Source organism: uncultured Planococcus sp. (assembly GCF_947501725.1).
Taxonomy (GTDB): Bacteria; Bacillota; Bacilli; order Bacillales_A; family Planococcaceae; genus Planococcus; species Planococcus donghaensis_C.
Map to the genome: position 1 here is coordinate 403,699 of NZ_CANMXD010000002.1, position 57,671 is coordinate 461,369.

Genomic DNA, 57,671 nt, shown 5'->3' on the forward strand with positions numbered 1-57,671 from the left:
CCATCGGTCAGGTTTGCTTCAACTGCCAAGTCAGTGGCGACAGTGCTTGGTGTTAAGGCACTGACGCGGATATTGTGTTTTCTGACTTCCAGCATCAACGATTCCGTTAATCCCATAACGCCGAACTTCGAAGCGCTGTAAGCACTTGTGACAGGTGCGCCTTTTTGGCCGGCTGTTGATGAAATATTGATGATATCACCTGCTTGACGCTCGATCATTTGCGGCAGTACAGCGCGGGTCACATAATACACACCCATCAGGTTGGTATCGATAATTCCTTTAAATTCTTCAGGCGATAATTCGAGAAACTTGCCGAATTTGCCGATACCGGCATTGTTGATCAGAATATCGATGGTGCCAAGTTCAGCTAGTACATGCTCAACTGCTGCATTGACCGCTTCCGGATCTGCTACATCAGCCACGGCAAATACTGCTTTGACTCCGTATTGTTCCAGCTCCGCAGCTACTTTTTCCAAGTTTTCAGCTGTACGTCCGACCAATCCTACATTTATGCCTTCCGCTGCAAAAGCGATGGCCGTAGCACGGCCAATTCCTCTTCCAGCTCCTGTAATCAACGCATTTTTCCCTGTTAACTTCTGCATGTGAACCGCTCCTTTTAGTGTAAATCTAATCCATTAATCAGTGTAGCAAATTCCAATCGAAAAACCTTGCTCAAAAGCTCAGAGAGAGCAGACCAATAAAAGGACATAAAAAAACAGCAGAAAAAATTTCTGCTGTCGGTTGAATTATTGATCAAGAAATTGTGTATCCGTCAATAACGCAAAGTCCGGCTGTTCTTTCAAGAACTTCAAGTCGAACGATGAATCACCGAATGCCTGGATTTCTTCAGGAGCAAGAGCGGTATCAAAAATCATATTTTCCCAAGCGCCATCAATGATAGAGGCTTCCAGCTTCTGGCCAGTGATGTCATCGATTGTGTTGATGGTGATTTCTTTTGCCTGGTCGGGATTTTCAGCGATGAACTTAGTCGCTTCTTTATGTGCGTCAACAATGCCTTGAACCATTTCTGGACTTTCTTCAATCAACTTGCTTGAAGTCACCAGAACAGAAGCGGGCAATGTCGTGCCGAATGAAATCTCATCCGGTTCGATGATGACCTTCGCGCCTGTATTTTGCTTCAGTACAGATGCCCAAGGTTCAGGAGCGACCGCAACATCCACTTTTTCAGTAGCGAACATCGCTTCATATTGAGCAGGGTTGCCTGTTTGGTGAAGCATCTCGCCGCCGATGCGGTTTGAAGTGATGCCGTGTTCTTTCATGAAGGTTTCGAATTGGACGTCATGCGTGCAGCCGACGCGCGGTGTGATGAACGTCTTGCCTGCAAAATCCTCGATCGATTCAATGCCGCTGCCATTTCTCGCCATGACGACTGTACCGCCTGAAGCGCCGCCGGCAACCATGGTGACATCTGCGCCATTTGTGTAGTTGTTCATCGCTGGACCAGGTCCAACAAGTCCGGCATCGATATCACCGGTTTTCAATGCCGTCATAAAGTCCGCGCCATCTGCAAATGTCACGTATTCAACGGCTGTGCCGTCTTCAAGGTTCTTTTCATACATTTCCTGGTCTTTAGCGACCATTGCGGGTACATGATCAAGGTTCGGGAAATAACCGATTGTAACAGAAGATGAATCTTCGCTTGCGTCAGGTGAACCACAAGCTGCCAAAATGCCGACCATAGCGACAGGTGCAATAAGTGAAAATATACGTTTCATAAAATGAATTCCTCCTGTTTGTTTAAATAGTTATTCGTGATACGGCTTTGCTGAAACTCTTACTTTTTATGTCTCTAATCCCCAGCGCTTGAGGACGTTCTTTTCGATTCGCTGGAAAATCATCAGGTCGACGATTGCACCGACGACGCCGATGATGATCATCACGCCGATGACCAGTGACATATTGCCGAAATCGGATGCATAGCGCAGCGTGTACCCGAGCCCCGGTCCGGAACTGAGAAGTTCTCCGGCCATCAACGCCCGCCAGGCAAATGCCCAGGCTAGGCGGGCACCCGTAACGAAATACGGAACAGATGCCGGAATGATTACTTTGATGAACAGGTCCAGTCCGTTCGATCCCATCGTCCGTGCTGCTTTGATGAAGAGGGGATCGACGTTCTTGATGCCGGTCCGGACATTCAGGATCATGACGAATGTACCGCCCAAAATGACGACGAAAATGATGGAACCTTCGCCAAGGCCGAACCACATCATTGCGAGAGGCAGCCAGACGATGCTGGGCACACTTTGCAGTGCGAGCACCAGGGTTCCAAGGGTTTCATCTGCCGTTTTCGAGCGCGCCAGCAAAATGCCGACGCCGGTTCCGATGATGGCAGCTGCCACCAAACCAATCAGCAGCCTGCGGAAACTCGCAATCAGGTCATAGACCAATGTCAGATCCGCGAATCCGGCCACGAGCGAATCGTAGACGCTGACAGGGGATGGGAGGATGGTTTCGTGCCACAGTTCAAAGCGGGAACCCAGTTCCCAGAAGACGATGAGCGCGGCGAAAAAAATGATTCGTTTAACTGCCGGCTTCATATGCTTGCTCCTCGTCTATGACTTTATCGATTTCAGTTTTCAAGAGAGCCATAATCTGCTCTTCCAATGCAGCGATTTCCTGCCGGTGCTGTTCACGCGGGCGGGGAATATCGACGGTGATATCGGTCAAGATGGTTCCTGGGCGCGTCCCCATGACGATGATGCGGTCAGATAGTTTAATTGATTCAGAAATGCTATGGGTCACAAAGACGATGGTCTTTTTCGTATCGATCCAAATTTCCTCAAGCTGGCCGTGAAGACGGCTTCTCGTCTGTTCGTCCAATGCACCAAACGGTTCGTCCATCAACAAGACGGCAGGATCCATCGCCAATGACCGGGCAATCGATACACGCTGCTGCATGCCTCCGGATAATTCGTGGGGATAATGAGAAGGGTAATTGCTGAGCTGCACCATTTTCAAAAAATGATGAGCACGCTCCAGGCCTTCTTTTTTTGACATTTCCTTCCGTAAGGGGAACATTACGTTTTCCGTGACATTCATCCACGGAAACAGGGCAGCCTGTTGAAACACCATGCCCCGATCTTTTCCAGGCTTTACTACTTTCTTGCCGTCAACGATGATGTCGCCTGAAGTTGAACTGACAAGTCCGGCAATCATCGACAACAAGGTGGATTTCCCACAACCCGAAGGTCCGAGAATGGAAACAAATTCTCCTTTTTGGATCGATAGGTCGATGTCCTTTAATACAGTATTCGGCTTATCATTTTTATCGAAGTACACTTTGTTGATTTTCTTGGCTTCAATGAACATAATTGGCCACCGGTAATAAAACCTACCTTTCCTATCGGATAATATTATTAAAGTATAGTAGAATGATAAGGATTGTCAAGGTGAAAATGCTGAAAAAACAGTTTTTTGCTTGTAACAACAATATATGGGTATGGAAAACGACTCTTGCCCTGCTATCGGCCAATCCATAAACCAAGTGTATAAAGAGGATGGCGGCACAAAAAAGGCAGACCCTGAATTTTCAGGATCTGCCTTTATAATAAGTAAGAAACTTTACATTTTTATTCGTCGAAAAGATTCATGCTCAAATACCGTTCGCCCGTATCAGGAGCGATGCATAAAACTTTTTTGCCTGCACCAAGGCGTTTAGCAAGTTCGATTGCTGCGTAGATGGTGGCGCCGGCAGATGGTCCGACGAAAATTCCTTCTTCCCGTGCAACTCTTTTAAAGATGTCGATTGCATCTTCATCATTGATTGCCATAATTTCATCGTAGACTTCAGTATTGAGAATATCAGGAATGAATCCTGGGCTGGTACCGACTAATTTATGCTTACCGGGTTTTCCGCCGGACAGTACAGGAGATCCTTTCGGCTCCACGACTGCGATATAAAGTTCCGGAAGATGTTCTTTCAAGGTTTCGCCAGTGCCTGTGATGGTGCCGCCGGTTCCGGCAGACGCCACGAATGCATCCAGTTTGCCGTCCATCTGCTCGAGAATTTCCATTGCAGTGGTGGTACGGTGGATATCTGGATTTGCTTTATTTTCGAATTGCTGAGGGATGAAGCTGTTCGGAATTTCTTTCTGCAGCTCCAAAGCTTTGCTGATTGCTCCGGGCATTTTGGCATCGCTTGGTGTCAGCACCACTTCAGAACCGAATGCCTTCAATAAATTGATGCGTTCTTTCGTGGCGTTATCCGGCAATACCAGTATAGAGCGGTAGCCTTTTGCAGCAGCGACCATTGCGAGGCCGATTCCTGTATTGCCGCTTGTCGGTTCAATGATAGTGGCACCTTTTTCGATTAAGCCTTCTTTTTCTGCTGTTTCGATCATATTGAAGGCAGCGCGGTCTTTGACGCTTTTGGAAGGATTGAACATTTCCAATTTGACATAGACATCAGCTGCACCTTCCGGAACGATGCGGTTCAGTTTTACGACCGGCGTATCGCCGATCAATTCAATGATATTATTATAGGGTTTCATATAGAAGACAACCTTTCTTAAGTTATGGAATTTACCGCATATTATTTCTATACGCTGAACTTCAGAGCGCATTCAAACTGAAGTCTTTCAGTTGACGATAGGAAATTCAAACTTTATTCTACTAGTATAACGCATTTTTGTTAATCATATTGGATTTGTAGGCTTAACAACAAGGAGAGTGTACGATGGAAAAAATACCTTTAATCGTCAGTACGGATTGGTTGGAACAACGTTTGGATGACCCCGATTTGCGGATTATTGATGCCACGGCGTTTATGGATATTCCCGCGGATGGCGGACCGCCTTCCGTTCAATCTGGAAAAGCTTCTTACCAAGAAGGGCATATTCCTGGAGCTGTCTACGCCGATCTGCTGAACGAACTGTCAGATCCCGACTCACCACTGCCGTTTATGGCACCGCCGCGCGAACATTTCGTAAAAAAAATGACGGAGCTGGGTTTAGGAGATGGCCATTATACCGTTATCTACGACCAGGGCGCCTTAGTGAAAAACCCGGTGGTTGCTGCCTATTGGGCTTCGCGCTTGGCTTGGCAGATGCATTATGAGGGGTATGAAAATGTAGCGATTTTGGAAGGCGGCTTGCCGAAATGGAAAGAAGAAAACAGGCCATTGACAGTTGTTCAGGGCAACTATGCGCCTGCAACATTCACTGGGCAGCGCCGACCGGAACTGCTTGCCACCAAAGAAGATGTACGACAGGCAATGGATGATGACAATGTCATCCTGATCAACAGTCTGTCACCGGAGGATTTCAGAGGAGAGTCTAATACTTATCCGAGAAAAGGCCATATTCCAAGCAGCGTCAATGTCTTCTTCGGCCTCCATGCCGATCAGCAAACCAAGCAAATACATGATGACGCTATTCTTCGTGAGCCTTTCGAGAAAATTGGGGCATTGGATCCAGACAAAAAAGTCATCACTTATTGTGGCGGTGGAATTGCCGCTACCTGGAATGCATTGCTGCTCAATAAACTGGGCCAGAAAAATGTTGCCGTCTACGATGGTTCAGTGAACGAATGGGCGAGTGACCCATCCTGCCCACTGGTGACAGGAGAATGAATAAAAGACCGCATTGCCTTTTAGAGGCAATGTGGTCTTTTATCGTTTACCGATATAATGGACATTTATGGATAGTAATATCTATACAAGTTGAACCAATGAATTGCTTTTTAAACTCATTATTAGTGAAGAAACGAAAAAAGTGCTCTAAGCGGATGCTTTCCGTGGACGAAGCTATCGTAGCGGTGCAAGAGCACATCTCTGCCCTTTGCCGCCTTCCACTCTTTCTTCTAAGTGTCTTCGAGAATTGAACAACAGGATATGGAGTAAACCGGCGGAGACTCCCGCGGGATAGCGAAGTGCCGAAATCCACTCGGGCGCTAAGCCCGAGTTAGTTCGGCGCAAGCCCGTAGGAAAGCGGAGCTGGTTTGCGGAATATCCATAACAGAATTAGTCTAACTTATATAGCGAATCTTCCTTATTCTTCAATAACCGCCACTGGAATGTGCTGAAAGCTTGCTACATCGAACAAACCGCAATCGGTTAACTTCAACTTCGGGATAACTGGCAACGAAAGGAAAGAGAGAGTTAAAAAAGCATTGAAATGAGTGGGAGCTCCGATCAGCTTAAGACTTTCATCGAGCACTTTGAGCTGTTCGAAGACGACGTCGAACGGTTCTTCCGACATCAGGCCTGCAATGGCAAGAGGAAGGCTGGCCAAAACCTTTCCATCCTGGATAATCACCAATCCGCCTTTCAGGTTCTCCAAAGCTTCAGCTGCCGTTTTGATGTCGCGATCCGTTGTTCCAACAGCGATGATGTTATGCGAATCATGTGCAACGGTAGTAGCGATGGCACCGTTTTTCAGTCCAAAGCCATGAACGATGCCAAGACCGATATTGCCGGTTGCCCAGTGGCGCTCAATCACCGCAATCTTCAATAGATCCTTTTCCGTATCTGATACAAAAAAACCATCGACTACAGGAGCTTCTTGCATCAAATGTTCTGTGATGAGGTTATTTGGGTTGATGCCGATGATATGTGCCTTCGTACTGCCGCTCGCGGGAATTTGAAAGCTGTTCTTGGAAAGCTCTGCAATACGCACTGTATCCTTTACCGTTGCTGTGTCGCTTTTTTCCTGGAGGGTTCCCACATATCGGCCGTTTTGCGCTACCAATTGACCGTCTTTATATACTTCAGCAATTGTCAATTCTTCAAGGTCATCGAGCAGAAGAAGATCCGCATCATAACCCGGAGCGATAGCGCCTTTTTGGTGCAGTCCGAAGCATTGCGCCGCATTGAAACTGCCCATGGAAATAGCGGTTATCGGGTGGATGCCCTGCTTGATGGCAGTTCGGACATTATAATCGACACTGCCTTCTTCAATCAGATCATCCAAATGTTTGTCGTCTGTACAGAACAGGCAACGGTGAGCGTTCTGTTCTGTTACACCTTCGAGCAGCGCCAGGAGGTTTTTTGCGACCGATCCTTCGCGGAGCATCACGTACATCCCCCGTTCCAGGCGCATCATCATTTCTTCTTTTGTGACACATTCATGATCTGTCAAGATGCCGGCAGTTCCATAGACATTGATGTCGTTTTCAGTAAGGCCTGCTGCGTGCCCGTCAATTTGCCGGTTCAGCAGCAATTTATCAAGCATGGCTTCATCTCCGCGCAGAACGGCAGGGAAGTCCATCACTTCAGCGAGCCCCAAAACCCCATCCCGGCGCATGAAAGGAACCAGGTCTTCAGCGGCAAGGCAGGCACCTGCATTTTCAAAAGAAGTTGCCGGCACGCAGGATGGCAGCATAAATTGGATATCGAGCAAAGTTGCTTCGGCATCCATCAGCATAAATTCCAGTCCATTGGTTCCACTGACATTTGCAATTTCATGTGGATCGGCAATGACTGTTGTGACGCCATGCGGCAGGACTACTTGTGAGAATTGCTGCGGTGTCACCATCGAAGATTCGATATGGACATGTGCGTCGATTAAACCGGGAGCCAGAAATTTTCCGGTGGCATCGATTTCTTTGACGCCTTTATAATCGCCGATGCCGACTATTATGCCGTCGCTGATAGCTACATCGCCAGTAGTGAGGGTCTTTGTGAATACATTGACGATAGACGCATTGCGGATCACCAAATCGGCTTTTCTTTGTTTATTGGCAACATCTATCCGATTTTTCAATTGTGCTTTAGTCATTGTTTTTCAAGCTCCTTTAAAGGGATTTTAGATTTCATTAAGGGAAGGAAAGTTGTTTGACGAGCTGAGCTTTGCTTTATTTTACATGAGATACTTGATGAGCTCTAGCAAAAAGCGGGAGTGGGAAGCTCTTGGTTGGAAAACTGGAAGCCCTAATAAAAATACAGTCGGCATGCTGTCGAGTGCACAAAGATTTTATTTTATTGGTGGAAGAGATTATAATAAGGAAATCACTTAGTGAATTTCCAGAAAGAAGATGACGATATGTGGAATCACCCGATGGCAAAAGCTTTTGCAGTCGGTTTGGCCGGCGCCGGGCTCTTTGTTGCAGCTGGAGCGCCGATGCCTTGGCTGTTGGGCCCTTTGTTTGCGGTTTTGCTGGTGCAATTGTTTACACCGGTTTCGCTGAAATGGCATTCAGGTTTCCGCAATGGCGGATTGGTTGTGGCAGGGTATGTCATCGGATATGCCTTCACCCTTGAAGCTTTGCAGGGGATGAAACAATATTTTTGGGCGATGGTATTGGTCAATATCGCATTTTTTATCCTTTTCCTGTTCATCAGTTCATTGATGGCTTCACGGACAAAGGTTGACCAGGCAACAGCGATGACTTGCTGCGTTCCGGGTGGTTTGTCGCAAATCATCATATTTGCGGAAGAACAGAAAACCATCGATTTGACGGCAGTCACTTTTTACCATGTTCTGCGCGTGCTGCTGATTGTCGCCATCGTGCCATTTATTGTGGCAGATGGAGGATCTGCCCATGTAGAAGAATTGGGGCAGGGAGATTATTCCCTGCAATTAATCGGATTGTTGGGGCTGTGTTACGGAGCTGGCATGCTGGCGGAGAAAGTGAAAGTGCCGACGGCTTTTTTGCTGGGACCCGTTTTTCTGATTATGGCCATTAATCTCGTTGGTGCAACTATACCGATCATGCCGGGTTCTTTTCTGCACATCGCGCAATTATTCATCGGCATTTATATCGGATTGTTGCTGAAAAAAGAAGATTTGAAATTGACGAAGCGGATGATTTTCTATTCCTTTTTTTCAAGCGCGGTGTTGATCGCCTTTGCCTATGTGCTCAGCTTTGTTCTGCAGGATCTCTACGGCCTCAGCTTTTCAACCAGCTTCCTGAGTTTGGTGCCAGGGGGTCTTGATCAGATGGGGCTCATTGCAGCCTCGGTTCATGCAGATGTCACCGTTGTAACTGCTTTTCAATTGTTCCGGATTTTGTTTTTAACGGTGTTGGTTGTGCCATTCGTTAAACTAGTGGTGGACCGCAGTGAGCATAGGAAAAAAGTAGTTGAAGGTAATATAAGATAGAGTAAAAAGGCAGCCGAGGATGTAATATCCTAGACTGCCTTTTGCTGTAGCATTATTCGGTTGTTTCCTTATAGATGAAATAGTCGAAATCAGCTGGCTGCTGTTGTCCCGAAAGATCCTGGCATTGCATGCCGACAAATGCACCGGTGAAGAAACCTCCGCCTTGGATATAGTCATCCGAAAGTTTATGGGAGGCGAATTTGATCGGAAGCGTGTTCCAGTTCTCTCCGTCAAAGGAGTAAGAGTACAGATAAGTTGTCGTTTGTACTTCCACACGCATCCAAACAGATTCCACATGCTCAGGAATACTGACTTCCTCTCCTTGGAGCGGCTGTGTGAAGGAGAAGTTGTCGCACACTGTAAGTTCAAGGATGCGTCCCTTTTCTTCATGCCAGGAAATCTGGAGAGCTGTCCAGTTTTCGGTGTTGTAATAATTTACGAGTCCGGCTCCCTGCTGGAAAGTAGTGGGTTGGAAAGCAACTTTTGTTTCAGCGATAAAATTAAAATGCTGCCAGCGTCTTGCAACGAACGCCTGCGTGAACTTGGATGTCAGCGATTCACGCCCGTAGAGGCGGAGATGGCCAGGGCTGTCTGTTAAAGAGACGATTTCTTCTCCAAGTGGAATGCGGAGCGTCTGAAAATGGCTATTCAATTCTACAGAATCAAAATCATCCTTTTCAGGGAAATCCGCTGGCCATTGGACTTCTTCAATCGCCGGACCTTCAATTTTTGAAGAAGGCTGGTTGCCTCCGACAACATAAGGCCAATCATCTTTCCATTCCAGACGTTGGATGGCGGTTTCCCTGCCAAGCGGACAAAAGCCTCGCGGATCCAATAAAGCCTGATCTTCCTGCGGCAAAGGACGCCCAGTTAAATGCACCAGGAACCATTCATCTGTATGAGTTTGGACCATCGAAGCATGTCCAGCTTTCTGAAGCGGAATTCTTGGATATGGCCATGAGGTGATCAATGGGTTTTCAGGATGGACTTCATACGGTCCGTCGATTTGGCGAGAGCGGGCGATTGTTGCCTGATGATCGTATTTGGTTCCGCCTTCTGCTGTCAGCAGGTAATAATACTCGCCGATTTTGTAAAGATGCGGTGCTTCTGTCAGTTTGATGTCAGTGCCTTTAAAGATGATTTTTGAGTCGCCGATGAGTTTGCGTGCGGCCGGATCGAATTCCTGCAGGACGATGCCGTAAAAAGGGTGATGCCCGACACGGTGGTCCCAGTACATATTGACAAAGTATTTTTTGCCGGATTCATCATGAAAGAGGGAAGGGTCGAATCCAGAGCTGTTCAGGTAAGACGGCTCTGACCATTCCCCATCGATGGTTTCACAGGTCACTAAATAATTGTGGCAGTCTTTCCATTGGCCTTCCGTCACTTTCACGTCCGTAAAAATCAGCCAAAACTGGCCATCACTGTATGACAGGGCAGGAGCCCAAACGCCTCCGGAATTCGAATTTCCGGACATATTCAATTGGCTCAACCGGTTTAAAGGGCGGGAGACCAACCGCCAGTTCTTCAAGTCTTTTGAATGATAGATTCCTACTCCTGGAAACCATTCGAACGTAGAAACAGAAATGTAGTAATCTTCTCCTATACGGCAAATAGATGGGTCGGGATTAAAACCTGGCAAAATCGGATTTTGGATCATCGTCATTGTTCTTCATCCTCCATTCAAATATGTAAGTGCTTACAAATTTCTTTTTTTCAACTTCCAATCGATCATACCGTACTTAGTCTATCGAGTAAACTAAGTTTTTTGAAATAGCTTGAAATACAATTAGAAAAAGCTGGTATCCGCAAATGGGATATCAGCGAGACCTACTATCTGGAAGCGTCTATTTTCTAAGCCTTCAAGCTTGTTTTCTGTTGCATACTGACATTGAGGAAGTTTTCAATGGAAAAGGCGGATGCCCCCAAAGCGCTTGAGAAAGTGCTCAGTTCTGAGAAGCAGATGGTCAAATCATTTTGCTGGAACCATAAAGCCTGATTCGATACCCGATCCGTTAAGGTTTTAGTTAGCCACTTAGAAGAAGACGCCATTCGGTTGCCGATTATCACTTGCTGGGGATTAAAGCTGTTGATGATGTTATTGATGCCGACACCCAGGTAATCACCGGCTTGTTCAAATAGAGCGATCACTTTTGGGTCGCCCTGCTCGGCAAGCGCCATAAGATCGCTCAGCTCCATTTCTTTTCCTGAAGGGGAGACAATTTTCATTTTTTCTGCGGCTGTCAGTAAAGCCTGTTCAGAAGCAAATAGTTCCCAACAACCCTTATTTCCGCAACGGCATGTAGGTCCATTCACTTGAATCGTCATATGGCCGAGTTCACCCGAAAAGCCATTTGAGCCTTTATACAAAGCGCCATTCAATATCAACCCAACACCGATACCGATTCCGGCACTGACGTAAATGATATGCTCGGAATCTTTTCCGGCACCGAACCTCTTTTCTCCATATGCACCCGCATTCGCTTCGTTTTCAATGATGATCGGCAACTGGTAGCGGTTTTCGAGAACCAGCTTCAAGTTTAAGTTCTTCCATTTTAGGTTGGGGGCAAGCAGGATTTCTCCATTATTGTCAACGATGCCAGGCACACCCATACCGATGCCGATGATGCCGTGAGGGCTGGGTGGAGCAGAATCCGTCAAAGAATCGATGGTATTGAATAATTGTTTTTCAATTTCTTCATAGGACAAATTCTTAAAAGTAACTTCTTTTTCTATGCAGATATTGCCGTTCAAATCCGTCAGCACACCCAGGAGGTAATTCACTCCAATATCAATCCCTATAGAGTAACCGGCCTTCTCATTGAAAAGCAGCATGACCGGGCGCCTTCCGCCACTGGATTTTCCTGGACCCGATTCATAGATCAACTGATCATCCAATAAGTCATTCACCAGGGAAGAGACCGTGCCTTTATTTAAACCGACTTCTTGAGCCACTGCTGCTCGTGAGATAGGGGAGTGGTTTATGATTTTTTTCAGGACTAAGGATTTATTGCCCTCTTTAACTACGTGATGGTTCCAGGTCTTATTTTCTCCAATATTCATGACAAGCAACTCCTTCTACTGAAATCTTGCTTTCTATCAACTTCCAAAATCGACTTTTGAAAATTTGTGTACAAACGCCCAAGCTGCGGAAGAGAAGTGTAAGAGACATTTATCCGGAGACTTCTCGAACGAAAATTTTCAAAACCCTCTAGTTAATAGTGTAACGCCATTTTTAAGATTTAGGTGAAAAACCTCATTCTACAGGAATAGTAACATGAAAATAAAACTTTGTTTAGCCACTAGACTAACAAAAATAATTTTGCTACAATTAAACCGCATACAACAATCTGAAAATTGTTGTAATAACAAATGCATGAGGGGGAAAGTAAAATGGGGAAGAAGAAAACGCTTACACTTCTGTCGTCCGCTTTGGCTTTAACATTGTTATTAACAGGTTGCTCAGGTTCTGATGAATCAGGGGAAGCATCAGGGGCAGCTGAAAAAGAAATAAAGTTCATGCATCTATGGCCTGAGGGCAGTTCGAAAAAGCATTTTGATGTAGTTAATGAAATCATCGCTGAATACGAAGAGGAAAATGAAGGGGTTTCCATTGATCTTGAAGTATTGAGCAATGAACAATATAAAGATAAATTGAGAGTACTCTCCACGTCCGGAGATCTCCCGGATGTCGGGTTGACATGGGCAGCAGGATTTTTAGAACCTTATGTTGGGGGCAATATGTTTGCGCCGCTGGATGATGTAATCGAAGAAGACTTGAGCGATGCATTTGTTCCTGGGACTACGGAAGCCTATGCCATGGAAGGTTCGACTTATGGTTTGCCGCTGGAATTGAATATCGTTTCTTTATACTATAATAAAGCGATGTTTGAAGAGCAGGGAATTACACCGCCTGAGACTTATGAAGAACTTGAGACGGCTGTAAAAGAATTCAATGACGCTGGAATCCAACCGATCGCTTTAGGCAACCGGGATTCTTGGACAGGCTCTATGTGGTATATGTATCTGGCTGACCGTATCGGCGGAGCGGATGTATTGAACAAAGCGATTGACCGCTCAGGTTCTTTTGAAGATCCGGCTTTGGTCGAAGCGGCTGCGAAGACACAGGAATTGGTTGATATGGGTGCTTTCGTCAATGGATTTAACGGACTCGCTGATGAAGAAGCAAAATCCATGTTCATGAGTGGACAGGCACCGATGTACTTGATCGCGACTTGGGACCTTCCAAACTTCACGACAAATGAAAGCGTACCGCAGGAATTTAGGGATTCAATCGGCTACCTTAACTTCCCGACTGTCGAAGGACAAGGGGATATGAGCAGTTTTGTCGGTGGTCCTGGAGTTGGATTATTCGTTGCTGAAGAATCAGAAGTAAAAGAAGAAGCGAAAGATTTCGCATCTTACTTTGTTAAGGCATGGGGAGAAGAAGCAGTGACTAAAGCGGGAGTGATTCCTGCCACTAAAGTGGACGCTGAGTCATTGGACCTGCCTGAAATGTATGTAGATATTCTGAATGAGCTGAATGGCGCTACTAACATCACATTGTTCGCTGATGTTCAAATGAGCCCGGATGTGGCTCAAGTGCATCTGGACTCCATTCAAGCCCTTTTCGGCAATCAAATAACTCCGGAAGAGTTTGCTAAGAATCACGAAGAAGCCCTTTCAAAAGAATAAAAAGTACTTCTTATAAGTTGAACTAAAAAAAACAGCTCTTACACAACGTTTCGGACGCTTTGAGCATGGCTCCCTCAAGAAGCCCTTGGGCACGCCGGCGCTAAGAGATGTAGTGAAATCGAAGTGAGCCTCTGTGTTTCTGCCGTATTTATAAAAGATATGGAACAAATCAGTGGAGACTCCCGCGGGCAAGCGAAGTGCCGAAATCCACTCGGGCGTTTAGCCCGAGTTAGTTCGGCGCAAGCCCTTGGCAGCTGGCAAAGCGACGTCCTGTCGCGCTAGCTGCATGACCCGCATCCTGCGGGCCCGAAAGCGGAGCTGATTTGTGGAATATCAATAGGCGAAGATTATTAGTTCAACTTATATAAAAGGGAAAATCTAATTAAAAAGAGGGGGCATATCCAACACTGTGGATTGTCCCCTTGTATTTTCTAGGATATGGGGTTGAATGGTATGAATAAAGTAATGTCGAATAAGTTCTATATCGCTTTTTATATTGCGCCAGCACTTCTTCTACTGCTGATCCTCGTTTTCATCCCCTTAGTCTTATCAGGGTATTATGGCTTGATGGATTGGGATGGCATAGGAGAGAAAACCTTCATCGGTTTAGAAAATTACATCACTGGAGTTCAGGATAAGCTGTTCTGGAACAGTGCGTTCCATTCATTTCTATTGGCGATTTTTTCTACCTTAAGTTTAGTCATTTACTTGACGGTCTCTTTTATATTGGCTTCAAAAATTAAAGGGGCAGATTTACTGCGCAAAATTTACCTGATTCCCATGTTGTTGTCTTCAGTTGCCATTGCCCAGCTATGGGTTAAAATCTACAATCCATCAAATGGTATTCTGAATGTCTTCCTGATGAGCATCGGCGTGGAAAATCCACCATTATGGTTAGCGAACCCTTCGATTGTATTGTTTGCCATATTCGTCCCGATTTTATGGCAGTATGCGGGTTTCTACATATTGATCTATTATGCGGCTCTGAAGAATATTCCTGAATCACTGATAGAAGCTGCAAGGATTGATGGGGCATCCGCTTTCCAGATTGCCACACGCATCAAGCTCCCGTTGATCAAAGAAGTGGTCAGCGTAACGATTGTCCTGGCAATCGTGGGATCTCTTAAATATTTCGATTTGATCTATGTAATGACTGCCGGGGGGCCAAACGGAGCAAGTGAAGTAATGGCTTCCTATATGTACAAACTTGCTTTCTCGAATTATAACTTCGGGTACGGCAGTGCCATCGGCTTCCTGTTATTGATCATCACTTTAATCGTTACACTTATTGTACGGAAACTGACAGAAACTAAAGATAAACTCGAATATTAGAGGAGGCATGAAAATGGGCCGCATTGGTTATTTCTTTCTGTATCTGGCATTGATCATCGTAGGGCTATTTCAAATCCTGCCGTTGATCTGGCTATTCCTATTCTCCTTAAAAGATAATAATGAAATCTTCGCGGGTTCGCCGTTTGCTTTGCCTTCGGAATTCAGATGGGAGAATTACGCGAAAGTCTGGGATGGCGGCATCGGTACTTATTTTTTCAACAGTGTCTGGATTACGATCCTTGCCATCATTTTAACCGTCCTTTTTGCAAGCATGGCGGCTTTCGCGATTACAAGATTAAAGTGGAAATTAAGTGGGCTGGTGCTTGGATTGTTCATGGTCGGATTAATGATTCCGATTCATTCCGCCCTGATCCCGCTTTACAGCATGTTCTTGAGTGTCGACATGATCGACAATCCGTTTTCCATTGTCATCACCTACACGGCGTATAATCTGCCCATCACATTGATGATCCTGCTGGGCTTCTACTATACGCTGCCGCATGAAATAGAAGAAGCGGCCGTGATTGACGGCTGCTCGATCCATCGGATGTTTTTCCGGATTATCCTGCCGATGACAACACCGATTTTAGCAACAACTGTCGTCATCAACATGATCTATAACTGGAACGAATTTGTATTCGTCAATACCTTCATCAGCTCCGAAAAATACAAAACGCTGACAGTGGGTATCCAAAATTTCATTGGTCAATACATGACGGATTGGGGCGCAATCGGGGCGACTTTGGTCATCAGTGTCTTGCCGATCATCGTGGCTTTCATCTTCTTCAGCAATAAGGTAGTCGAAGGCATTTCATCAAGTGCCGTAAAAGGATAAATATAAAGAAGCTTCACACCTTAAGGAAGGGATTCCTCAGGGCGTGAAGCTTTTTTATGGGTTTTTTCGATTGCGTGCATGGCCATCCAGGTCGTAAGAAAAGCATATAAACTGCCGCCGAATATGATCGCCAGAGCTGGAAACAGTCTCATGATGAAGAACAACGGAACTAGACAGAAAATAATGACAGCAGTAGCTGGCGGATTGACTAGCATCAGCAGAAATGCGTTTTTAATGACCGAAGGTACCTTAATATCGTAATGGACGAAGGACGGGAATAGATAAAAAAGGAAGAACGTGAATATCAGCATAAATGCAAACAAAGGAATGTATGTCCAATCCAATAGTTCGTTCGGGCTTGCCTGGATATAGAAAATATCTAAAGCGATGAGCAATAATATTACAGTGATGAAGAGTCCAAGAAGATTGCTTTTCAAAAAGTCTTTCTTATAAAACTCCCAAAAGGATGTAAATAGAGGCAAATCGGTATTTCCCTTCAGCCATTCACGGCAGATGGCAAACATGGAAGTGGTGGCAGGGTAAAATCCGAACAGGACACCGCCCAGCAAGGAAAACAATACCCACAGGAGGTTCAAGTAAGCAAAACGGGTTATCCATTCCAATCCAAGATAAATATAGCTGCTTGTGTTATTCATTGGTGACCGCCTTTATCGCAGATTTCAGTAATTTATAAAATCATATCCTACTCATCTAAAAAAATCATTTAATGAGGTCCAAATACTTTGTTTAATCAATAGACAAACTAATTATAACTTGATATAATCCTTAATGAAAGCCTTTTCACTAATAAGTCTAAATATTGATACATATTCACAGAAACAAAATTATATTGGAGGTATGGAAAATGGTACATTTCCCGGAAATTGAAAAGATAAAATTTGAAGGAGCGTCTTCAAAAAATCCATTCGCTTTTAAATTCTATGATCCTGAAGAAAAAATCGCAGGAAAAACAATGGAGGAAACCCTTCGTTATGCTGTATCTTACTGGCATACATTTACGATGGATGGTTCAGATCCATTCGGTGCCGGAAGCATGATCCGCTCGTGGGACCGCCTTAACGGGATGGACCTGGCAAAAGCACGGGTTGAGGCATCATTCGAATTTTATGAAAAAATGGATGTACCATTCTTCTGTTTCCATGATGTTGATATCGCACCTGAAGGCAGTAATTTGCGGGAATCCAATAAAAACCTGGATGAAATCGTTGGAATGATCAAAGAGTACATGAAAGACAGCAAAGCGAAATTGCTGTGGAATACAGCCAATAACTTCACACATCCACGCTTTGTCCATGGAGCCGCAACGTCAAGCCATGCAGATGTCTTTGCCTATTCAGCTGCTAAAGTGAAAAAAGGGCTTGAAATCGGTAAAGAACTTGGTGCTGAGAACTATGTGTTCTGGGGCGGCCGTGAAGGCTATGAAACGCTTTTGAATACCGACATGAAACTGGAGCTGGATAACTTAGGGCGCTTCTATCATATGGCAGCCGACTACGCGAAGGAAATCGGTTTTGATGCACAATTCCTGATCGAACCGAAGCCGAAAGAACCGTCTACACACCAATATGATTATGATGTAGCGACAGCCCATGCATTTTTGCAGAGCTATAAACTGGACGATAAATTCAAATTCAATATCGAAGCCAACCATGCTACACTGGCTGGCCATACCTTTGAACATGAACTTCACTATGCGCGCATCAACAATATGCTCGGTTCAGTAGACGCCAACCAAGGAGATCCGCTCTTGGGCTGGGATACCGATGAGTTCCCGACTGATCTATGGTCAACCACTTTGGCGATGTACGAAATCCTCCAAAATGGCGGACTTGGCCGCGGCGGCTTGAACTTTGATGCTAAAGTAAGAAGAGGGTCATTCGAGCAGGACGATCTGTTCCATGCACATATTGCCGGAATGGACGCTTTTGCTGTCGGTCTGAAAGTGGCTCAGCAACTGATTGATGATAAGGTGCTTGAGAATGTAGTGAGCAGCCGATATGAAACTTATACAAATGGCATCGGACTGGATATCGTCAATGGCAATACTGACTTCCACAAACTTGAAGATTACGCGTTCGGTATTACGGATATCAAACAAACTTCAGGACGCCTTGAGCAGATCAAAGCTACTATCAATCAATATCTATTGCAGGCTTTCGCAAAATAAGAATTTTTCAGGCTGGGAGAGCTGACTTTATGAAATATGTTATTGGCGTCGATTTGGGAACAAGCGCTGTTAAGATTTTATTGGTGGATCAGCAGGGTACTGTGGTGGAGACCGTTTCAAAGCCTTATCCGCTGATCCATGAGAAAAATGGATACAGTGAACAGGATCCGCAGCATTGGGTGGATGAGACCGCTGCAGGTTTGAAAGATCTGTTAGAGACCTTTAATGGGAATGCAGAAGATATTGAAGGCATCAGTTTTTCAGGTCAGATGCATGGGCTGGTTTTACTGGACGACAACAAGGACGTTCTGCGCCCGGCCATTCTATGGAATGATACCCGGACAACTGCTGAGTGCCAACGGATTTATGATGTAGTTGGACGGGAACGATTGTTGGAGATTACAAAAAATCCGGCGTTGGAAGGCTTTACTTTGCCGAAAATCCTTTGGGTCCAAAAAAACGAACCGGAACTTTTCGCGAAGGTGAAATCCTTTGTGCTTCCGAAAGATTATTTACGCTACAAACTGACAGATAAGCTGCAAATGGAATTTTCGGATGCAGCGGGAACATTACTGTTGGATGTTACAGAAAGACAATGGAGCAGAGAAATCTGCGATTTGTTTGAACTTGATTTTACGATGTGTCCGCAGTTAGTGGATTCTCACGAAGAAGTAGGCACTGTCACACCTGAATTTGCTGAAGCATCCGGACTTGCCCTTTCAACCCGTATTTTTGCGGGTGGAGCGGACAATGCTTGCGGAGCCATTGGCGCTGGCATTTTAGAAGAAGGCAAAACCATGTGCAGCATCGGAACTTCAGGTGTCGTGTTGTCGTATGAAGCCAAAGGCGATAAAGACTTTGACGGGAAGGTCCATTATTTCAACCACGCAGCGCCTGGTGCGTTCTACACAATGGGTGTGACTTTAGCGGCTGGCTATAGTTTATCGTGGTTCAAAGAGACGTTTGCTCCGGAAGCTTCATTTGATGAGCTGTTGTCCGGTGTCCATAATGTGCCTGCCGGATCGAACGGCTTGTTGTTTACGCCTTATCTTGTTGGGGAAAGGACTCCACATGCAGACGCTTCGATCCGAGGCAGTTTTATCGGCATGGACGGCTCGCATCGCCGAACAGATTTTGCACGTGCAGTTCTGGAAGGCATCACGTTTTCCTTGAACGAATCGATTTCGATTTTCAGGGAAAGCGGCAAGACGATCGATACGATCGTCTCGATCGGCGGCGGTGCCCAAAACGAAGACTGGCTTCAAATGCAGGCAGATGTTTTTGACGCCAAAATCGTTCGCCTTACCAGTGAGCAAGGACCCGGAATGGGTGCAGCGATGCTCGCGGCTTTCGGTTGCTCCTGGTTTGAATCCTTGCAGCAATGTGCAGATGCATTTTTGCATGAAGATAAGAGTTATTTCCCAATAGAAGAAAACGTACGGACTTACAGAAAGTTGTTCTCCATCTATCAGGAAGTTTACAAAAAAACACGTGATTTGAATAGTAAACTTTTGGAATTCCGCAAGTAGTTGCCAAATAGAACCTCAACTAACCAGTTGAGGTTTTTTCTGTAAAGAAAACCAAATCTTACGAAGAGGTGAATGGGATGAATTATCGTCAACTGGGCAAGACAGGTATGGAAATAAGTGAATTGAGCTTTGGAACATGGGCAATCGGCGGTTCTTGGGGCAACACCGATGATGAGCAATCATTGAAAGCATTGGAGTACGCGATGGAAAAAGGCGTCAACTTTTTCGATACAGCAGATGTTTATGGAAATGGGCATAGTGAAGAACTGCTGGGCAAAGCGACAAAAGGGAAACACGACCAAATTCATATCGCCACCAAGTTTTGCCGGGCAGGAGATATCCATGACCCACAGACTTATTCGATGGAACAGGTTTCCAAATACGCCGAAGCGAGCCTGAAGCGCCTGGGACGTGAGCAAATTGACTTGTATCAGATCCATTGTCCGCCGATGGAAATTTTAAAAGACGGCAGTGTATTCGAAGTACTGGACAAACTAAAAGAGCAAGGGAAAATTCGTTCTTATGGCGTCAGTGTGGAAACAGTGGAAGAAGGGCTCCTGTGTCTTGAAAACCCGAATGTCAGCAGTTTGCAGGTGATTTTCAATTTGTTCCGCCAGAAGCCACTGGAAGAACTGTTTCCGAAAGCGATGGAAAAAAATGTGGGGATCCTTGCACGCGTCCCGCTTGCAAGTGGTTTATTGACCGGGAAATTCAAAGTGGATTCACAGTTTGAGTCAGACGATCACCGGAACTTCAACCGCGACGGGGATGCATTCAACGTCGGAGAAACGTTTGCAGGCGTAGAATTTTCAAAAGGCGTGGAATTGAGCGACCAGCTTGCGTGGATTGCAGACGGCAGAGGCAATCGGACACAGGCTGCATTAAAATGGATCCTCCAGCAAGAGGCAATCACTTCGGTTATTCCAGGATTCAGAAACGTTGCGCAGGCAGAAGATAATCTGAAGGCGCTGGATGCCAAGAATTTCTCACCTGAAGAAATGGAGCAGTTGGCGAAATTCTACGAAGAGCATGTGCATCCGGAAATAAGGGGCGTGTATTAAAAAAACTTACCGCTAAGGGGCAGAAATGCTTTCTTGGCGGTTTTATTTAAAGATTCGAGAGGAAAAAAGGAGAGATTTGGATGGAGAAAATTCGTTGGGGTGTATTGAGTACAGCTAATATCGGCAGAACACAAGTGATTCCTGCAATCTGCAGAGCTGACAATGCCGAAATCATCGCGATAGCGAGCCGGACCGACAAAGTGCATGCGGCAGCTTTGGAATTGGAGATCCCGAAAGCCTACGAAAGTTATGAGGAGCTGTTGGATGATCCTGAAGTTGATGCTGTCTATATCCCGCTGCCTAATCATCTGCATAAAGAATGGGTGATCCGTTCGGCACGAAAAGGCAAGCATATCCTTTGTGAAAAGCCGATTGCATTGAATAGAGCGGAATCGGAAGAAATGATTGCCGTATGCCGGGAACATGGTGTGAAGTTGATGGAAGCATTCATGTATCAATTGCATCCTCAACACGCACGTGTAAAGGAGATTATCGCTTCAGGAGAAATCGGAAAAATCAAATTGATGAAATCCAGCCACTCTTTTTACCTGCAAAATCGTTCAACGGATATACGGATGGATGCAGCGATGGGAGGGGGCAGCATCTATGATCTCGGTTGCTATTCCATTCAAGCCATTCGCCACATCACGGAGTCTGAGCCGGTGACTGTTCTGGCTCAAGGGGAAATGGATCCTGAAAAAGGGGGCGATTTGACCGACCTCGTCCATATGACAATGGACAGCGGTGTCCAGGCCTTATTCGATTGCAGCTTTGACATGACGGCCAGAAATGAATACGAAGTGGTGGGGACAGCGGGCAGCATCAAAGTGCCGTTTGCCTTCCGGCCGGATATCAACGGCCATATCGGCACGGTCGTTATCCAAAAAGGAGGAGTCACACGGGAAGAGAAGATTGAAGGGGATATTTACAAGCTGGAAATCGAACATTTTTCCAATGCGATTCTAACGGATTCAGCGCCAGTCATCACAGCTGATTCGACCAGTAAGAATATGCGGGTTATCGACGCTTGCTATGAATCCTTAAAAACTGGAAAGAAGCTTGTTATGCAGTCGGATAACCAATTTATTCCGGTATGAGTTGATTTGAAGATTATTTACTCTAATGAAGAGTGAAGTGTAAATACGGGAGAAAGCGCTCCCGGTCGCCAGTGTTGCTTGCAATTATCCTTCTGCCGCAGCCAATTGGCAGCGAAATAGGAAAGTGAGTCGAGTTCCCATTCCGCTGCGCACGGCCACAGTGTATCCACTGTTCTAAAAAAAGTCAGATAGTCCAATCATGAATCGACTTTTTGTTCAACGGATATTACGGGACATAAAGTTCGCCTTGTCCCACCACAATTGCAGTGCCGCCGATTTTAACTTCCTCGAATTGCTGTTTCTTCCTTGTGACGGTAATGTCGATGAAGCTGGGCCTTCCCATTTCAATGCCCTGTTCACTTCGGATAGAGCAGATTCCTTCAGGGCTTTCAATAACATTATGCTCGACAAGAAACGCTCCTAGAGGACCGCAGGCAGCGCCGGTTGCCGGATCTTCCGAAATCCCCATGGCCGGGGCGAACATTCGGCAATGGACAGTGGAATCGTCATGTTCGGTTTCAGTGGTGAAAGTAAAGATGTGCTGGCGGGCAGGATCACTGCTGAAATGGCGTTCCCAGACATCCGTGCGGAAATTAATTTCCCGTATCGAAGCCAATGAGCGGAGAGGGACAAATAGGAATGGCAGTCCTGAAGAAATGGTTTGAATCGGAAAACGTGTATCCAGCTCGCTTTTCGGCAGCGACAGCAAATCTGCAACCAGAGCTTGCCTCGTCAAGATTTCACCGAAAACCGGAAGAGGCTGGATCATTTCAACTTTGACGATTTTCTCTCCTTCTTTCTGTACAGATACAGCGATATCTCCCTGGCCTTCTTCGATGGTCCATTCAGTTAAGCCGTCCTGCGAAGGCAGCATTTTCAGATAAGCCATGACAAAAGCTGTTCCAATCGTGGGATGGCCTGCTATCGGCAACTCCACTTGAGGTGTGAAAATCCGGAGACTGATCTGATTTTGCGGCTTTTTGGGAGGACAGATGAACGCTGTCTCTGATAAATTGAGTTCATTGGCGATCTGCTGCATGGTTTTCGAATCCAGTCCTGAGCCGTCGTGGAAAACTGCCAAAGGGTTACCACCGAAAGATTGATTGGTGAAGACATCGACTAAAGTATACTTTAAGGTTTTCATAATACCCCTCCTTTATTTGAATAGTAAGACTTTGTAGTTTCTTTGTATCAGTTAGCGGATAAAAAGTCCAACACCTTTCATTGCATTCCGCCGACTTTACGAATAAAGTAAATGTAACAGAGCAGAAAAGAGGGAAGCGTGTGAAAAAACAGATTGTGGTCATAGGATTGGGCCGCTTCGGCAGCAGCGTCTGCAAAGAGCTGCACAGCCTCGGACATGAAATTATGGCCATAGATACGGATCCTGAAAAAGTCGACGCTTTGAGGGAGTACGCATCGTTTACAGTCCTTGCAGATGCAACAGATGAAAATCAGCTGAAATCTTTGGGTGTCCGGAATTTTGAGCATGCCATTGTGGCGATCGGAGATAACCTCCAAGCCAGTGTCTTGTGTACCTTGATGCTGAAGGAACTTGGCTTGCCGAAAGTCTGGGTGAAGGCGCGTGATCTGCAGCATGAGAAAATCCTGCACAAAGTTGGAGCGGACCGTGTCATTCAGCCAGAAAAAGAAATGGGGATCCGGGTGGCCCACCATGTCGACTCGGATAAGATTGTGGACTATATCGACCTTTCCCATGATTACAGCATCATCGAGCTGGTGGCTTCCGGAAAAATGGCCAATCGAACTTTAGTGGATCTGAATATCCGCAAAGAATTCAATTGTATTGTGTTGGCTATAAAAAAAGAAGAAGAAGTCAATATTGCCCCAGCAATAGATGATATTGTCGAGCAGGGAAATGTTTTGATCATCATGGGTCATAAAGACGACTTGAAGCGCTTGGAAGATAAAGCATTATAATGCAATAGACCTGGCCGGTTCCTCTTTTGGAACCCGGCTATTTCTTTTGTCTCAATCAGCTGTTTATCGACCCGCTGAAGGGGAATGGTATCTACAAGAAAAGTGAGCGGGAAAAGTCGAGTATATTGGAGGACAGGAGGCTTGAGGATGAAAATCCGAATAGAGTGGACCTACAAAATTCCCAAAGGTGAAGAAGTGGTTTTCTCTTCAGAAGATATGCCCGCAGAGACCGCCATGGCAGTAGCTGAAGATTTAGAGCGGATAGGCCGGACAAAAAATATTCAGTTTGTAGATCAGTTCGACAGCAGTTGGACAATGAAGGAAATGAAGATTTATTTGAAAGGAATCGAAACAGAACCCCACAACGTAATTGTATATTTTGATGGGGGTTATGATCGAAATACGAAATATGCAGGCATCGGCTGTGCGATCTATTACGAGCAAAACGGCAAATCTTACCGCATGCGCGCAAATACAAAGTTGGAAGAGCTGTCCTCCAATAATGAAGCTGAATATGCCGCACTGTATTTCTGCCTGCAGGAACTTGAATACTTGGAGGTTCATCATCTGCCGGTCCGATTTATCGGAGATTCACGGATAGTTGTTAACGGAATGAACAATGAATGGCCGGCAATTGAAGAACTGCTGGTTCCCTGGGCAAATCGAATTGAGGAAAAAATAACTGAAATGGGAATACAGCCCGAATACGAATTAATACCCCGCAAAGCCAATTCCGAAGCTGATAAGCTGGCAACTCAGGCATTGAACGGCGTATTGATTGCAGCCACCAGCGAAATCATCGCGTAAGGAGTGATATTTTCAGGGAAGCGAAAAAGACAGGAGAACGTTGTGTAGAGCTTCATATAAAGCAAGAATCCGACAGGGTATTTCACGAGTGTATAAGCAGTTTAGTGCTTTGTATTCAAAATTCAGAATAGTCTATTTATAACTTGCGGAATCATGTGAGATAGGTTATAAATTAGTTGTACAATACTTGTGCAAAAACTACACACATGAAGGAGAGGGAAAAATGAAGAAAATCTTAGTTTCATTCTCTGTTGCAATGGCTCTTGTGTTCTCACTGCTCGCCTCTGGAGTAATGGCAGACAGCCATACCGCTAAAGTCAGAGTGGTTCACGCTTCACCGGATGCACCTGCTGTCGATGTCTATGTCAATGGAGATTTAACACTTGAAGAAGTACCTTTTAAAGCGGACTCGGGCTATTTGGAAGTACCGGCCGGAACACATGATGTAGAAGTTTTTGCAAGTGGAACAGAGTATGCTGCAGGTGAAGGCGTATTGCAGGCAGATCTTGCTGTAGAAGCTGGAAAAGCTTATACAGTTGCTGCAGCAAACCTTCTGGAGTCGATTGAATTTGTAGTTGCAGAAGATTCAATGGAAGTAACAGAAGGGCAAACAAAAGTCCGCGTCGGGCATTTGTCGCCGGATGCACCAGCAGTTGATGTTGGCGTAATCGGTGGAGACGCTTTGTTCAGCGGAGCGGAATTCCCGGTAATTACGGATTATGCGGAATTGGATGCAGGTACGTATGATTTAGAGATCCGTTTGCCGGATGGAACACAGGTATTGCCACTTGAAGGCACTGAATTAGCTGCAGATACTGTCTATAGTGTCTTTGCAGTAAATACGGTGGATTCGCTGGAAGTGATTGCGCTGGTTGATTACGAAGCAGCAGGATCACCGGATGGCATGCCGACTACTGGTCTTGGAACACCTGATCAATCTCAGGCTATATGGTTATTGTTGGGCGGCGCGTTAGTGCTTATTGGAGCCAGCACTCTTGTATGGAAAAAACGGTTTCAATAACAAGCTCATACTGGTTTTGGCGCTTTTCTTATTAGCCGGTTGCCAGCAGCCAGTAGATGAAGTAAGTGTTCGTTCGGAAAATGTGGGATTTACGCTTGATGAACCGGCTGCAGTCACTATTCAGCAGCCGGCACCAGCAAAGAATCCTATTAATGGGTTAAAACGTTCAGGTATACAGCCGACTTCTTTAAAGATTCCTTCAATTCAGCTGGAAGCACAAGTCCAGCATTTGGGGACGACAGAGAATGGTGAAATGGCGGTGCCGAATAATATCGAAGATGTCAGCTGGTTTTCTCCAGGATATCAGCCAGGTGAAAATGGCCGTGCTGTTATTGCCGGACATGTCGATGGTGTTGATGGACCGGCAATTTTCTGGGATCTTTCCAAGCTGCAATTAGGGGACGAAGTCATGGTGCAGGACAAGGAACGGACTTTGACGTTCAAAGTCCATACGATGGAGTCCATACCACTGGATTTGGCGGATGTCTCACAGGTCTTCGGATACACCTCTTCCCCGGAATTGGTCCTGATCACCTGTTCAGGAACCTATGACTTTGATCGGGGGACTCGGGAAGAACGCCTGATAGTCTATGCCAGCCTTATCGAAGAATAAATAAAAAGATGCCGCCTAATTCCTGAAAAGGAGTAAGGCGGCATCTTTTTCTTAATGCAGGTTTTTCTCTTTAAAGACAGTAATTGCCTCAGCCTTTGGAGTTTGATAAGACAGGATGTTGATCAATTGATCTGCCATTTGTTGAGAGGTGAACTTGAAGTCTCCGCTCACCCATTCAATAATCAAGCCGAATAGAGCGTAAGCGTTATAACTGCTCAGTAAACTGGGATCAATGCCGGGGTTGGGCATCGGGCTGATCAGCTCTTTTTGGACAAGTTCCTTCAATACTTGGCAAATACGGTTCTGAAAGCCAGGAAGGACATTTGAATTGACGATGATCGTATAGAAACGGGAATAGCGTTCGACGTGATCGAAGATTTTCACAGAGGCAGCTGACAGCTTGCCGACTTCAAAATTCTTTATTTTTACATAAGGCTCCCTGTAGGAATGAATCAAGTCGATCAGAACATCGTCAATCAATTCATTCAAGAGTTCTCCCTGAGTTTGGTAATGCTTATAGAAAGTTCCGCGGTTGAGATTGGCCGAATGGACAATTTCTGTGATGGTGATGCTTTTGAATTCTTTTTCTTCCATTAGGCTGATCAATGCTTCTTTTAAAGCCATTTTTGATTTATCGATTCTGCGGTCTTTTTTCATCGGTAGGACCTCACTTTCGTCATTTGTTTTGTGTAACTGCACAAAATCAAATTCGGATGTACGTTAATCAACGTTTAAGGGGTAATTTGTTGATTGATAACTAAAGTATAGGCCAATATACTTGGAGTGTATAGATGAAAGCGTTCTCTTGCACGACAAACTAACTGACGAAAAAGGAGACCTGCAAAATGAAACTCGAAGGAAAAGTAGCTATCGTAACAGGAGCAGCATCAGGAATGGGGAAAGCCATTGCGGAACTTTACGCTAAAGAAGGCGCACAAGTTATCGTTTCCGATATCAATGAAGAAGGCGCAAAAACAGTAGTTGCTGGCATCGTAGAAAATGGCGGTACGGCAATATCGGTGAAAACCAATGTGGGAGAACTTCAAGAAATTGAAGCGATGGTTGACTTGGCAGTGAGTGAATATGGAACTTTGGATATTCTGGTCAACAATGCAGGCATCATGGATAATTTCGAGCCAGCTGGAGAAATTGAAGATGCAAAATGGGAACGGATTTTTTCCATCAACACCATGAGTGTCATGCGCGCAACACGTAAAGCATTGCCGATCTTCCTTGAGAAAAACAAAGGCGTCATCATCAATATCGCTTCAGCAGGCGGATTGTATGGTGCGCGTGCAGGAGCCACGTACACAGCTTCAAAGCATGCTGTTGTCGGCTTTACAAAAAATACCGGTTTCATGTACGCAAAAGAAGGGATCCGCTGCAACGCCATCGCACCAGGTGGCGTAGAAACCAACATCAGCTCTACAATGACGTCCATCAGCGACATGGGAATGGGACGCATACAGGCTGGGATGGCCTTGAACCCGCGTAATGGCAAGTCAGAAGAAATTGCAAAAGTGGCTTTGTTCTTGGCTACTGATGATTCAAGCTTTGTCAATGGAACAGTCATCACAGCTGATGCTGGATGGACAGCTTACTGAACAATAGAATCCACTTAGCCCGTTGCATGAGAATGCAACGGGCTATTTCTATTTTCTGTGCACTGAGTTGCAGTTGTGCGTCATGTGTTTAAGATGCCATCGTATAGGCTATAGTGATGTGGAAGCGGAACAGGATGGATGTGCCAGGAACACCAATCGACTGAAAGGACGTGTGTTTGATGAAAGTGGCGATTATTGGAGCAAACGGGAAAGTAGGAAGTAAATTAGGGAGGATCCTTGCTGAAAGAGGAGACGAGCCTATTGGTTTCATCCGCAAAGCAGAACAGGCTGAACAATTGGAAGCGCAGGGGATCCGAACCGTTACAGCAGATTTGATCGAAACAGAGACGGAAGAATTTGCCCGTCTTCTAAAAGACTGTGACGCTGTGGTTTTTACAGCAGGCGCAGGCGGGGCAGGTGAGGAATTGACGACAGCCATCGACGGGCATGGCTTGGTGAAGATCGCCAAGGCTGCCGAGTCGGCAGATGTTCGGCGATTTCTATTGGTATCCGCCTTTCCGGACGCTGGACGCGGCAAAGACATGCCTGCCAGTTTCGAGCATTATATGAAGATTAAACGGCAGTCCGAAGTCGATTTAGTGAAAACCGCTTTGGACTGGACTATTTTGAGGCCGGGAACTTTAACGGATCAAGAAGGTACCGGGAAAGTGAATTTAGGTTACACTTTGATGTATGACACGATTTCACGTGAAGATGTTGCCCGTACCTTAGCGGTGCTGCTCAACTATCCAAAAACTGCTGGACAGATTTTGGAAGTGGTTAGGGGAGAAGAAACGATCGAGTCAGCGGTAAAAATAAAGGCGGGCAGATGACGATTCGAACTTCAGAAATAACTGTAGGGAACGCTGCAACCTTTTGAGGGGGTGCAGCGTTCTAGTAGGTCTAGGACTTATTTTATTATAGAAAGCAGGAACAACGGACATGGATTGGTTTGATTTGCTTAAGGCATTAATTTTAGGGTTTGTGGAAGGCATGACGGAATTCGCTCCGGTTTCTTCTACCGGCCATTTAATCATCGTCGATGATATGTGGCTGAAGTCTCAGGAGTTTTTAGGGAAATATCCAGCGAATACGTTTAAAATCGTCATTCAACTGGGATCCATATTGGCGGTTGTTGTGGTATTTTGGAAACGCCTGTTCAGTTTAGTGGGTTTGTATAAGATTGAAGGACAGCAGGCAAACGCAAGTTTCAACTTGTTGCATGTCATCATCGGCATGCTGCCGGCAGTAGTTTTTGGATTTGCCTTCAAGGATTTGATCGATGACCATTTGTTCGGAGTAGAAACGGTCATTTATGCATTGGTTGCCGGAGCGATTCTGATGATCGTTGCAGACAAGTTCGGCCCGAAAAAGCCGACGGTCAACTCGTTGGATGAAATCACCTATTTCCAGGCATTGAAGATTGGCCTTGTGCAATGTCTGTCATTGTGGCCGGGATTTTCCCGTTCAGGAGCTACGATTTCAGGCGGCGTGCTGTTCGGATTGAATCACCGGGTTGCGGCTGACTTCACTTTTATCATGGCAGTTCCCATCATGTTCGGGGCAAGTCTCGTATCGGTAATGAAAAACTGGGATACGTTGTCGATGGATTATTTATCATTCTACATTGTCGGATTCATATCCGCTTTTGTTTTCGCTTTGATTTCCATCCGCTTCTTCCTGAAGCTGATTTCACGCATCAAACTGATGCCATTTGCCATTTACCGACTGGTGCTGGCAGCTGTGTTGGCGATTATTGTTTTTCTATAGCTACTAGCAAAAGGAGCTTCCGTGAGGAGGCTCCTTTTGTCTGTCAAACTTGCGGCAAACTCTTCACTAAAGTAATGAATTCACGTGAAACATAAGGGACATAACGGTTTTTTGCCATGATGATGCCGAGTCGCCAGGGGAATGTGTGGGTCAGCGAAATCATTTTGAAGGGGCCATCCTTGACGCGGTCACAAATCAGTTTCGGCATGAGTGTGACACCCAAGTTTTTTTCCACCATACCGACAATGAAGTCCCATTGCGAACTTTCATAGGCGATTTTTGGGGTAAACCCTTCGCTGATACAGAATTCAACTGTCCGGCTGTTTAAGGTAAATTCTTTGCTGAGCAGCAGGAAAGGGTCATCTTTAAACTGAATGAGATCCATCAGATCATGGTGAGCCAGGGGATGTGACTCGTGGACCAGCAGTTTGATCTCCTGATCGACAAATGGTACAACATCGAATTTCTCCTTATCGACTGGAAGCATGACAAAGCCCAAATCGACTTCGCCTTCAAATACTTTTCTTTCCACTGTTTTGGCGCCATCCTCTGCGAGCATAATCGTAACGTCTGGATAGGAATGCTGAAATTCAGCTATGATTGTCGGAAAGAACAAAGTACTGATGACTGGAGGAAGTCCAATATTTATTTTCCCCTTTTTCAAGTTCATGACATCATAAAGAGAGGCAGACAAATCATCAAGGCTGTGGATGATTTTCTGTGCCTGTGCATAGACCACTTCACCAGCATCGGTCAAGCTGATTTGCCGCGCGGAGCGGTCAAACAAGACCACCTCCATTTCCTCCTCAAGATTCTTGACCATTTTACTCAGAGTCGGCTGTGTCACATGAAGAGCAAGTGCAGCTTTTGTAAAGCTTTGATGCTTGGCCACTTCTACAAAGTACGTTAATTGACGGATATCCATGACGCCCTCCTTTCCTATAACTAATTGTTATAGAACTTATAGTTATTATTCATTTTACCTATCCTTTCTGGAGTTGTACACTAATGAAAGCAACAAAGGAGTTAAGTATTTAGATAATTCAATACTTTTCGGAAGATTAAAGTAAGCGGTTACAAAAAGGCTATAAAGGGAGGATTTTAAATGTTAAGTATGTTTGGGATGGTTGGGGGACTTGTTTTGCTTATCGTTTTAACGATGAGAGGCATGAATTTACTGATTGCGGGGCCTTTATCCGCATTGTTTGTAGCAATTTTCAGCGGGTTGCCTTTATTTCCACAACTAGTAGGCGAAGGAGAAGCGAATTTATTAACAAATTATATGACTAGTTTTTCTGGATTTATCACTTCGTGGTTTCCAATGTTTCTGCTTGGGGCAATATTTGGCAAAGTAATGGAAGATAGTGGGGCTGCTGACAGCGTGTCGAGGTGGCTCGTCGGCAAGTTCGGCTTATCGAAAGCGGTTTTGGCGATTGTTATTGCGTGTGCTGTTTTGACTTATGGCGGTGTCAGTTTGTTCGTTGTGGCGTTCTCGGTCTTCCCGATGGCGCTCAGCCTTTTCAAGCAGGCAGATCTGCCGCGCCGCTTTATCCCTGCCGCTTTGGCATTGGGTTCGGTGACATTTACGATGACCTCCGCCGGATCCCCGGAAATCCAAAACTGGATTCCAATTGAATACTTGAATACGACACCGTATGCAGGATGGGAAGTCAGTATTCTAGTAGCTGTCTTTATGGCCGTATTCGGCTATTGGTGGTTAAAGCGGATGATCCAAAAAGCAGTCAATAAGGGAGAGCGTTTTGAAGCGCGCAAGACTGATCCGATCGTGGAAGATCGAAATCTGCCAAATCCATTGATGGGCTTGATTCCATTGCTTGTGGTTCTGGCAATTTCATTTATCTTCCACGACTCTTTGATGACCTCGGCTTTGATTATTGCTTTATTGGGTGGTGTTATTACGACCTATTTATTGAATCGAAAGTATTTCCAAAATCTAGGAAAAGCTTTGTCTGAAGGAACAATTGGCGCATTGATTGCGATCGGCAATACTGCGGCTGTAGTAGGTTTCGGAGGTGTAGCAAAAGCGGTTCCAGCATTCCAGACGGCAGTCGATGCCATGACCAATATCCCAGGAAGCCCATTGATCGGTGGAGCCATAGCTGTCAGCGTTATTGCAGGATTAACCGGTTCTGCTTCCGGCGGACAGGTTATCGCCTTGCCGCTGCTTGCTCCTCATTATATCGATATGGGTGTCAATACAGAAGCACTGCACCGGACAATTGCGATTTCGTCCGGAGCCCTCGATTCACTGCCGCATAACGGTTATGTCGTAACGACAATTCAAGGAATCTGTGGTGAGACACATAAAGCCGCTTACGGAGCTGTCGGCGCGGTTACGGTCATTGTTCCATTGCTTGGATTGGCTATCGCTATTGTACTGTTTACACTTGGACTTGGAATTTAACTCTAGCTAGGGAGGGATAGTTTTGATAGAGAATAAAGTTGTATTAATAACAGGTGCTGCCAGCGGAATCGGTTACGAAATCAGCGCTGATTTTGCGGAAGCCGGTGCGAAAATTGTGTTATCGGACATCGATGAACTAGCGGTGAAGAAAGCGGCAGAAAGCTTGAAGTCAAAAGGTCTGGACTGCATCGGCATTAAGTGTGATGTGACAGATGAGGAAGATATCAAAAAAGCCATTCATGAGACAGTTGCCCATTATGGATCGCTTGATGTGCTGATCAATAACGCGGGAATGCAGCACATAGCGCCGCTTGAAGAATTCCCGACTGAAAAATACGAGTTGCTGATCCGGATCATGTTGATCGCCCCGTTCATTGCTACGAAGCATGCGTTTCCAATCATGAAAAAACAAGGGTCAGGACGCATCATCAATATGGCGTCCATCAATGGGCTTGTCGGATTTGCAGGGAAAGCTGCCTATAATAGCGCGAAACATGGCGTCATCGGCTTGACTAAAGTTGCAGCGCTTGAAGGCGCGGAATACGGCATCACCGTTAATGCTATGTGCCCGGGCTATGTGGATACGCCGCTGGTCCGGAATCAGATGGACGACTTGGCGAAGACGCGCAATGTTCCGATTGAAAAAGTATTTGAAGATGTCCTGTATCCATTGATTCCTCAAAAAAGACTGTTGGCAGTCAAAGAAGTATCGGATTATACGATGTTTTTAGCCAGTAATAAGGCATCAGGCATAACCGGGCAAGCCGTCGTTCTGGACGGTGGCTATACCGCTCAATAAAGGTGGACAAATAAACCCGCCCGGCAAAAATGCCGGGCGGGTTTTATCGTGGTAACTTGGGGATCATTCTGTCTATTAAACAAAATTCTTATTTTTGATCAGTTCCAGTGCGACATCCGCCTTTTTAAGATCATGTTCGACTTGTTCTTCAATATTATAGGCATGGTACATGTCGTTTTTGATCATGTACTGCGCAATTTTATCATGTGTATCGATCGCGATATCCAGTTCCCGGCGCAATAATTTCTTCACTTCCGGTGTCGCTGTTTCGGTGATGGCAACAGCTAGATTTCGCACAGCTGCCTTTGAAGTAACCAGGAAATCTGTAGCGATGGCCATATCATCGAGCATTGACCCGGGAATCGCTAAATTATCTTCTTTGACTTTTTTCTTTGCATCGCTTTTTTTAGCAGTTGCTTTTTTTATTTTTGTGTCGGCTTTCTTTGCCATAGGATCCTTCCTTTCAAATTGAATGCCTGTAGTCTACTTTTCTGAATCCGCCAGTAATTTGCGTAAATCCTTGATGGCCTTTTTTGACAGTTCAAGGTCTTCTTCCAGAATCGCTTTCAGCTCCGGGTCTTTTACTAATCCGCTGAACACTTTGTTTTTGGCCACACAGGCTGTTTTGAAAGTCAGCACTTCATGGACTTCAAGTTTTTCATGCATTGCCAGTTGCTTCGCCATGTTTTCCCCTCCTGCATAGATGAATGATGAATGCTAATTAACCTTTACCCGTTCCTTGAATTTTAAACCGCAGAGATATGTGGAATCTTCCAATTGTCCGGTGGCGTTACGGCACAATAAAAAAGCTTCCCGCGGGAAGCTTCTGAGCAATCGGAGCTTATCAGAATCTAGTGTAGACAATCGCTCCATCTTATTGGAAATAGTATAAAGATTACTCCAGAAAATTTTCTGTAATCCCTAAAAACAAATCAGCTTGTTCAACATTTGGTGCATGGCCAGAGCGTTTGAATTCCATGAAGGTGGCATCTGGGATGGAGACTGCTGTTTCACGCCCTTTTTCAGGAGGATTCAATCCGTCGAATTTGCCGCTGATGACCAAGGTTTCAGCAGTAATGTTGAAAAGCTGCTGGCGAAAATCGAATTCCTTCAACGCATCAGAAGCAGTAACTTGTTCCTGCATCGTTAGTTGGCGGCTGTTTTGAGCTGTTTTACTGAGCCATTCATCGATCTTTTTTTGGTTATAGTAAATATAGCTTGAGGAAGCGCTGAATTTATCAAGCATACTTAACCCATCGAACTTTTCAGGATAGCGGGCAAATAGCTCAGCCATGGAAGATTGTGCCCCAAAGGATTTAGTGGCAACCAAAATAAGCTTATTGACCCGATCCGCATCTTGTGTGGCAATTCCTTGTGCAATATAGCTGCCCATCGACACGCCAAGAATATCGACGGAATCCAATGCCAAGTGTGAAAGAAGGGCGATGGCGTCTTCTATATGATCCTGCAATGTGTACTGTTCAAGGCGGCTTGAATTGCCGTGGCCGCGTGAATCCAAGGCGATAACACGTCGCTGGTCTTTAAAAAAATCGATTTCACGGTAGAACATCGCAGAGTTGCTTGTCAAACCGTGCAACAGCAACAATGGATGGCCTTTTCCAATATCTTCATAAAATAATTCGATTCCATTTCGGTTGAAAACGGGCATAATCATTCTCCTTTTCAGTAAACTGCTTGGGTCTCATGTCTGTTATACCCTATCATTAATAAATTATAGGTTTTAGGCAAGAAAAAAGCACAACAAAGTTGTGCTTAACACTTTCGAAGATTTCTATACTAATCAGCTGGTTGAAGTTTTCCAGTTTCAATTGGATTGGGTTCTGGAATTTTGCCATTTTTCGATAAAGCTGAAGATGGCCGCAAGCAGAAGGAACATACTGACGGTCGTATACCAGGGGAATTCCGAGATGGCCTGGCCAAAAGCGGTATAGAGAATGGCGGGGGCAATCAGGCCCAGTGCAGATATGGCCATATATTCTTTCAGTGACTTGGTCATTTCCATCAAATATAGGGATAATAGATGGAAATGGACAAAAGGCATGATGCGAAGGATCATCACTTGGACAACCGATAAGGTACGATCAGGAAAAAACTTATCTTTCAGCCGGGACATCTTATCCCTGAATTTCGGGAATTTATTGACCAGCAGATAAGATACCCAGCTCATTAAAGTCAAACCGATAAATGACAGCACAGCTCCTTCAAAGAAACCAAAAAGGAATCCTCCAGCAATGCACACTGCAATAACCGGCAAGAACAATAGAGGACGCAATAAATGCAATAAAACAAAAAGGAATGGTGCCAGCCAGCCGACATTGTCCATGAATACTTCGAGGGATTGATCGAATTGCTCCATACGATTCCGACCTCTCTAAATGTGTTTGCTAATAAGGTAGGATAATCCAAAAAGCCTTTAAAAGCAAGAACTATGAAGTTTTTCCCGCGATTAATGTTTAGGGTCTGTGGCAAGGGGAATAAAAAAATGATCTAGTCTCATAAATAACCAGCGCCTTATTTTATTTTTTATAGAAGGAGTAATAAACGAAGAAAGGAAGAGATGATGAAGCGAAGCTTGAAATTAGCAAGTGCATTTATCGGAATAGTAGTAGGGGCAGGCTTTGCTTCCGGACAGGAGATTCTCCAGTACTTTACCAGCTTTGGTTATTGGGGACTTGGAGCTGTCCTGTTGGCGACAGCGTTGTTCGGTTATTTGGGAATGGTATTGATGCGTCTCGGCAGCCGGATGCAGACTATTTCACATGAAGATGCAGTGTATGCCATCAGCGGCAAAGTACTTGGGAAAATAATCGATTACACGCTGATTTTGACGTTGTTTGGGATCCTGGTCGTCATGATTGCCGGGGCAGGGTCGATTTTCTCCCAGCAATTTGGCCTGGCCCCAGCTTTTGGCCGCACCCTTATGGTTATCCTCGTCATTTTTACCATCATGTTGAATGTTAAAAAAGTCATTACCATCATCAGCAGTATAACGCCGTTTTTGGTCTTGTTAGTAGTAGGAATAACGGTCTACAGTTTGTTGACGATGAATTCAAGTTTTGCAGAACTGGAGCCGGTCGCCAGAGAACAATTGTCTTCGACGCCCCATTGGCTGTTATCGGCCATCAATTATGTGTCGTTGGCTATCGCGCTTGGTGCATCGATGTCACTCGTTATGGGCGGAGCTGAGAAAGATGAAAAAGTTGCAGCGCGCGGCGGTTTGATTGGTGGACTTAGTTTTGGTCTGCTAATTCTCTTAAGCTATTTGGCGATTTTTGCAAAAGTCGATGTGGTCGGTAGTTCGGACCTTCCAATGCTGGCTCTTGCCGATAACATTTCTCCGATAATAGGGATCATTATGGCCATCGTTATTTTTGCGATGATTTACAATACGGCAGTCAGCTTACTCCTGTCATTTTCAGCCCGTTTCATGAAGATGGGGACAAGCCGTTTCCGTGTTTTTGTCATCGTATCGGGTGCAATCGCATTCCTCTTGAGTTTTCTTGGATTCACCGCACTCGTCAACTGGTTTTATCCGGTTGTCGGTTATCTCGGTCTCCTGCTGGTAGGATCTCTGGTGGTTGCGGATATCCGTAAAGTCGGAAAAAAATAAGTGATGAAAAACGGTGGTCTCCCTGTAGAGGCCACCGTTTTTTATGCTGTGTATACGGTCGGCAGTTGGATCCAATGGACATAATAGTCAGGTTGTAGTATCTCTTTATGGTATATTCAGGCTAACCAGCAGCAGACGAAGCTGCTTGAAAAGAGGGGTTTTATGAAAATATTGGTGGTCGGTGCAGGGGCAATGGGCAGTTTGTTTGGCGGACGCCTAAAAACTCAGCACGATGAAGTTCTTCTATATAATAGAAATAACCCGCATGTGGAAAAAATCAATCACAGCGGATTAACGATAGTCGAGCGTGACAACAAAGAGACGACAGTTCCCTTGACTGTTGTGCAGGAAATTTCAAAAACAGATCGCTATGATGTGGTCCTGGTACTAGTGAAAGCACATGCCACGAGAACCGTACTGGAAAAGATGAAGGGTTCTTTTTCTTCACAGACTTTGATCATCACCATGCAGAATGGACTCGGTAATCTGGAAGTGATAAAAGAGCTCTTTCCGGATAATCCAGCGGTTGCCGGGACGATGGGCTGTGGTGCAAGTGTGGAAAGTGATGGGCGGATTCTTCACCGCGGTTGGGGGAAAAATTACATCGGCCAGGCTGCGGACGCCGATGCACAGAATAAACTGCTGGAATTCACCGAATTGCTGAATCGCTCGGGCCTGGAAACCAAGTTGGCAGAAGATGTCCAAACCGTCATCTGGAATAAACTATTCGTCAACGTTGCCTATAATTCTCTGACCGCACTGTCACGATTGAGGAATGGGGACATCCTGAATACCGAGGAAGGACTGGCTTTATTGCGGAATGTAGTCAGTGAAGCGGTTCAAATAGCGACAGCGGAAGGCATCTCTGTGGATGAGGAAGAAGTCATCGCAAAATGTATACGGATGGGCCGAGAAGATATCGGTGCCAATAAATCTTCCATGCTGATGGATGTTTTGCATAAGCGAAAAACAGAAATTGATGCCATCAATGGAGCTGTAACGAAGCTCGGCAGAAATCACGGACTCAGTACTCCATACAATGAAATGATTACAGGGCTCATTAAAGTCATCGAAGCGAATTATGACCTTCAAGTCGACTAACTTTCAATGGATTCTGCTATACTTATGAGATATTGTCCTGAACTACAGGGCAGATAAGGACGGGATGAATTGAATCGATTAACTGCAACAGGCAACTATATTTATACGTACGCTTATACGAATGATGAAAAAGCGTTATGCCAATTGGAAATGCGGTCTTTTTTCGGAAAAGATACCGATGAAAAAATAGTCAAGAGCGGGGTAGCCGTGGAGCCGAGCCGAAGCCCATTCATCAAAGAACGGATCGAATTGTTTTTTGAAGGGGAGACCCTGCAGGAAATCATTGAACAATCTGCTGGAGTAGATATGGGCGAAGCAACATTTAAAGTGATCTTTTTAAAGATCAATGGCCTGGCCGAGCAGGATCAGGTGGACTTCTCGGGGAAAAGGGATGTGGAACGGCAGATCGGCTCGGCAATTACCGGCGAGGCGGATGTTCATCATCCGGATGTGACGTTTGGTTTGATTCCTTTCGAAGGTCGCTGGTATTTGGGACGCTATCTTCAAAGTGAACCAGTCTGGTTTCAGCATATGAAAAAACCACGGGAATATTCAACAGCACTCAGCACACGTGTTGCCCGAGCTGTAGCGAATATTGCGGTGCCGGAACCGGAAGGCGTCAAAGCCATCGATCCATGCTGCGGCATCGGTACGGTTTTGGTGGAGGCCTTGTCGATGGGAATTGATATTGTCGGGCGCGACATCAATCCACTGGTCGTCGAAGGATCCAGGGAGAACATCGCCCATTTCGGCTTGACCGGGGATGTCAATCTCGGTCCGATTGCGGAAGTCGAAGAAAGCTACGATGTGGCCATCATCGATATGCCGTATAATTTGTACACGCATGCAACCCCTGCCGATCAGCTGGCGATACTGAAAGACGCGTATCCTTTCACGGAAAAGCTGCTGGTCGTCACCATCGAGACGATGGATCATATGGTCGAAGAAGCCGGATTTGTGGTTACAGACCGTTGCATCGCAAAAAAAGGGCTGTTCCTGCGTGAGATCCTGGTATGCCAGAAAGCTGTTTAATGGAATGAAATCAAGCGTCGCACTTTGCGGCGTTTTTTTATTGGCCAGAAAGCCCGGAATCGTATTCGGCGTACAACGGATTGTATTGCTGCTCGTATGGACTGTATTTCATACTTAATGGATCGTATTTCGCGTCTAATGGATCGTATCTCACCTTCAATGGATCGTATTCTGGAAATCAATAAAAAATAAAGGAGATTTCATTGGAAAATTGAATACGGTAACAGTACCTTAAATGAAAAGGAGCTGTATGGGATGAAATCCACTAAAACGACGTTTCCCATTACTGAAGTCCGGGCGCAATTCCCGGCTTTGGCCAGAACGTATAAAGACAGACCGGTTGCCTATTTTGATGGGCCAGGCGGTTCACAGGTTGTCAATTCGGCAATCCAGGCGATTGCAGGCTATATGGAAAGAGGTGGCGCCAATCTTCACGGCAGTTTCCCGTCAAGTTGGGAAACTGAAGAAATTATCTCGGAAGCAAGATTGGCTGTGGCTGACTTTTTGAATGTCCAGGCAAATGAAGTGGCATTCGGTGCCAACATGACAACCTTAACGATTGCGATAGCGAATGCACTCGGCAAAAACTTCAAGGAGGGTGACGAAATCGTTGTCACTGAAATGGACCACCGCGCCAACGTCGATCCTTGGATCATGATGGCGAAGGATCGTGGATTAACGGTTCGCTGGGTCAAGGTCGATACGGATACAAAAACATTGGATTTGAAAGACCTGGATAAGTTGATCAATGAAAAAACAAAGATCGTCGCAGTGGGAATGGCTTCCAATGCCATCGGTACAGTCGTCGACCTCCAGCCTTTCGCCGAACGGGCAAAACAAGTTGGCGCCCTTCTGGTAGCGGATGCTGTCCATGCCGCTCCTCATCTGCCGATTGATCGGGATCATAAGCAAATTGATATTTTACTGTGCTCAGCGTATAAATTCTTCGGACCGCATATCGGAATAGCGGCAATCAAAGAAGCAGTCTTTAAGAATCTTGAGCCTTATAAGCTGACCACTTCTCCCAGCTATTATCCGGATAAGCTGGAAACTGGAACGCAAAACCATGAAGGCATTGCGGGTATCCGCCCGGCCATCGAATTTTTTGCCCAATTCGGCGAAGGCGAAAGCCGAAGAAAACGCATTTTAAGCGGCATGGAGCAGATTGAAGTCTATGAAAACAGCCTGGCTGACAGGCTTCGGGAAGGACTGTCTGCAATCGAAGGTGTGACGGTTACGCAAGCCGCCAACGACGTGCCGAAAACACCGACAGTCGCGTTCGGGGTCAGCGGCAGGGAACCGGGGGAAATCTGCAGAAGATTAGCGGAAGACCACAGCATCTTTGTCGCCGCCGGCCATTTCTATGCTTCTACGCTTGGTGAGGTCTTGGGAGTCAATGACAGCGGAGGCTGGGTGCGGGCCGGTCTTGCGCCTTACAGTACGGAAGAAGAAGTCGAGCGTTTGATCGGGGCCATCAAAAACTTATAAATGAAAAACAGGACACCAGCGGATGAAGACATCCGCTGGTGTCCTGTTTAGTTTGAATCAGTCGTATGTGCTGAAACCAATTCCGCTTGAACGATATAACGGTCAGGCGCATAGCCGATAAAATCAAACGGATAACAGGTGGTCAAGGTCAACGTGGATTGATCTTTTTCGACGATGACGGTTCTGTCATCTTCATGGGTAATCCAGATATCGGTGATTTCATAGACAAATGTCTCGCCGTTGTATTCAACCACCAGATCATCTTTTTCTTCAAGTTCACCAAGTCCAGTAAATACTGTATCACGATGACCGCTTAATACAGTATGGCCATCTTCTCCTGGAACAGTCGTTAAGTCACTGACGTATAAGCCTACACCTTTTTCTAAGGTTTCTTCATCTGCTCCCCAATAAACCTCATATTTCTGTCCGATTTCAGGAATCAACAGATCTGCTGATTTTTCTCCAGGTTCCTGTTGGACAGAAGTGCTCAACACGGGCTCCGGTTTTTCGTCAGGAGCAGGAATAGCTGTCGCCCTGTCGGCTATTTCAATAGGCTCTTCCCAGGCATCGGCTGCCGAATGCTTTTTGAATTCCTGAATCGTATTGAGTTCGGCCTCAGTTAAATCTTGTGCTGAGCTTGCAGCAGTTTGCCATTCGAATAGATTGTACAACCCGATTGCCAGCCCTGAAACAAGCAGAAGCACACCCAGCCATCTTTTCATCAGCCTTCACCTCAAAAGAGAACCGGCAGGGAAATTCCTGCCGGCAGTTTTTGTCTTACGCCTTTTGATCTTTTCGGCGGAACAAGAGAAGTGAACCAGCACCGGCAAGTCCGGCACCAAACAGCATCATCAATGGACCGTTTGAAGCAGTGTCCGGCAAGGCAGCGCCTTCTTCTGTTTCTTCTTCAGTGGCAGTTTCCTCAGATGAGTCGTCAGTTTCCTGGCTGGCTACATAGCTATCGTACTCGCTTTGAGTGACCTCACAAGCAAGTCCATCATTGTCACGATCCAAATCATGAGGATCATTGTTTTCGTTATACCCATTTTCATACCAGAATGCCATAACTTCCTCATGGGATGAAAAATCTCCACAGTCTCTGTCATTTTCTACCGCACCAACATTCAAAGCAGACCCCAATACAAGAAATGAACCTAACACAGCACCGACTAACTTTTTCTTCATAAATATTCCTCCTATCCCAGTAATTATGTAACACAGCTTCATCTTAACTACAGTTTACTTAATTTTCAATCAATTTTTAATAATTTTATCAAATATTAGTTAAAAAAGGCAGAAAGTCTTATGGAAAATACAGGAGAACGAAACTTTAGTACTTCTAAATATTTGATCTTTGTATGAAGAACCGGCTTGCAGAATAATCGACTTTTTTCTTTTTGCCTCAGATGATGGTATACTGGTAAGAACTTGTTCCGTCAACGGAGAGCATTACGTCATTTCCCGAAAAGGGAGATGAACAAAGGAGAATGAAATTTTTGAAACAACCGAACAAAAACACACCTAATTTACCACCGAACTATGACGAATTGAAAAAAGCGGCGAACCGGACAGCAAACTGGAAAGAGCGTTTGGCTGCGGTTGAGGAGCTTGGCAACTGGAAAAGCGATCCAACAATCGACCTTTTGACACATCGCATGAACCACGATCCTGTCTATCAAGTGCAGGAAGCTGCTTATGCAAAATTAAAAGATTTTGGCGAAAACGTCCACATGCCGGAACGGAAGAAATTTGACTTGATCAAAGACACTTCCAAAGTGCTTGTGCGCATCAAGAAAAGTTTGCCTGCCGACCACAGCTATGAAGACTTCAAAGTGAAGCTTCAAAAAATGCGTGTGGATATTTACGACACGTATAAAGGCGATAAAGGCGAGGATTTCGAAAAATGGTTGGAAGACCAGTGGAAATCTGCTCCATCTAAATAAATGGATCAAAAAACCGGAGGCCCTTGAGGCATCCGGTTTTTTTATAGATATTTTTGGATGATCGGCCGCAACCGGTAGCCGAACAAACCGGCAAGTACTGCCAACAGGAGATCTTTTGGAAGAGGTACAGCCATCCAAGCCCAAGCCATCTGGTAGGTAAAGCCTTCTGGTGCAGCAAACCACAGCTTATAGGCTGCATACATCCAATTGGTGCCAAATAAGTAATTGATGGCTGTTCCGGCCAGCGCTGCAACGATAAACCCTTTTTTGGAAGGCCATTTCTCCACAATTAATCCGACAATATAAGCGACGAATACATAAGAAATAATAAATCCGAATGTCGGACTGATCAGGGTATCCATGCCACCGGAGAAGCCGGCGAATACAGGGACCCCGGCCAAGCCGATAAATGCGTAAACAATCATGGAGACAGCACCCATGCGACTGCCGAGCAAAATACCTGATAAAATTGCAAAGAAAGTCTGCAGTGTAATCGGTACACCACCGATAATCAAAAATGAAGCGATATTTGCGCCAATAGCCATCAAGGCAGAGAACATGGCGATATGTACCAATTGCAATGTGCGGGAATGATTGGCTGATCTTGTCGTGGTCATTGTCATTATGTATCCTCCTGATTTTTCAATATAATTCGAGTATAATCAGACTAAATATTTAAGTCAACTTATATTTTATTTAAGTTAACACAAATCCGGTGGATGACAAAGGGCGGGTACAGTGAAACTGACAGAAGATTGTATAAAGTACTGTTTGCCACTAGACGAATCCTGTATGATAGAACTACTTCAGTCAACTATTAGGAGGCTCTTATGACAAAGGTTTTAGGAATTGATATCGGTGGAACGAAAATTCGCATGGGCATCATTGATGCGAATGGTGAGATTTTTTATGACGAACAGGTACCAACGGCCTTTCCTTTATATGCTTATTTGGAGCAGCAGGTTCTGCGCTTACTGGCTTTGCATCCTGAAGTGGCAGCGATTGGCATCGGTACCCATGGCTTTGTCGACCCGAAAGAAGGGCGTGTCATCTACGCGACCGACATTCTTCCAGGATGGTCGGGGACAGCCGTAAAACAACAATTGGAAAAAGCGACCGGCAAACGGGTTGAATTGGAAAATGACGCAAATTGCGTGGCATTGGCCGAATCGAAATTCGGAGCGGCCAAAGGGCTTGACCGTGTCGTTTGTTTGACGCTCGGGACAGGCCTTGGCGGTGGTGTCCTTTGGGATGGCCAGCTTTTGAGCGGCGGCCGGCACGGAGGAGCTGGGGAACTTGGCCATATGCTTTTGTACCCGGGCGGCGTCCTTTGCCCGTGCGGCCGGAAAGGCTGTGGTGAACAATATGTTTCCGGCACAGCCATCCGGCGTCGCATCAAAGAAGCCGGTTTGAACGTAACGCCTCAGGAGCTGTTTGGAAATGCAGCAACAGATCCAGCCTGTATGCAAGTCGTTGAGGGATTCACAGCTGACCTGGCCTTTATTGTCAGCAGTCTGCAGGCAGCATTCGATATGGACATGATGATCATCGGTGGAGGCGTTTCGGAATCGGCGGAGTTCTGGTGGGAGTTGTTCCTGCAGAAGCTTGAGCCGCAATTGCTGAACCCGTTGGCTGTAGAAATTGCACAATTTGAAAATGATGCGGGTATACTCGGAGCGGCTCTTCTGGTTCTAAAAGAGAATTGATTGAAAAAATTCCATTAAAAAAGCTGACCTGTAAAAGGTCAGCTTTTTCTATGTTTTAAAATCCAGGCTTGTTCAAGAGTTTAAAGATATTGTTCTTGTAATCTTCGACCCCTGGCTGATCGAATGGATTGATGTCAAGCATATAGGCGCTGTAAGCACATGCCAGCATATAGAAATACAGCAAGTGGCCGAGGTGGTATTCGTCAATTTTAGGGATTGTCAGGCTGAGCTGCGGCACACCGCCGTCCAAATGGGCGCTAGATGTTCCTTTATACGCCACATGATTGAATTCCTGCAGGGAGAGACCCGCCATATAGTTCAATTCATCGTCATCGTTTTCAGCTTCAAAAATCGACAAATCTTCGTTTGCTTCCTGAACCAGCAGGAAGGTTTCAAACAAATTGCGCTTGCCGTCCTGGATGTACTGTCCCATCGAATGCAGGTCAGTAGTAAAAGAAACGGACGCCGGGAAAATCCCTTTGCCTTCTTTTCCTTCGCTTTCGCCGAATAATTGCTTCCACCATTCCTGGACGAATGAAAGCTTCGGTTCGAATGTCGCCATCACTTCTGTCGTATAGCCTTCCACATACAACTGATGGCGGACTGCGGCGTATTGCAGCGCTGGATTTTCATCAGCATCTGTGTTGTTGTAAAGCTCTTCGGCATTCGCTGCCCCCGCAATCAAGTCGCGGATGGAATAGCCGGCAGCCGCAATCGGCACCAGACCGACAGCGGTGAAAACGGAATAGCGTCCGCCCACATCTGCAGGTACGACAAAGCGTTCATAGCCGTTTTCTTCTGCAAGTGTCAGCAATGCACCTTTTTCGGCATCGGTTGTCACGATAATCCGTTCTGCCGCTTCCTGGCCATAGCGTTTTTCCATGTAATCTTTCAGGAAACGGAAAGCGATGGCGGGCTCCGTCGTTTTTCCGGATTTGGAAATGACATTGACCATGACGCGTTTGCCTTCAAGATGGGCCAGCAATTGCTTCAAGTATTCGCCGCTGACTTGATGGCCTGCGAAGACCACTTCGAGTCCTGATTCTTTACTGAAATAAGGATCTAATGCCGATAACACGGCCTTGGCACCCAGGTATGAACCGCCGATCCCGATGACTACCAAGACGTCCGCTTTATCACGGATTTGGGCAGCCGTTTTTTCGACTTTCACCATGAACTCCTCATCAAGCGTACTTGGCCAATCCAGCCAGCCAAGAAAATCAGAGCCTTTTCCTTTTTTGTTGTAAAGATCTTCGTGAATTTGCTTTAAACGCGTTCTCTTTTCAAGTGTTAGGACAGAACCAATTGATTCTGAAAATGTAATTTCAACCATATTCATCCTCCTATCTTTTGTTAAATAGTTTACCATATAAAAACACATTATTTGCGGATGTTTTCACCTGCACTAAAGTGTTTCTTCCTATGACTTAGCCTACTCCGCAAAAATGGCAGTTTTTTTCCGAACAGCTTGCATGCCGGCTATTGAAATGAAAAGAAGTGATATTCAGCAGCTCATATCACAGGGGAGCTTTTATTCTTTCACCTTGTGGGGATTTATTGGTAAAATAAAGAAAACAATTGGGGGTTATGGTATGGAGAAGAAATTAACAGCCATTCTGGCTTTGGCCATCCTGGTATTTCTGGCTGGCTGCCAGCAACAGGCCACACCTGAAGACAGGTTGAAGGAATACATAGAACACTGGAACACTGGAGAGTTCTCGGAAATGTATAGTTCTTATTTAAATACCGGTACAAAAGAAGCTTACGCTTCGGAGGATTTTATCGAGCGGCAGCAAATGCTTTATGATGAGCTGGCAATTGAAAATGTCGAGGTGAGCTATACTGAGCCGCCGGAAGATGCAGAATGGGATACTGAAAACCCAGCTGATTTCCCGGTGCAGGTGAAGATGGATACATTGGCCGGACCGGTCGAGTTTGAAAAGACAATGACTTTATTGTTTGAAACACAGGATGAAACGGAAGCGTGGTTTGTTGAATGGGATCCATCGTTCATTTTTGAACAGCTGGAAAAAGGGGATGAAGTACGTGTGTCCACAACAAAATCGGAGCGCGGTGAAATCCTGGACCGCAATGAACAGCCGATAGCCATCAATGGAACCGGCTATAATATAGGGGTTGTACCTGAGAGCTTCACAGATGCTGCCGCCAAAGAAGAGCTGGCGGGAATTCTCGGAATTTCTGCAGCATCCATCGATGAAAAAATGGGACAAACCTGGGTTCAGGAGGATCAGTTTGTGCCGATTTCCAAAGCAGCAAAAACCAACACGGAATTATTGGAAAAGGCGGCAGCGATTCCAGGAGTCACCTATCAGGAAACCGCTATGCGTGAGTATCCGTATGGAGAAGCCCTTGGGCATTTAAGCGGCTATATTGGTCCCATTACCGCAGAAAAATTGGAAGAGTTGGAAGACCAGGGCTATACGTCGACGGATTCAATCGGCAGAAGAGGGCTTGAACAGACACTTGAAGAACGCCTTCATGGTGCCAACGGTGTAAAAATTCTGATTGATAAACAAGGAGAAGAGCTGACGGTTGCGGAAACACCTCCGGAAAATGGGGAAACCGTTATCCTCACAATTGATGCAGAATTGCAGAAATCGACCTTTGATGCGATGGAAGGCGAAGCAGGAACCAGTGCTGCAGTTGACCCGAACACCGGTGAAACCCTGGTGTTGGCCAGTTCGCCAGCCTATGATCCGAACGAATACATGCTGGGCATCAGTGAAAGCCGCTACAAAGAATTGACTGAAGATCCTTTGAATCCTTTATTCAATCGCTTTGGCGCAGCTTATGCACCCGGTTCAACGATCAAGCCTGTCACGGCGGCCATCGGCATGGAAGCTGGAACGCTTGATCCAGCGGCAGGCCTGCAGATTGATGGGGCGACGTGGCAAAAAGACGGTTCCTGGGGAGATTACCGGGTTTCGCGTCTGCATCCGGAAGCACCCAATCCAATTGATTTGAACAAAGCACTGGTGTACTCGGACAATATCTACTTTGCCCGCCAAGCGCTCGAACTGGGCAATGAAGCATTTGTTGCCGGTTTGCAGAGCTTCGGCTTCGGAGAAGAGATTCCATTTGCCCTAGAGCTGCAGACATCACAGATTTCCAACGAAGGAACGCTCGGATCTGAAGGTCAGTTGGCTGACACTTCATTTGGGCAGGGGCAAATGTTGACGAATATCCTCCATTTGGCCACTATGTATGAGCCATTCCTGACCGATGGCATCATGTACAAGCCTCTGCTGTTCATGGACGAGGAAAAAGGACAGGTTTGGAAGGATGGAATATTGGGCGCAGATAATGCTGAAACGCTCCGCGCCGGCATGCGCAATGTCGTGGTGGATGGCTATGCACAGTCAGCCAATAGCCCAACCGTGAAAATTGCCGGAAAAACCGGTACCGCTGAATTGAAAGGTGCCATTGGAGAAGAAGGACAGGAAAACGGCTTTTTCGTCGCCTACGATTCTGAAAGTCCGGATTTTATCCTGGCGATGATGATCGAATCAATCGAAGATAATGGCGGCAGTGATTATGTTGCCGGATTTGCAGCGAAGGTGTTTGAAAATTATAAAGCAGAATAGGAAATGGGAAGAGCCATCTGTAAAGAAATTTTACAGGTGGCTTTTTATAATGGTTTTTCTAATAAAAATTTGAGCTTAATTGCAGGGATTCCCAAAGGAATATTGAATAAAAAGAGTAAAGAATCGCTGTGGATTCGGGCAGTGGTCAATAGGGGGGATTGGATGGAGTACAGGAATTTAGGAGGAACAGGGTTAAGAGTTTCAAACTTAAGCTTGGGGACGATGGCTTTCGGCCGTTGGATCGACGAGCAGGCTTCATTCGACATAATGGACATTGCGCTGGACAGAGGCATCAATGTGATCGATACAGCCAATTTTTATGGCAAAGGACAGGATGAATCATTTAAGTACGGAACTGGCGAATGCGAAGAAATTGTTGGCCGTTACCTGAAAGGAAAACGGAATAATGCGGTAGTGGCTACAAAAGTGGGCTTGCCGATGGGCAAAGGACCCAATCAGCAGGGTCTCTCGAAACACCATATCATGCAGCAGGCAGAAGAATCTTTGAGGAGGTTGCAGACGGATTGGATCGACCTTTATCAGGTGCACCGTTTCGACAACAGCACCCCATTGGAAGAAACCTTATCCGTGCTCACTGATTTGGTAAGGCAAGGGAAGGTCCGCTATATCGGCTGTTCGAATTATGCGGCCTGGCAAATGGCAAAAGCGCGGGGAATCAGTGAGTTGCATGGATATGAGCATTTTGTATCGAGCCAGTCGCAATATAATTTATTGTCCCGCGAATTGGAAAGTGAAGTAGCTCCCTATTGTGCAGCTGAGAAAATGGGCTTGCTGATATACAGTCCGATGGCGCGAGGCGTGCTGTCTGGAAAATATAAAGAAAAAGGGGACATGCCCAAAGACAGCCGCGCGGCAAAAGGAGAAGAACTCATCCAGCATTATTTCACAGATGCCAACTTTGAAAAAGTTGCAGCCTATAAGGAATTGATGGACGATAAAGATTATAATCTGTCGCAATTTGCACTGGCCTGGACCCTCAACCAGCCGGCCGTCACTTCAGCGATTGTAGGCGCAAGCAAGCCGCACCACGTGTCGCAGGCTGCCGACATCAGTGACTGGAAATGGACAGACAGCCTTAAAGAACAGGTTTCAGCTATTTGATCAATAAAGAGTGGAGCCGAACAGCTATAAGAGTCAACACCACTTATTTCCAATTTCAGGAAGAGGGAGAGTACTTTGAAGAAAACATGGTGGAAAGAAGCAGTAGTCTATCAAATTTATCCACGCAGTTTTAAGGACTCGAACGGAGATGGCATCGGTGATTTGAATGGCGTGACAGAAAAACTGGATTACCTGGACGATTTGGGCATCAATATTATCTGGCTTTGTCCGATGTATAAATCTCCGAATGTAGATAATGGTTATGATGTCAGCGACTATCAAACTATCATGGAGGAGATGGGGACGATGGCGGATTTTGACCGTCTCCTTGAAGAAGTGCATAAAAGAGGCATGAGACTCATCATCGACCTGGTCATCAACCACACAAGCGACCAGCATCCATGGTTTTTGGAGTCCCGCTCCTCCAAAGAAAATCCGAAACGTGACTGGTATGTATGGAGGGACCAACAAACCAATTGGGAATGTATTTTCGGGGGACCCGCCTGGACATTCGATCCGAAGACAAATCAATATTATTTGCATATCTTCACAAAAAACCAAGTAGATCTGAACTGGGAAAACCAAGATATGCGTGAAGCTGTATACAAAATGATCCGCTGGTGGCTGGATAAAGGAGTTGATGGCTTCCGCGTGGATGCCATCAACCATATAAAAAAAGATTACAGTGATATGCCCAATCCTAAAAATCTACCTTATGTGCCGGCCTGGGAAAAGTTCACCGAAGTGGAAGGATTGCAGGATATGCTGGCAGAACTGCGGGATAAGACTTTTTCGGATTACGATATCGTCACTGTCGGCGAAGCGAATAGCGTCAAATCACAAGATATGGAACAATGGATCAGCGAGCATGAAGGGAAATTCAATATGATTTTCCACCGGGAAGCTCTTGAAGCAGCAAGCAGCAGCTTTGATGCCGGATTGGATGTGGAGGATCTAAGAGAAGTTCTGGACCGATGGCAAAAAGCGGCGCATGGCATCGCCTGGAATTCGCTGTACTTGGAAAACCATGATCGTCCAAGAACGGTTTCGATTTGGGGAAATGATCAGGATTATTGGTTTGAAAGTGCGACGGCATTGGCTTGCATGTATTTTTTCATGCAGGGCACGCCCTTCATTTACCAGGGACAGGAAATCGGCATGACCAATGCTCCGTTTGACGATATTGAAATGTATAATGATATCGAAACTAAAAATATGTATCGGTACAATCGCAGGGAAGGTGCATCCCATGAGGAACTGATGAAAATTATTAAAAAAATCAGTCGTGACCATGCCCGTACGCCGATGCAATGGAACAGCGAGGACTATGCGGGGTTCTCCAAGACCGAACCTTGGCTTGCAGTAAATCCGAATTATAAATGGTTGAATGTCGAGGCTCAAAAAGATGATCCGAAATCTATTTGGACCTATTATAAGAAAATGATCCATCTTCGCCAAAATTGGGACGTGCTGGTGTATGGAACCACTAATCTGACTGATTCCGGATGTCCGGATGTATACGCGTACGTCCGGGAAGACCGCTATACAAAAATGCTCATTGCTTCGAATTTAACTGACAGCACCTGCACATGGAATACGCCTTACGATGCGGAGCTTCTTCTGACCAATTATGATGAGCGTGTTAAAGGTGTCCTGCAGCCATATGAAGCTTGTATATATTTCATGAAAAAAGAAATCTACTGACGGTCATTGAGTGTAAATGCTGTAACGCCATGAGGGTTTGGCTTTACGGCTTTTTTTTTTTGGAAAAATCTATTGTAGGTATATTTGATTGAGCAATTAGACCTGTTCAAGAATAATTACATAGTTTAACGAAAAAATTTCCCAATTACGGAAAACTGAAACTTCTGCTAACTTTAAAGATGTGGCAGGGCCATCAAGTTTGGAAGGTGTGAAAGTGCGGGACGCCGTCGCTGGATCTTGGCCGCCATAAACCATATTGGAAAAGGGGATTGAATGATGAAGAAATCGGCAAAATTCATCACGACAGCAATGCTGGCAGCTGCGTTGTTAGTACCGGCAATGGGAGTCAGCGCAAACGGGAATTCCGCTGAAAAAGCAAACGGCAATGAGAAGTTCCGTGTATTGATTGATACGGCAAACCAAAAAGAGCTGAAAAACGCTAAAAACCAATACGGTGTGCACTGGGATTTTGATAATGAAGGATTCACCACCAATATGAATGAGAAACAATTCGAAGCTCTTCAGAAAAACAAAAATATAGTCGTTGAAAAAGTCCCTGAATACAGCATTGAAGAAACGTCTTCTGAACCACTGGCTAAATACTCGACTATGGCGGCTGCTCAATCAACACCATGGGGGATCAAGGCTATCTACAATAACGCCAACCTTGCTCAGTCTTCAGGAGGAGCCGGCATTAACATCGCCGTACTCGACACTGGCGTCAACGTAAACCACGCGGATTTAGCGAATAACATAGAGCAATGTAAAGACTTCACCCTTGGTGCAAGCATCACAAATGGTACGTGTACAGATCGTCAGGGGCATGGCACGCACGTAGCAGGATCTGCGCTGGCGAACGGGAACGGGGGCTTATACGGGGTGGCTCCTCAATCTGATCTATGGGCATATAAAGTACTAGGGGATAACGGATCCGGTTCTTCTGATGATATTGCAGCTGCCATCCGCCACGTTGCGGATCAAGCCACTGCATTAAAGACGAAAGTGGTCATCAATATGTCTTTGGGATCTTCCGCTGAAAGCAGCTTGATCACGAACGCAGTCAACTATGCCTACAACAAAGGCGTATTGATCATTGCGGCAGCTGGAAACTCAGGTCCTTATCAAGGATCGATCGGTTTCCCGGGAGCATTGCAGAATGCCGTGGCAGTGGCGGCACTTGAAAACGTCATCCAAAATGGCACCTACCGTGTAGCGGATTTCTCTTCACGCGGCTATAGCTCTACAGATGGTGATTATTCGATCGGTAAATACGATGTTGAACTATCCGCACCAGGTGCAGCAATTTACTCAGCTTGGTATACGGGCGGTTATGCAACAATCAGTGGAACTTCGATGGCTTCACCGCATGCAGCAGGACTTGCAGCAAAAGTATGGGCAACGAACCCAAGTGCGACCAATGTCCAAGTGAGAGCTAATCTTCAAAATCGTGCAAAAGCATATGATATCCTGTCGGGTTCAGGTGCTGGCTATGGCGATGACTACGCATCAGGATTCGGTTTTTCACGAGTTCAGTAATGAAATAAGCAAGTAGCGAAGGAAGCGACCCTGGCAGAGATGCCAGGGTTGTTTTTTATCTTGATTCAACGGAACATCCAGCTCCTGCTGATTGAAGTTTCTTTTTATGGTATATTTTATTTATTCTGTAAAAAAAGGGTGAAAATATGAACGCTGGTTCAATCATCAAGTATTACCGGACGAAAAACAAACTGACCCAGTTACAACTGGCTGAAGGCATCTGCTCGATTTCACATTTAAGCAAGATCGAGTCCAACGCTTACAGTCCTCATGAATCGACCATTAAAGCCTTGTTATTGAAAATGGGCGTTCTATTGAACAGAGAAGTTGAAAAACATATGCGTTTAGAGAAAATCATTGGAAAATTCATTGATTGTTCCCTCCATTATGATCTTGAAACGATGCGTGAAATATACAAGCAGTTGGAAACAGAAAATGATTATATCCAATCTACAGAGTTGGTCAATCAATACGAACTCTATAAATTCCGCTTTTATATTTACGATACGGATCTCATGAAAGCAGAAGAACAGAAAAAAATGCTGGAACGTATGAAAGCGTCTTTTTTGGCTCCGGAGCATTGGGTCCACCAATTTTTCCAATCCTTGTACTGGTCCATGATGGGGGATAATACGAAGTCTCTTGAATTTCTCAACAGTTTGGATCTGGGCATCCAAAGTATTCCCCAAAAATTCGAAGGAGAGTTCTATTATCAAAAGGCCCGGATGCTGGTTTTGGCAGACCGCCATGAACTGTCGGCGCATTTTGCCGAACTGGCCGTCCGCTCTTTTCAGCTGCACCATAATTACATCCGGCTGCTCCATGCGCAGATACTTTTGGCAATCAATTATACCCGCAGAAATCTGCTGGTTCAGGCAGAAAGCCTTTACGAAGTGTTGATCCGCAATACTCATCTGACGAAGCAGTCAGTATTGCACAATCAAACGCTCTATAATTACACAGAGTTGCTGAGGCTGAAAAATGCGCATGGTGAAGCTCTGGAGATTCTCCAGGCGTTAAAGGAAAAAGTCGAGCCCGACACGTATTTCTATAAAGCAGTCTTGACCAGTCTTTTGGAGTCCATGGTTGAAGGCGGCCAAAATTCAGCTATACAGATTGAAGAGTTGAAAGCGATAAGCAACTCATCCAAAGATCAATATTTCCATATTTATGCTATTTATTTTGAGAAAAGAAATTTTTCCCAACCAGACCTTATGGCCTATTGTGAAGAAACAATGCTTCCATTTTTCAGAAAGAATGGTTATATAAAGGAAACAAAAAATGTTGCTGCGGAACTCGCAGCCCATTACCGAAATCAGCAACAATGGGAAAAAGCTTATTTCTATCAAACTTACGATGAAGAAAATGGAGGTGAGTTGAAATGATGAAAAAGAGATTGTTCATCCAGTCTGTTGCATATGCCGCATTATTGGCAGTCGTTGCCCTGAGTGGACCAAATGTATTGCCTCCAATCTAATTATCCCTTGGTGAAGCTGCTCAAAATTGAGCAGCTTTTTTCATAGTCCGGAGTGAAGTATGATAAGGAGAAAGGAGGGAAAGCATATGTATAAGAAGTCCCAATATGTGTTTGGCGGCGATCGGCCCGTGAAAGTGGAGATCCGCAATTACACTAAAGCTGATTTTCCGGAACTGATTGCCATTCAGAAGGAAAGTTTTCCACCTCCGTTTCCATCAGAACTTTGGTGGAATGATGAACAATTGGCGAATCATGTGGACTTGTATCCGCAAGGGGCGTTGTGTATAGAAGTTGAAGGAGAAATGGCAGGATCGATGACGGCATTGCTGACGGACTTTGATCCTGCGCATCCAGCGCACACATGGCAGGAGATAACAGATGATGGCTATATCCGAAATCACAACTCCGACGGCGCAACATTGTATGTCGTTGATATTTGCATCCTGCCGAAATTCCGTTCGTTGAAACTTGGCCAGCTTCTGATGCAGTCGATGTATGAGCGTGTGGTGCATGATGGATTGGAACGTCTGCTGGGTGGGGGAAGGATGCCGGGCTATCATAAATTCTCAAATACGCTCTCAGCAGAACAGTATGCACAACAAGTAATAGCAGGGAAATTAAAAGACCCGGTCATTTCTTTTTTGCTGCGCTGCGGGCGAACGCCGGTTTCTGTAATAGCCGATTATGTGGAAGATCAAGAGTCTGGGAATTACGCATTGTTGATGGAATGGAAAAATCCTTTCCATCAGTAATGGCCGGAAAACCAAGAGCTGAGCCGTAAAATTTTTGCGACTTGTTTGCTGTGGACAAGAAAACCGGCTGAGCTCCTTGCTAAACTGTATGAAACTTCTGCTGATAAATCAGCCATGTTGAGCAATAGATATATTCGATGCAACAGGCTAAGATTTACCTAAAGCATTTGTGCAGAGAAAGGGGCTTTCGGCTTGAACAGACATATGGAAATACTGGAAGTATGGGAAGCACGGAAACGAATTTCTTCTCTTGTAAAGAAGACGCCTCTAATCAAGTCTTTGGCCATATCTGAAAGAGCAGGTCGGCCGGTTTACTTGAAACTGGAGAATACGCATGAAATTGGCGCATTTAAAATCAGAGGCGCTGCCAATAAAATCCTAAGCTTAAGTGACGATGAAAAGAGACGGGGAGTCACAACCTATTCAACTGGAAATCATGGGATGGCGGTCGCATTTGTAGCGCAAAATATTGGAATCGAGGCAACGGTCTGCATTTCAAGCCGTGTCCCGAAAATGAAGGTGGATTCCTTGGAAAGACTTGGTGCCCGGTTAGAAATAGTGGGGGAAAGCCAGGATGCAGCTGGTGTACGCTGCTTTGAATTGGAGAAGGAAAGAGGCTACACCGTAATCGAGCCATTCGATGAACCCTACGTTATTGCTGGACAAGGAACGATAGGTTTGGAACTTTTAGAAGACCTGCCCACTTTATCGGACGTGCTGGTTCCCTTATCGGGAGGCGGATTGCTTTCAGGAATCGGCTTGGCTTTAAAGACCAATAGCCCAGATGTCCGCATAACCGGCGTCTCAATGGAGCGATCCGCTGTCATGCACGAAAGCTTAAAAGCAGGTAAACCGCTTGAAATGGAAGAAAGTGAAACGCTTGCGGACAGTTTGCTTGGAGGGATCGGCCTCGATAATCGCTATACTTTTGATATGGTTGAAGAATACATGGATCAGCTGGTTTTGATTCCTGAAGAAGACATCGGCTATGCGATGGCCTATATGATGGATAAGGAAAGGATGATCGTGGAAGGCGCAGCGGCAACCGGGATAGCAGCTGTATTAGGCAATCAAATCCCACATCAAAATGGAGCGCTTGTTGTCATTATCACCGGCAGGAACGTGGATCTTTCGATTTTGTTCAAGTTGCTCAAAACATATACTTCTCATAGATGATCGGGTAGCCAGTAAGGATCCGTCTGCGGAATAAAGAAAACTGTTAATTCTGATTAATGTGTCCCCCGCATTTTCTGCAATGCTATAATTAGTGTTAAAGAGTTGGAACAAACTTTATTTGCTTGCGGCAAATAGAAATCTGTTGGAGCGCGATGGGGGGATACCATGCAATTAACGGTAAAGAGTGTAGTGAATTATGGGATTTTAGAAAATGCCCGCATTTTAACGGCAAAAGATTCTGTGGCTGAGCGTCCTGTCCATTGGGTATCTGTAATGGAGATGCCGGTCGAAAATTTTGTCCGTCAAAACGAGCTTGTCCTGACGACTGCTATAGGATGCCATGGCGATCTGGAAAGTTTTAAAAAATTTGTGCAAGACATCATTGATTCAAATGCTTCAGCATTGATGATTGCAATTGGCCGCCATGTTTTTGATATTCCGGCAGAAGTCAAAGAATTGGCAGAACGACAAAACTTCCCCATTATTGAAATTCCTTGGGAAGTGCGATTTTCCACTATTATTGAAGAAGTGATGCAAAACATCAATGATACCCAATACAAAGACCGTGAGCGCTCAGAAAAAGTACAGCGGGAATTATTGAAGCTTATTTTAGGCGATACGGACTTGGATCATATCTCAAAGTACATTCAACAGCAGCTTGATTGCCAACTTCTGATAACTGACCGGAACGGGTTTATCCAGGCTAAAAGTGAGTATCCACAAAGTTTTATTCAGAAATGGAAAAATGCTGTAATGCAGGGGGATTTTCCGATAAGGAGAGAAGCGGATCTGGTGAATAACGACCCCCTGCTGCGGAAATTCCGGACGGCGCTTCTTGATGGTAAAGTGATCTTGCAGATTCCGGTTCTGCAAGTTTCAGAAGATCCCCAAGGCTATATTTTTGTGATATTACCCAAAGAAACGCCAGTGGTTTCTTATTTGACGCATTACAGGGTAGCGGTGCTTGAACATGCTGCGACAACCATATCGTTATGGCTTTCAAGGAAAAATGCCATTGAAGAAACGAAAATAAACCTGCGCAGCGATTTCGTCCAGGAAATTGCCACAGGAGAATATATGTCTGCAAATCAAGCATTTTCGAGAGCCAAGCTTCTGGGGTATAATCTGGAATTGCCATATATATGCATGGTCGGGTTTCCTGAAAACTTCAAAGAGCTATTTGAAAAACGAAAAAAGGATTATGATTCTTATGCTCAATGGACAGAAAGCATGATTCGCTATATAGAAGAAGAAATCTATTTTGCTGCCCAGTCGTTGAGAAGAGAAATTATGATGACCTATCAAGGGCACCAACTGGTGATTTATCTGGAAAAGCCTGCGGAAACAAATTATGATCACGTCGTTGATTTTTTGGATTTAGCGGACCGCCGTTTAAAACATCTGTTGCCGGAAGTCGTCATTTCCTGGGGAATTGGAGATTACAGCGAGAACTTTCAAGGATTGTCTGAAAGTTATCGTCACGCCACCTTGGCATTGGATATCGGCCGGCGGAAAAAAGGAAAAGGCCAACGCATGCTCTATAGCGATACACGTATAGATCGAGTACTGTTGACTCTTGCCCAAAATGAGGAAATGAAAGAAGTGGTTATGAGCACCATTAAACCACTTGTTGAATATGACAATCTGCGGAATATGGACTTAATCGGGACACTGAAATCCTATAACCAGAACCATGGAAATGTCAGCCAATCGGCGAGGGCCTTGAGTTTGCATCGGCAGTCTTTATTGTACCGCCTAAGAAAAATCGAATCTTTGACGGGATTATCTCTTATTGACCCCGATGATTTGTTCTTATTGGACTTAAGCCTGAAGACTTGGGAAATTGGCGTCGCAGAAAATACAAATGGATAAACCGCCATCCGAACTTGCAACTCAGAGTTCGGATGGCGGTTTTTTGTCATGAGGCGATAGACTAACAATAAAATATGACTACGATAAATGTAAATCTTCATACAATATTGCAGATGATAGTTTGGCAAAGGATGTTCTATACTGAACTCACGGAAATATTATTCCGAAAATTCAAAAACCTTATGCGTTGAGGAGGGATTTTTCATGTCATTTGGAACAGCAGAGTACCAAGAAAGAATACGGAAGACAAAAGAGCGGATGGCGGCGAGGGGGATAGAAGTCTTGCTGATCACCGACCCGGCGAATATGAACTACCTCTCTGGTTACGATGGCTGGTCGTTTTATGTACATCAGATGCTGATCGTCATTGATGACGAAGACCAGCCGATCTGGGTAGGGCGGACAATGGATGCAAATGGAGCAAAAATTACAACATGGCTGTACCATGACAACATCATTCCTTATCCGGATACCTATGTTCAGTCGGATACAAAGCATCCAATGGATTTTGTAGCTGATATTCTTAAGCAAATCGGACAGCACAATCGCAGTATAGGCGTTGAAATGGAGAATTATTATTTTACTGCAAAATGTTATGAACAATTGAGAAAAGGCTTGCCGAATGTCCATTTCCAAGACGCGACTTCATTGGTGAATTGGATCCGGCTTATAAAATCCGAACAAGAAATCACTTACATGAAGCGGGCTGCTTTAATCGCCGGAAAAGCAATGACTGTGGGCATTGAGATG

53 protein-coding genes (2 of these 53 only partly in view) are annotated in these 57,671 nt (G+C 45.3%); 33 read left to right on the forward strand and 20 right to left on the reverse strand.

What is annotated here, in order from left to right:
- The 5 genes from Q0785_RS04225 to cysK all read right to left on the reverse strand — a co-directional run.
- Positions 1-602, reverse strand: partial view of a 3-ketoacyl-ACP reductase gene (locus Q0785_RS04225; protein ID WP_298825912.1) — the 5' portion only. The gene continues 115 nt to the left of window position 1, outside the view; the window shows 602 of its 717 coding nt (coding positions 1-602); it begins with the start codon at positions 600-602; its stop codon lies off the left edge, out of view.
- A gap of 144 nt (positions 603-746) precedes the next feature.
- A complete protein-coding gene (locus Q0785_RS04230) occupies positions 747-1,736 on the reverse strand; it encodes an ABC transporter substrate-binding protein (RefSeq protein ID WP_298825914.1) in 990 nt (329 codons plus the stop codon).
- Between the two features lie 66 nt (positions 1,737-1,802).
- Positions 1,803-2,558 (reverse strand): ABC transporter permease, encoded by a 756-nt coding sequence (locus Q0785_RS04235; RefSeq protein ID WP_298825916.1) that lies wholly within the window; start codon positions 2,556-2,558, stop codon positions 1,803-1,805.
- Complete coding sequence (locus Q0785_RS04240) at positions 2,542-3,330, reverse strand: ABC transporter ATP-binding protein (protein WP_298825918.1); 789 nt, start codon at positions 3,328-3,330, stop codon at positions 2,542-2,544. Before Q0785_RS04240 ends, Q0785_RS04235 begins: the two co-directional genes overlap by 17 nt.
- A gap of 260 nt (positions 3,331-3,590) precedes the next feature.
- On the reverse strand, positions 3,591-4,511 hold the full coding sequence (cysK, locus tag Q0785_RS04245) for a cysteine synthase A (protein WP_298825920.1): 921 nt from the start codon (positions 4,509-4,511) through the stop codon (positions 3,591-3,593).
- 185 nt (positions 4,512-4,696) lie between these two features.
- Here cysK and Q0785_RS04250 point away from each other — a divergent pair, with 185 nt between their 5' ends.
- Positions 4,697-5,590 (forward strand): sulfurtransferase, encoded by an 894-nt coding sequence (locus tag Q0785_RS04250; protein ID WP_298825921.1) that lies wholly within the window; start codon positions 4,697-4,699, stop codon positions 5,588-5,590.
- A 418-nt stretch (positions 5,591-6,008) separates the two neighbouring features.
- Here Q0785_RS04250 and ade read toward each other — a convergent pair whose 3' ends face one another.
- Positions 6,009-7,736, reverse strand: a complete 1,728-nt coding sequence (gene ade, locus Q0785_RS04255) for an adenine deaminase (RefSeq protein WP_298825923.1) — start codon at positions 7,734-7,736, stop codon at positions 6,009-6,011.
- A 237-nt stretch (positions 7,737-7,973) separates the two neighbouring features.
- Between ade and Q0785_RS04260 the strand changes: the two genes are divergently transcribed.
- Positions 7,974-9,059 carry an AbrB family transcriptional regulator gene (locus Q0785_RS04260; RefSeq protein ID WP_366522821.1) on the forward strand — a complete coding sequence of 362 codons (1,086 nt, stop codon included), beginning with the start codon at positions 7,974-7,976 and terminating at the stop codon, positions 9,057-9,059.
- Positions 9,060-9,111: 52 nt separating this feature from the next.
- Here Q0785_RS04260 and Q0785_RS04265 read toward each other — a convergent pair whose 3' ends face one another.
- Entirely contained in the window at positions 9,112-10,725 is a 1,614-nt protein-coding gene (locus Q0785_RS04265) for a glycoside hydrolase family 43 protein (RefSeq protein ID WP_298825926.1), read from the reverse strand.
- Positions 10,726-10,913: 188 nt separating this feature from the next.
- Positions 10,914-12,122 (reverse strand): ROK family transcriptional regulator, encoded by a 1,209-nt coding sequence (locus Q0785_RS04270; protein WP_298825929.1) that lies wholly within the window; start codon positions 12,120-12,122, stop codon positions 10,914-10,916.
- A 330-nt stretch (positions 12,123-12,452) separates the two neighbouring features.
- Here Q0785_RS04270 and Q0785_RS04275 point away from each other — a divergent pair, with 330 nt between their 5' ends.
- From Q0785_RS04275 to Q0785_RS04285, 3 genes are all read left to right on the forward strand, one after another.
- Positions 12,453-13,754 carry an extracellular solute-binding protein gene (locus tag Q0785_RS04275; RefSeq protein ID WP_298825932.1) on the forward strand — a complete coding sequence of 434 codons (1,302 nt, stop codon included), beginning with the start codon at positions 12,453-12,455 and terminating at the stop codon, positions 13,752-13,754.
- 453 nt (positions 13,755-14,207) lie between these two features.
- Positions 14,208-15,086, forward strand: coding sequence for a sugar ABC transporter permease (locus Q0785_RS04280; protein ID WP_298825935.1), 879 nt, complete (start codon positions 14,208-14,210; stop codon positions 15,084-15,086).
- A 13-nt stretch (positions 15,087-15,099) separates the two neighbouring features.
- Positions 15,100-15,921, forward strand: coding sequence for a carbohydrate ABC transporter permease (locus Q0785_RS04285; protein ID WP_223635842.1), 822 nt, complete (start codon positions 15,100-15,102; stop codon positions 15,919-15,921).
- Between the two features lie 20 nt (positions 15,922-15,941).
- Here the strand turns inward: Q0785_RS04285 and Q0785_RS04290 are convergent, their stop codons facing one another.
- Positions 15,942-16,577, reverse strand: a complete 636-nt coding sequence (locus tag Q0785_RS04290; RefSeq protein WP_298825942.1) for a YesL family protein — start codon at positions 16,575-16,577, stop codon at positions 15,942-15,944.
- Between the two features lie 209 nt (positions 16,578-16,786).
- Here Q0785_RS04290 and xylA point away from each other — a divergent pair, with 209 nt between their 5' ends.
- The 4 genes from xylA to Q0785_RS04310 all read left to right on the forward strand — a co-directional run bounded on the left by xylA (position 16,787) and on the right by Q0785_RS04310 (position 21,796).
- Complete coding sequence (xylA, locus tag Q0785_RS04295) at positions 16,787-18,109, forward strand: xylose isomerase (protein WP_298825947.1); 1,323 nt, start codon at positions 16,787-16,789, stop codon at positions 18,107-18,109.
- Between the two features lie 29 nt (positions 18,110-18,138).
- On the forward strand, positions 18,139-19,638 hold the full coding sequence (gene xylB / locus Q0785_RS04300; protein WP_298825950.1) for a xylulokinase: 1,500 nt from the start codon (positions 18,139-18,141) through the stop codon (positions 19,636-19,638).
- Between the two features lie 77 nt (positions 19,639-19,715).
- Positions 19,716-20,699 (forward strand): aldo/keto reductase, encoded by a 984-nt coding sequence (locus tag Q0785_RS04305; RefSeq protein WP_298825953.1) that lies wholly within the window; start codon positions 19,716-19,718, stop codon positions 20,697-20,699.
- Positions 20,700-20,779: 80 nt separating this feature from the next.
- The gene (locus Q0785_RS04310; protein ID WP_298825955.1) at positions 20,780-21,796 is read left to right on the forward strand and encodes a Gfo/Idh/MocA family oxidoreductase; all 1,017 of its coding nucleotides are present in this window, start codon (positions 20,780-20,782) and stop codon (positions 21,794-21,796) included.
- A gap of 226 nt (positions 21,797-22,022) precedes the next feature.
- Here the strand turns inward: Q0785_RS04310 and Q0785_RS04315 are convergent, their stop codons facing one another.
- The gene (locus Q0785_RS04315; RefSeq protein ID WP_298825958.1) at positions 22,023-22,940 is read right to left on the reverse strand and encodes a PhzF family phenazine biosynthesis protein; all 918 of its coding nucleotides are present in this window, start codon (positions 22,938-22,940) and stop codon (positions 22,023-22,025) included.
- 140 nt (positions 22,941-23,080) lie between these two features.
- On the opposite strand from Q0785_RS04315, the gene Q0785_RS04320 reads away from it, so the two are divergent.
- From Q0785_RS04320 to Q0785_RS04335, 4 genes are all read left to right on the forward strand, one after another.
- Positions 23,081-23,737, forward strand: coding sequence for a TrkA family potassium uptake protein (locus tag Q0785_RS04320; protein WP_298825961.1), 657 nt, complete (start codon positions 23,081-23,083; stop codon positions 23,735-23,737).
- A gap of 147 nt (positions 23,738-23,884) precedes the next feature.
- Positions 23,885-24,544, forward strand: a complete 660-nt coding sequence (locus Q0785_RS04325) for a reverse transcriptase-like protein (RefSeq protein ID WP_298825964.1) — start codon at positions 23,885-23,887, stop codon at positions 24,542-24,544.
- Positions 24,545-24,767: 223 nt separating this feature from the next.
- Entirely contained in the window at positions 24,768-25,565 is a 798-nt protein-coding gene (locus tag Q0785_RS04330; RefSeq protein WP_298825968.1) for a DUF4397 domain-containing protein, read from the forward strand.
- Complete coding sequence (locus Q0785_RS04335) at positions 25,540-26,178, forward strand: class F sortase (protein ID WP_298825970.1); 639 nt, start codon at positions 25,540-25,542, stop codon at positions 26,176-26,178. The genes Q0785_RS04330 and Q0785_RS04335 overlap by 26 nt, the downstream gene beginning before the upstream one ends.
- Positions 26,179-26,229: 51 nt before the next feature.
- On the opposite strand, the gene Q0785_RS04340 is transcribed toward Q0785_RS04335, so the two are convergent.
- Complete coding sequence (locus Q0785_RS04340; RefSeq protein WP_298825972.1) at positions 26,230-26,835, reverse strand: TetR/AcrR family transcriptional regulator; 606 nt, start codon at positions 26,833-26,835, stop codon at positions 26,230-26,232.
- Positions 26,836-27,023: 188 nt separating this feature from the next.
- Here Q0785_RS04340 and Q0785_RS04345 point away from each other — a divergent pair, with 188 nt between their 5' ends.
- From Q0785_RS04345 to Q0785_RS04355, 3 genes are all read left to right on the forward strand, one after another.
- A complete protein-coding gene (locus Q0785_RS04345; RefSeq protein ID WP_298825974.1) occupies positions 27,024-27,782 on the forward strand; it encodes an SDR family oxidoreductase in 759 nt (252 codons plus the stop codon).
- Positions 27,783-27,961: 179 nt separating this feature from the next.
- Positions 27,962-28,615: an SDR family oxidoreductase gene (locus tag Q0785_RS04350; protein WP_298825977.1), complete on the forward strand. Its 654-nt coding sequence runs from the start codon at positions 27,962-27,964 to the stop codon at positions 28,613-28,615.
- A 109-nt stretch (positions 28,616-28,724) separates the two neighbouring features.
- Positions 28,725-29,552, forward strand: a complete 828-nt coding sequence (locus Q0785_RS04355; RefSeq protein WP_298825980.1) for an undecaprenyl-diphosphate phosphatase — start codon at positions 28,725-28,727, stop codon at positions 29,550-29,552.
- Positions 29,553-29,595: 43 nt separating this feature from the next.
- On the opposite strand, the gene Q0785_RS04360 is transcribed toward Q0785_RS04355, so the two are convergent.
- Positions 29,596-30,477 (reverse strand): LysR substrate-binding domain-containing protein, encoded by an 882-nt coding sequence (locus Q0785_RS04360; protein ID WP_298825983.1) that lies wholly within the window; start codon positions 30,475-30,477, stop codon positions 29,596-29,598.
- Positions 30,478-30,657: 180 nt separating this feature from the next.
- On the opposite strand from Q0785_RS04360, the gene Q0785_RS04365 reads away from it, so the two are divergent.
- Together Q0785_RS04365 and Q0785_RS04370 are read left to right on the forward strand one after the other, a co-directional pair.
- Positions 30,658-31,977: a GntP family permease gene (locus Q0785_RS04365; RefSeq protein WP_298825986.1), complete on the forward strand. Its 1,320-nt coding sequence runs from the start codon at positions 30,658-30,660 to the stop codon at positions 31,975-31,977.
- Between the two features lie 22 nt (positions 31,978-31,999).
- Positions 32,000-32,776: a 3-hydroxybutyrate dehydrogenase gene (locus tag Q0785_RS04370; RefSeq protein WP_298825989.1), complete on the forward strand. Its 777-nt coding sequence runs from the start codon at positions 32,000-32,002 to the stop codon at positions 32,774-32,776.
- Positions 32,777-32,851: 75 nt separating this feature from the next.
- On the opposite strand, the gene Q0785_RS04375 is transcribed toward Q0785_RS04370, so the two are convergent.
- From Q0785_RS04375 to Q0785_RS04390, 4 genes are all read right to left on the reverse strand, one after another.
- Positions 32,852-33,127, reverse strand: coding sequence for a spore coat protein (locus Q0785_RS04375; protein WP_298826143.1), 276 nt, complete (start codon positions 33,125-33,127; stop codon positions 32,852-32,854).
- A 132-nt stretch (positions 33,128-33,259) separates the two neighbouring features.
- Complete coding sequence (locus Q0785_RS04380; protein WP_298825992.1) at positions 33,260-33,460, reverse strand: spore coat protein; 201 nt, start codon at positions 33,458-33,460, stop codon at positions 33,260-33,262.
- Positions 33,461-33,671: 211 nt separating this feature from the next.
- The gene (locus Q0785_RS04385; protein ID WP_298825995.1) at positions 33,672-34,445 is read right to left on the reverse strand and encodes an alpha/beta fold hydrolase; all 774 of its coding nucleotides are present in this window, start codon (positions 34,443-34,445) and stop codon (positions 33,672-33,674) included.
- A gap of 156 nt (positions 34,446-34,601) precedes the next feature.
- Entirely contained in the window at positions 34,602-35,153 is a 552-nt protein-coding gene (locus Q0785_RS04390) for a VTT domain-containing protein (protein WP_298825997.1), read from the reverse strand.
- 204 nt (positions 35,154-35,357) lie between these two features.
- Here Q0785_RS04390 and Q0785_RS04395 point away from each other — a divergent pair, with 204 nt between their 5' ends.
- The 4 genes from Q0785_RS04395 (at position 35,358) to Q0785_RS04410 (ending at position 40,028) form a co-directional block, all read left to right on the forward strand.
- On the forward strand, positions 35,358-36,407 hold the full coding sequence (locus tag Q0785_RS04395) for a hypothetical protein (protein WP_298826000.1): 1,050 nt from the start codon (positions 35,358-35,360) through the stop codon (positions 36,405-36,407).
- Positions 36,408-36,569: 162 nt separating this feature from the next.
- A complete protein-coding gene (locus Q0785_RS04400) occupies positions 36,570-37,508 on the forward strand; it encodes a 2-dehydropantoate 2-reductase (RefSeq protein WP_298826002.1) in 939 nt (312 codons plus the stop codon).
- 69 nt (positions 37,509-37,577) lie between these two features.
- Positions 37,578-38,540 (forward strand): RNA methyltransferase, encoded by a 963-nt coding sequence (locus Q0785_RS04405; protein WP_298826004.1) that lies wholly within the window; start codon positions 37,578-37,580, stop codon positions 38,538-38,540.
- Positions 38,541-38,795: 255 nt separating this feature from the next.
- Positions 38,796-40,028, forward strand: coding sequence for a cysteine desulfurase-like protein (locus Q0785_RS04410; RefSeq protein ID WP_298826007.1), 1,233 nt, complete (start codon positions 38,796-38,798; stop codon positions 40,026-40,028).
- A gap of 47 nt (positions 40,029-40,075) precedes the next feature.
- Here the strand turns inward: Q0785_RS04410 and Q0785_RS04415 are convergent, their stop codons facing one another.
- Positions 40,076-40,750: a class D sortase gene (locus tag Q0785_RS04415; RefSeq protein ID WP_298826010.1), complete on the reverse strand. Its 675-nt coding sequence runs from the start codon at positions 40,748-40,750 to the stop codon at positions 40,076-40,078.
- Between the two features lie 55 nt (positions 40,751-40,805).
- Positions 40,806-41,213, reverse strand: a complete 408-nt coding sequence (locus tag Q0785_RS04420; protein ID WP_298826013.1) for an excalibur calcium-binding domain-containing protein — start codon at positions 41,211-41,213, stop codon at positions 40,806-40,808.
- 311 nt (positions 41,214-41,524) lie between these two features.
- Here Q0785_RS04420 and Q0785_RS04425 point away from each other — a divergent pair, with 311 nt between their 5' ends.
- Complete coding sequence (locus Q0785_RS04425; protein ID WP_298826016.1) at positions 41,525-41,971, forward strand: HEAT repeat domain-containing protein; 447 nt, start codon at positions 41,525-41,527, stop codon at positions 41,969-41,971.
- A gap of 41 nt (positions 41,972-42,012) precedes the next feature.
- Here the strand turns inward: Q0785_RS04425 and Q0785_RS04430 are convergent, their stop codons facing one another.
- Entirely contained in the window at positions 42,013-42,588 is a 576-nt protein-coding gene (locus Q0785_RS04430) for a biotin transporter BioY (protein ID WP_298826146.1), read from the reverse strand.
- A 213-nt stretch (positions 42,589-42,801) separates the two neighbouring features.
- On the opposite strand from Q0785_RS04430, the gene Q0785_RS04435 reads away from it, so the two are divergent.
- The gene (locus Q0785_RS04435) at positions 42,802-43,677 is read left to right on the forward strand and encodes an ROK family protein (RefSeq protein ID WP_298826019.1); all 876 of its coding nucleotides are present in this window, start codon (positions 42,802-42,804) and stop codon (positions 43,675-43,677) included.
- A 55-nt stretch (positions 43,678-43,732) separates the two neighbouring features.
- Here Q0785_RS04435 and Q0785_RS04440 read toward each other — a convergent pair whose 3' ends face one another.
- Positions 43,733-45,016 carry a glucose-6-phosphate isomerase gene (locus Q0785_RS04440; RefSeq protein WP_298826022.1) on the reverse strand — a complete coding sequence of 428 codons (1,284 nt, stop codon included), beginning with the start codon at positions 45,014-45,016 and terminating at the stop codon, positions 43,733-43,735.
- Positions 45,017-45,269: 253 nt separating this feature from the next.
- Here Q0785_RS04440 and Q0785_RS04445 point away from each other — a divergent pair, with 253 nt between their 5' ends.
- The 9 genes from Q0785_RS04445 to Q0785_RS04485 form a co-directional block, all read left to right on the forward strand.
- Positions 45,270-47,282, forward strand: a complete 2,013-nt coding sequence (locus Q0785_RS04445; RefSeq protein ID WP_298826025.1) for a penicillin-binding transpeptidase domain-containing protein — start codon at positions 45,270-45,272, stop codon at positions 47,280-47,282.
- Between the two features lie 162 nt (positions 47,283-47,444).
- Entirely contained in the window at positions 47,445-48,404 is a 960-nt protein-coding gene (locus Q0785_RS04450; RefSeq protein WP_298826028.1) for an aldo/keto reductase, read from the forward strand.
- 75 nt (positions 48,405-48,479) lie between these two features.
- Positions 48,480-50,108, forward strand: coding sequence for an alpha-glucosidase (locus tag Q0785_RS04455; protein WP_298826032.1), 1,629 nt, complete (start codon positions 48,480-48,482; stop codon positions 50,106-50,108).
- Between the two features lie 276 nt (positions 50,109-50,384).
- Complete coding sequence (locus Q0785_RS04460) at positions 50,385-51,644, forward strand: S8 family serine peptidase (RefSeq protein WP_298826035.1); 1,260 nt, start codon at positions 50,385-50,387, stop codon at positions 51,642-51,644.
- Positions 51,645-51,790: 146 nt separating this feature from the next.
- Positions 51,791-53,029, forward strand: a complete 1,239-nt coding sequence (locus Q0785_RS04465; RefSeq protein ID WP_298826038.1) for a helix-turn-helix transcriptional regulator — start codon at positions 51,791-51,793, stop codon at positions 53,027-53,029.
- Positions 53,030-53,207: 178 nt separating this feature from the next.
- Positions 53,208-53,873 carry a GNAT family N-acetyltransferase gene (locus tag Q0785_RS04470; RefSeq protein ID WP_298826041.1) on the forward strand — a complete coding sequence of 222 codons (666 nt, stop codon included), beginning with the start codon at positions 53,208-53,210 and terminating at the stop codon, positions 53,871-53,873.
- A gap of 192 nt (positions 53,874-54,065) precedes the next feature.
- Positions 54,066-55,049: a hydroxyectoine utilization dehydratase EutB gene (gene eutB, locus Q0785_RS04475; protein ID WP_298826044.1), complete on the forward strand. Its 984-nt coding sequence runs from the start codon at positions 54,066-54,068 to the stop codon at positions 55,047-55,049.
- 165 nt (positions 55,050-55,214) lie between these two features.
- Positions 55,215-56,921, forward strand: coding sequence for a PucR family transcriptional regulator (locus Q0785_RS04480; RefSeq protein ID WP_298826047.1), 1,707 nt, complete (start codon positions 55,215-55,217; stop codon positions 56,919-56,921).
- Between the two features lie 204 nt (positions 56,922-57,125).
- On the forward strand, positions 57,126-57,671 hold the 5' end (the start) of the coding sequence (locus Q0785_RS04485) for a M24 family metallopeptidase (protein WP_298826049.1). The gene runs 639 nt beyond the window's last position; the window shows 546 of its 1,185 coding nt (coding positions 1-546); its start codon is at positions 57,126-57,128; its stop codon lies beyond the right edge, outside the window.

Excerpts from the sequence above, each read along its gene's own strand:
- Q0785_RS04230 (WP_298825914.1), bottom strand. The coding sequence starts at position 1,736 with ATGAAACGTATATTTTCACTTATTGCACCTGTCGCTATGGTCGGCATT.
- Q0785_RS04235 (WP_298825916.1), bottom strand. The coding sequence starts at position 2,558 with ATGAAGCCGGCAGTTAAACGAATCATTTTTTTCGCCGCGCTCATCGTC.
- Q0785_RS04240 (WP_298825918.1), bottom strand. The coding sequence starts at position 3,330 with ATGTTCATTGAAGCCAAGAAAATCAACAAAGTGTACTTCGATAAAAAT.
- cysK (WP_298825920.1), bottom strand. The coding sequence starts at position 4,511 with ATGAAACCCTATAATAATATCATTGAATTGATCGGCGATACGCCGGTC.
- Q0785_RS04250 (WP_298825921.1), top strand. The coding sequence starts at position 4,697 with ATGGAAAAAATACCTTTAATCGTCAGTACGGATTGGTTGGAACAACGT.
- ade (WP_298825923.1), bottom strand. The coding sequence starts at position 7,736 with ATGACTAAAGCACAATTGAAAAATCGGATAGATGTTGCCAATAAACAA.
- Q0785_RS04265 (WP_298825926.1), bottom strand. The coding sequence starts at position 10,725 with ATGACGATGATCCAAAATCCGATTTTGCCAGGTTTTAATCCCGACCCA.
- Q0785_RS04270 (WP_298825929.1), bottom strand. The coding sequence starts at position 12,122 with ATGAATATTGGAGAAAATAAGACCTGGAACCATCACGTAGTTAAAGAG.
- Q0785_RS04275 (WP_298825932.1), top strand. The coding sequence starts at position 12,453 with ATGGGGAAGAAGAAAACGCTTACACTTCTGTCGTCCGCTTTGGCTTTA.
- Q0785_RS04280 (WP_298825935.1), top strand. The coding sequence starts at position 14,208 with ATGAATAAAGTAATGTCGAATAAGTTCTATATCGCTTTTTATATTGCG.
- Q0785_RS04285 (WP_223635842.1), top strand. The coding sequence starts at position 15,100 with ATGGGCCGCATTGGTTATTTCTTTCTGTATCTGGCATTGATCATCGTA.
- Q0785_RS04290 (WP_298825942.1), bottom strand. The coding sequence starts at position 16,577 with ATGAATAACACAAGCAGCTATATTTATCTTGGATTGGAATGGATAACC.
- xylA (WP_298825947.1), top strand. The coding sequence starts at position 16,787 with ATGGTACATTTCCCGGAAATTGAAAAGATAAAATTTGAAGGAGCGTCT.
- xylB (WP_298825950.1), top strand. The coding sequence starts at position 18,139 with ATGAAATATGTTATTGGCGTCGATTTGGGAACAAGCGCTGTTAAGATT.
- Q0785_RS04305 (WP_298825953.1), top strand. The coding sequence starts at position 19,716 with ATGAATTATCGTCAACTGGGCAAGACAGGTATGGAAATAAGTGAATTG.
- Q0785_RS04310 (WP_298825955.1), top strand. The coding sequence starts at position 20,780 with ATGGAGAAAATTCGTTGGGGTGTATTGAGTACAGCTAATATCGGCAGA.
- Q0785_RS04315 (WP_298825958.1), bottom strand. The coding sequence starts at position 22,940 with ATGAAAACCTTAAAGTATACTTTAGTCGATGTCTTCACCAATCAATCT.
- Q0785_RS04325 (WP_298825964.1), top strand. The coding sequence starts at position 23,885 with ATGAAAATCCGAATAGAGTGGACCTACAAAATTCCCAAAGGTGAAGAA.
- Q0785_RS04330 (WP_298825968.1), top strand. The coding sequence starts at position 24,768 with ATGAAGAAAATCTTAGTTTCATTCTCTGTTGCAATGGCTCTTGTGTTC.
- Q0785_RS04340 (WP_298825972.1), bottom strand. The coding sequence starts at position 26,835 with ATGAAAAAAGACCGCAGAATCGATAAATCAAAAATGGCTTTAAAAGAA.
- Q0785_RS04345 (WP_298825974.1), top strand. The coding sequence starts at position 27,024 with ATGAAACTCGAAGGAAAAGTAGCTATCGTAACAGGAGCAGCATCAGGA.
- Q0785_RS04350 (WP_298825977.1), top strand. The coding sequence starts at position 27,962 with ATGAAAGTGGCGATTATTGGAGCAAACGGGAAAGTAGGAAGTAAATTA.
- Q0785_RS04355 (WP_298825980.1), top strand. The coding sequence starts at position 28,725 with ATGGATTGGTTTGATTTGCTTAAGGCATTAATTTTAGGGTTTGTGGAA.
- Q0785_RS04360 (WP_298825983.1), bottom strand. The coding sequence starts at position 30,477 with ATGGATATCCGTCAATTAACGTACTTTGTAGAAGTGGCCAAGCATCAA.
- Q0785_RS04365 (WP_298825986.1), top strand. The coding sequence starts at position 30,658 with ATGTTAAGTATGTTTGGGATGGTTGGGGGACTTGTTTTGCTTATCGTT.
- Q0785_RS04375 (WP_298826143.1), bottom strand. The coding sequence starts at position 33,127 with ATGCTCGATGATATGGCCATCGCTACAGATTTCCTGGTTACTTCAAAG.
- Q0785_RS04380 (WP_298825992.1), bottom strand. The coding sequence starts at position 33,460 with ATGGCGAAGCAACTGGCAATGCATGAAAAACTTGAAGTCCATGAAGTG.
- Q0785_RS04385 (WP_298825995.1), bottom strand. The coding sequence starts at position 34,445 with ATGCCCGTTTTCAACCGAAATGGAATCGAATTATTTTATGAAGATATT.
- Q0785_RS04390 (WP_298825997.1), bottom strand. The coding sequence starts at position 35,153 with ATGGAGCAATTCGATCAATCCCTCGAAGTATTCATGGACAATGTCGGC.
- Q0785_RS04395 (WP_298826000.1), top strand. The coding sequence starts at position 35,358 with ATGAAGCGAAGCTTGAAATTAGCAAGTGCATTTATCGGAATAGTAGTA.
- Q0785_RS04400 (WP_298826002.1), top strand. The coding sequence starts at position 36,570 with ATGAAAATATTGGTGGTCGGTGCAGGGGCAATGGGCAGTTTGTTTGGC.
- Q0785_RS04410 (WP_298826007.1), top strand. The coding sequence starts at position 38,796 with ATGAAATCCACTAAAACGACGTTTCCCATTACTGAAGTCCGGGCGCAA.
- Q0785_RS04415 (WP_298826010.1), bottom strand. The coding sequence starts at position 40,750 with ATGAAAAGATGGCTGGGTGTGCTTCTGCTTGTTTCAGGGCTGGCAATC.
- Q0785_RS04420 (WP_298826013.1), bottom strand. The coding sequence starts at position 41,213 with ATGAAGAAAAAGTTAGTCGGTGCTGTGTTAGGTTCATTTCTTGTATTG.
- Q0785_RS04430 (WP_298826146.1), bottom strand. The coding sequence starts at position 42,588 with ATGACCACGACAAGATCAGCCAATCATTCCCGCACATTGCAATTGGTA.
- Q0785_RS04435 (WP_298826019.1), top strand. The coding sequence starts at position 42,802 with ATGACAAAGGTTTTAGGAATTGATATCGGTGGAACGAAAATTCGCATG.
- Q0785_RS04440 (WP_298826022.1), bottom strand. The coding sequence starts at position 45,016 with ATGAATATGGTTGAAATTACATTTTCAGAATCAATTGGTTCTGTCCTA.
- Q0785_RS04445 (WP_298826025.1), top strand. The coding sequence starts at position 45,270 with ATGGAGAAGAAATTAACAGCCATTCTGGCTTTGGCCATCCTGGTATTT.
- Q0785_RS04450 (WP_298826028.1), top strand. The coding sequence starts at position 47,445 with ATGGAGTACAGGAATTTAGGAGGAACAGGGTTAAGAGTTTCAAACTTA.
- Q0785_RS04460 (WP_298826035.1), top strand. The coding sequence starts at position 50,385 with ATGAAGAAATCGGCAAAATTCATCACGACAGCAATGCTGGCAGCTGCG.
- Q0785_RS04465 (WP_298826038.1), top strand. The coding sequence starts at position 51,791 with ATGAACGCTGGTTCAATCATCAAGTATTACCGGACGAAAAACAAACTG.
- Q0785_RS04470 (WP_298826041.1), top strand. The coding sequence starts at position 53,208 with ATGTATAAGAAGTCCCAATATGTGTTTGGCGGCGATCGGCCCGTGAAA.
- Q0785_RS04480 (WP_298826047.1), top strand. The coding sequence starts at position 55,215 with ATGCAATTAACGGTAAAGAGTGTAGTGAATTATGGGATTTTAGAAAAT.